56 protein-coding genes and 1 tRNA gene (2 of these 57 running past the window's edge) are annotated in these 55,786 nt (G+C 53.7%); 37 read left to right on the top strand and 20 right to left on the bottom strand.

Features of this window, described 5'->3' with window-relative positions; genetic code table 11:
* A protein-coding gene (locus tag J0A68_RS12245; protein WP_206578496.1) for an RluA family pseudouridine synthase crosses the window boundary here: on the bottom strand, positions 1–71 show its 5' end (the start). Its footprint begins 640 nt before the window's first position; the window shows 71 of its 711 coding nt (coding positions 1–71); its start codon is at positions 69–71; its stop codon lies off the left edge, out of view.
* Between the two features lie 168 nt (positions 72–239).
* Here J0A68_RS12245 and J0A68_RS12240 point away from each other — a divergent pair, with 168 nt between their 5' ends.
* A complete protein-coding gene (locus J0A68_RS12240) occupies positions 240–1,043 on the top strand; it encodes a HipA family kinase (RefSeq protein WP_206578495.1) in 804 nt (267 codons plus the stop codon).
* Positions 1,021–1,404, top strand: coding sequence for a DUF3037 domain-containing protein (locus tag J0A68_RS12235; RefSeq protein ID WP_206578494.1), 384 nt, complete (start codon positions 1,021–1,023; stop codon positions 1,402–1,404). Before J0A68_RS12240 ends, J0A68_RS12235 begins: the two co-directional genes overlap by 23 nt.
* A gap of 5 nt (positions 1,405–1,409) precedes the next feature.
* On the opposite strand, the gene J0A68_RS12230 is transcribed toward J0A68_RS12235, so the two are convergent.
* The 3 genes from J0A68_RS12230 to J0A68_RS12220 form a co-directional block, all read right to left on the bottom strand.
* Complete coding sequence (locus J0A68_RS12230; protein ID WP_206578493.1) at positions 1,410–2,480, bottom strand: sensor histidine kinase; 1,071 nt, start codon at positions 2,478–2,480, stop codon at positions 1,410–1,412.
* A 1-nt stretch (position 2,481) separates the two neighbouring features.
* Positions 2,482–3,171: a response regulator transcription factor gene (locus tag J0A68_RS12225; protein ID WP_206578492.1), complete on the bottom strand. Its 690-nt coding sequence runs from the start codon at positions 3,169–3,171 to the stop codon at positions 2,482–2,484.
* 152 nt (positions 3,172–3,323) lie between these two features.
* Positions 3,324–4,112, bottom strand: coding sequence for a DUF3108 domain-containing protein (locus J0A68_RS12220; protein WP_206578491.1), 789 nt, complete (start codon positions 4,110–4,112; stop codon positions 3,324–3,326).
* Between the two features lie 181 nt (positions 4,113–4,293).
* On the opposite strand from J0A68_RS12220, the gene recA reads away from it, so the two are divergent.
* Complete coding sequence (recA, locus tag J0A68_RS12215; protein WP_206578490.1) at positions 4,294–5,322, top strand: recombinase RecA; 1,029 nt, start codon at positions 4,294–4,296, stop codon at positions 5,320–5,322.
* Positions 5,323–5,385: 63 nt separating this feature from the next.
* Here the strand turns inward: recA and J0A68_RS12210 are convergent, their stop codons facing one another.
* Positions 5,386–6,633: an ABC transporter permease gene (locus J0A68_RS12210; RefSeq protein WP_206578489.1), complete on the bottom strand. Its 1,248-nt coding sequence runs from the start codon at positions 6,631–6,633 to the stop codon at positions 5,386–5,388.
* A 127-nt stretch (positions 6,634–6,760) separates the two neighbouring features.
* Here J0A68_RS12210 and queA point away from each other — a divergent pair, with 127 nt between their 5' ends.
* From queA to J0A68_RS12185, 5 genes are all read left to right on the top strand, one after another.
* The gene (queA, locus tag J0A68_RS12205) at positions 6,761–7,810 is read left to right on the top strand and encodes a tRNA preQ1(34) S-adenosylmethionine ribosyltransferase-isomerase QueA (RefSeq protein ID WP_206578488.1); all 1,050 of its coding nucleotides are present in this window, start codon (positions 6,761–6,763) and stop codon (positions 7,808–7,810) included.
* A 112-nt stretch (positions 7,811–7,922) separates the two neighbouring features.
* Positions 7,923–8,597, top strand: a complete 675-nt coding sequence (locus J0A68_RS12200) for a 2-C-methyl-D-erythritol 4-phosphate cytidylyltransferase (RefSeq protein WP_206578487.1) — start codon at positions 7,923–7,925, stop codon at positions 8,595–8,597.
* 141 nt (positions 8,598–8,738) lie between these two features.
* Entirely contained in the window at positions 8,739–9,584 is an 846-nt protein-coding gene (locus J0A68_RS12195) for a LiaF transmembrane domain-containing protein (RefSeq protein WP_206578486.1), read from the top strand.
* Positions 9,585–9,704: 120 nt separating this feature from the next.
* Complete coding sequence (locus J0A68_RS12190; RefSeq protein ID WP_236025557.1) at positions 9,705–10,658, top strand: sensor histidine kinase; 954 nt, start codon at positions 9,705–9,707, stop codon at positions 10,656–10,658.
* On the top strand, positions 10,655–11,386 hold the full coding sequence (locus J0A68_RS12185; RefSeq protein WP_206578485.1) for a LytR/AlgR family response regulator transcription factor: 732 nt from the start codon (positions 10,655–10,657) through the stop codon (positions 11,384–11,386). The genes J0A68_RS12190 and J0A68_RS12185 overlap by 4 nt, the downstream gene beginning before the upstream one ends.
* Positions 11,387–11,485: 99 nt before the next feature.
* Here the strand turns inward: J0A68_RS12185 and J0A68_RS12180 are convergent, their stop codons facing one another.
* Complete coding sequence (locus tag J0A68_RS12180) at positions 11,486–11,707, bottom strand: DUF2795 domain-containing protein (RefSeq protein ID WP_026952747.1); 222 nt, start codon at positions 11,705–11,707, stop codon at positions 11,486–11,488.
* A gap of 74 nt (positions 11,708–11,781) precedes the next feature.
* A complete protein-coding gene (locus tag J0A68_RS12175) occupies positions 11,782–13,032 on the bottom strand; it encodes a DUF349 domain-containing protein (protein WP_206578484.1) in 1,251 nt (416 codons plus the stop codon).
* A 130-nt stretch (positions 13,033–13,162) separates the two neighbouring features.
* On the opposite strand from J0A68_RS12175, the gene ettA reads away from it, so the two are divergent.
* Positions 13,163–14,842: an energy-dependent translational throttle protein EttA gene (ettA, locus tag J0A68_RS12170; protein WP_206578483.1), complete on the top strand. Its 1,680-nt coding sequence runs from the start codon at positions 13,163–13,165 to the stop codon at positions 14,840–14,842.
* Positions 14,843–15,141: 299 nt separating this feature from the next.
* Positions 15,142–16,671 (top strand): sulfatase family protein, encoded by a 1,530-nt coding sequence (locus J0A68_RS12165; protein ID WP_206578482.1) that lies wholly within the window; start codon positions 15,142–15,144, stop codon positions 16,669–16,671.
* A gap of 261 nt (positions 16,672–16,932) precedes the next feature.
* Here J0A68_RS12165 and J0A68_RS12160 read toward each other — a convergent pair.
* The 3 genes from J0A68_RS12160 to J0A68_RS12150 form a co-directional block, all read right to left on the bottom strand.
* A tRNA-Leu gene (locus J0A68_RS12160) sits at positions 16,933–17,016 on the bottom strand.
* Between the two features lie 94 nt (positions 17,017–17,110).
* Positions 17,111–17,410 (bottom strand): putative quinol monooxygenase, encoded by a 300-nt coding sequence (locus J0A68_RS12155; protein WP_236025556.1) that lies wholly within the window; start codon positions 17,408–17,410, stop codon positions 17,111–17,113.
* Positions 17,407–18,177: an SAM hydrolase/SAM-dependent halogenase family protein gene (locus tag J0A68_RS12150; protein ID WP_206578481.1), complete on the bottom strand. Its 771-nt coding sequence runs from the start codon at positions 18,175–18,177 to the stop codon at positions 17,407–17,409. Before J0A68_RS12150 ends, J0A68_RS12155 begins: the two co-directional genes overlap by 4 nt.
* Before the next feature lie 105 nt (positions 18,178–18,282).
* Here J0A68_RS12150 and J0A68_RS12145 point away from each other — a divergent pair, with 105 nt between their 5' ends.
* From J0A68_RS12145 to J0A68_RS12090, 12 genes are all read left to right on the top strand, one after another.
* On the top strand, positions 18,283–19,272 hold the full coding sequence (locus tag J0A68_RS12145) for a PhoH family protein (protein ID WP_206578480.1): 990 nt from the start codon (positions 18,283–18,285) through the stop codon (positions 19,270–19,272).
* A complete protein-coding gene (locus J0A68_RS12140; protein ID WP_206578479.1) occupies positions 19,241–19,675 on the top strand; it encodes a GNAT family N-acetyltransferase in 435 nt (144 codons plus the stop codon). The genes J0A68_RS12145 and J0A68_RS12140 overlap by 32 nt, the downstream gene beginning before the upstream one ends.
* A gap of 37 nt (positions 19,676–19,712) precedes the next feature.
* Positions 19,713–20,285 carry a DUF3575 domain-containing protein gene (locus J0A68_RS12135; RefSeq protein WP_206578478.1) on the top strand — a complete coding sequence of 191 codons (573 nt, stop codon included), beginning with the start codon at positions 19,713–19,715 and terminating at the stop codon, positions 20,283–20,285.
* An 87-nt stretch (positions 20,286–20,372) separates the two neighbouring features.
* Positions 20,373–22,310: a ComEC/Rec2 family competence protein gene (locus tag J0A68_RS12130; protein WP_206578477.1), complete on the top strand. Its 1,938-nt coding sequence runs from the start codon at positions 20,373–20,375 to the stop codon at positions 22,308–22,310.
* 59 nt (positions 22,311–22,369) lie between these two features.
* A complete protein-coding gene (locus J0A68_RS12125; protein ID WP_206578476.1) occupies positions 22,370–23,146 on the top strand; it encodes an enoyl-CoA hydratase/isomerase family protein in 777 nt (258 codons plus the stop codon).
* Complete coding sequence (locus J0A68_RS12120) at positions 23,147–25,069, top strand: RecQ family ATP-dependent DNA helicase (protein WP_206578475.1); 1,923 nt, start codon at positions 23,147–23,149, stop codon at positions 25,067–25,069. It abuts the gene before it with no gap.
* Entirely contained in the window at positions 25,062–25,664 is a 603-nt protein-coding gene (locus J0A68_RS12115; RefSeq protein ID WP_206578474.1) for a hypothetical protein, read from the top strand. The genes J0A68_RS12120 and J0A68_RS12115 overlap by 8 nt, the downstream gene beginning before the upstream one ends.
* Positions 25,657–26,208 (top strand): NUDIX hydrolase, encoded by a 552-nt coding sequence (locus J0A68_RS12110; RefSeq protein ID WP_206578473.1) that lies wholly within the window; start codon positions 25,657–25,659, stop codon positions 26,206–26,208. Before J0A68_RS12115 ends, J0A68_RS12110 begins: the two co-directional genes overlap by 8 nt.
* Positions 26,205–26,642, top strand: a complete 438-nt coding sequence (locus J0A68_RS12105) for an acyl-CoA thioesterase (protein ID WP_206578472.1) — start codon at positions 26,205–26,207, stop codon at positions 26,640–26,642. Before J0A68_RS12110 ends, J0A68_RS12105 begins: the two co-directional genes overlap by 4 nt.
* A gap of 36 nt (positions 26,643–26,678) precedes the next feature.
* A complete protein-coding gene (locus tag J0A68_RS12100; protein WP_317195108.1) occupies positions 26,679–27,389 on the top strand; it encodes a tetratricopeptide repeat protein in 711 nt (236 codons plus the stop codon).
* Position 27,390: 1 nt separating this feature from the next.
* Complete coding sequence (locus tag J0A68_RS12095) at positions 27,391–28,353, top strand: L-threonylcarbamoyladenylate synthase (protein ID WP_206578471.1); 963 nt, start codon at positions 27,391–27,393, stop codon at positions 28,351–28,353.
* A gap of 275 nt (positions 28,354–28,628) precedes the next feature.
* Positions 28,629–29,828, top strand: coding sequence for a phosphoglycerate kinase (locus tag J0A68_RS12090; RefSeq protein ID WP_206578470.1), 1,200 nt, complete (start codon positions 28,629–28,631; stop codon positions 29,826–29,828).
* A 53-nt stretch (positions 29,829–29,881) separates the two neighbouring features.
* On the opposite strand, the gene J0A68_RS12085 is transcribed toward J0A68_RS12090, so the two are convergent.
* A complete protein-coding gene (locus J0A68_RS12085) occupies positions 29,882–30,328 on the bottom strand; it encodes a DinB family protein (protein WP_206578469.1) in 447 nt (148 codons plus the stop codon).
* A gap of 16 nt (positions 30,329–30,344) precedes the next feature.
* On the bottom strand, positions 30,345–31,178 hold the full coding sequence (locus J0A68_RS12080; RefSeq protein WP_206578468.1) for an endonuclease/exonuclease/phosphatase family protein: 834 nt from the start codon (positions 31,176–31,178) through the stop codon (positions 30,345–30,347).
* 62 nt (positions 31,179–31,240) lie between these two features.
* On the opposite strand from J0A68_RS12080, the gene J0A68_RS12075 reads away from it, so the two are divergent.
* A complete protein-coding gene (locus J0A68_RS12075) occupies positions 31,241–32,134 on the top strand; it encodes a flavin reductase family protein (protein WP_206578467.1) in 894 nt (297 codons plus the stop codon).
* Between the two features lie 80 nt (positions 32,135–32,214).
* Here the strand turns inward: J0A68_RS12075 and fabD are convergent, their stop codons facing one another.
* The 3 genes from fabD to J0A68_RS12060 form a co-directional block, all read right to left on the bottom strand.
* Positions 32,215–33,090: an ACP S-malonyltransferase gene (gene fabD, locus J0A68_RS12070; protein ID WP_206578466.1), complete on the bottom strand. Its 876-nt coding sequence runs from the start codon at positions 33,088–33,090 to the stop codon at positions 32,215–32,217.
* 177 nt (positions 33,091–33,267) lie between these two features.
* Positions 33,268–33,669, bottom strand: coding sequence for a thiol-disulfide oxidoreductase DCC family protein (locus tag J0A68_RS12065; RefSeq protein WP_206578465.1), 402 nt, complete (start codon positions 33,667–33,669; stop codon positions 33,268–33,270).
* On the bottom strand, positions 33,666–36,443 hold the full coding sequence (locus J0A68_RS12060; protein WP_206578464.1) for a T9SS type B sorting domain-containing protein: 2,778 nt from the start codon (positions 36,441–36,443) through the stop codon (positions 33,666–33,668). The genes J0A68_RS12065 and J0A68_RS12060 overlap by 4 nt, the downstream gene beginning before the upstream one ends.
* A gap of 316 nt (positions 36,444–36,759) precedes the next feature.
* On the opposite strand from J0A68_RS12060, the gene J0A68_RS12055 reads away from it, so the two are divergent.
* The 7 genes from J0A68_RS12055 to J0A68_RS12025 all read left to right on the top strand — a co-directional run bounded on the left by J0A68_RS12055 (position 36,760) and on the right by J0A68_RS12025 (position 44,027).
* Positions 36,760–37,440 (top strand): succinate dehydrogenase cytochrome b subunit, encoded by a 681-nt coding sequence (locus J0A68_RS12055; protein WP_206578463.1) that lies wholly within the window; start codon positions 36,760–36,762, stop codon positions 37,438–37,440.
* 14 nt (positions 37,441–37,454) lie between these two features.
* Positions 37,455–39,389, top strand: coding sequence for a fumarate reductase/succinate dehydrogenase flavoprotein subunit (locus J0A68_RS12050; protein ID WP_206578462.1), 1,935 nt, complete (start codon positions 37,455–37,457; stop codon positions 39,387–39,389).
* Between the two features lie 31 nt (positions 39,390–39,420).
* Positions 39,421–40,170, top strand: a complete 750-nt coding sequence (locus J0A68_RS12045) for a succinate dehydrogenase/fumarate reductase iron-sulfur subunit (RefSeq protein WP_206578461.1) — start codon at positions 39,421–39,423, stop codon at positions 40,168–40,170.
* 256 nt (positions 40,171–40,426) lie between these two features.
* A complete protein-coding gene (locus tag J0A68_RS12040; RefSeq protein WP_206578460.1) occupies positions 40,427–41,845 on the top strand; it encodes a sodium:solute symporter family protein in 1,419 nt (472 codons plus the stop codon).
* Positions 41,846–41,852: 7 nt separating this feature from the next.
* The gene (locus J0A68_RS12035) at positions 41,853–42,296 is read left to right on the top strand and encodes a GNAT family N-acetyltransferase (RefSeq protein WP_206578459.1); all 444 of its coding nucleotides are present in this window, start codon (positions 41,853–41,855) and stop codon (positions 42,294–42,296) included.
* Between the two features lies 1 nt (position 42,297).
* Positions 42,298–43,368 (top strand): alanine racemase, encoded by a 1,071-nt coding sequence (locus J0A68_RS12030; RefSeq protein WP_206578458.1) that lies wholly within the window; start codon positions 42,298–42,300, stop codon positions 43,366–43,368.
* A gap of 80 nt (positions 43,369–43,448) precedes the next feature.
* A complete protein-coding gene (locus J0A68_RS12025; protein ID WP_206578457.1) occupies positions 43,449–44,027 on the top strand; it encodes a porin family protein in 579 nt (192 codons plus the stop codon).
* Positions 44,028–44,095: 68 nt separating this feature from the next.
* On the opposite strand, the gene katG is transcribed toward J0A68_RS12025, so the two are convergent.
* The 4 genes from katG to J0A68_RS12005 all read right to left on the bottom strand — a co-directional run bounded on the left by katG (position 44,096) and on the right by J0A68_RS12005 (position 49,646).
* Entirely contained in the window at positions 44,096–46,360 is a 2,265-nt protein-coding gene (gene katG, locus J0A68_RS12020; protein WP_206578456.1) for a catalase/peroxidase HPI, read from the bottom strand.
* 234 nt (positions 46,361–46,594) lie between these two features.
* Entirely contained in the window at positions 46,595–47,680 is a 1,086-nt protein-coding gene (locus J0A68_RS12015; protein ID WP_236025555.1) for an SO2930 family diheme c-type cytochrome, read from the bottom strand.
* Between the two features lie 39 nt (positions 47,681–47,719).
* Complete coding sequence (locus J0A68_RS12010; protein ID WP_206578454.1) at positions 47,720–49,018, bottom strand: parallel beta-helix domain-containing protein; 1,299 nt, start codon at positions 49,016–49,018, stop codon at positions 47,720–47,722.
* An 82-nt stretch (positions 49,019–49,100) separates the two neighbouring features.
* The gene (locus tag J0A68_RS12005; protein ID WP_236025554.1) at positions 49,101–49,646 is read right to left on the bottom strand and encodes a Crp/Fnr family transcriptional regulator; all 546 of its coding nucleotides are present in this window, start codon (positions 49,644–49,646) and stop codon (positions 49,101–49,103) included.
* Positions 49,647–49,747: 101 nt separating this feature from the next.
* Between J0A68_RS12005 and J0A68_RS12000 the strand changes: the two genes are divergently transcribed.
* Positions 49,748–50,305, top strand: a complete 558-nt coding sequence (locus J0A68_RS12000; RefSeq protein WP_206578452.1) for a porin family protein — start codon at positions 49,748–49,750, stop codon at positions 50,303–50,305.
* A 51-nt stretch (positions 50,306–50,356) separates the two neighbouring features.
* On the opposite strand, the gene ruvC is transcribed toward J0A68_RS12000, so the two are convergent.
* Positions 50,357–50,932 (bottom strand): crossover junction endodeoxyribonuclease RuvC, encoded by a 576-nt coding sequence (gene ruvC, locus J0A68_RS11995; RefSeq protein WP_206578451.1) that lies wholly within the window; start codon positions 50,930–50,932, stop codon positions 50,357–50,359.
* A gap of 22 nt (positions 50,933–50,954) precedes the next feature.
* On the opposite strand from ruvC, the gene J0A68_RS11990 reads away from it, so the two are divergent.
* The 6 genes in view from J0A68_RS11990 to J0A68_RS11965 are tightly spaced (at most 33 nt apart) and all read left to right on the top strand, a layout consistent with a single transcriptional unit that may run on beyond the window.
* Positions 50,955–52,055 carry a glycosyltransferase gene (locus tag J0A68_RS11990; RefSeq protein ID WP_206578450.1) on the top strand — a complete coding sequence of 367 codons (1,101 nt, stop codon included), beginning with the start codon at positions 50,955–50,957 and terminating at the stop codon, positions 52,053–52,055.
* A gap of 33 nt (positions 52,056–52,088) precedes the next feature.
* The gene (locus tag J0A68_RS11985; protein WP_206578449.1) at positions 52,089–52,340 is read left to right on the top strand and encodes a hypothetical protein; all 252 of its coding nucleotides are present in this window, start codon (positions 52,089–52,091) and stop codon (positions 52,338–52,340) included.
* Between the two features lie 3 nt (positions 52,341–52,343).
* Positions 52,344–53,555: a PP2C family protein-serine/threonine phosphatase gene (locus J0A68_RS11980; protein ID WP_206578448.1), complete on the top strand. Its 1,212-nt coding sequence runs from the start codon at positions 52,344–52,346 to the stop codon at positions 53,553–53,555.
* 3 nt (positions 53,556–53,558) lie between these two features.
* Positions 53,559–54,185 (top strand): polysaccharide deacetylase family protein, encoded by a 627-nt coding sequence (locus J0A68_RS11975; RefSeq protein ID WP_206578447.1) that lies wholly within the window; start codon positions 53,559–53,561, stop codon positions 54,183–54,185.
* Complete coding sequence (locus J0A68_RS11970) at positions 54,182–55,288, top strand: glycosyltransferase (RefSeq protein ID WP_206578446.1); 1,107 nt, start codon at positions 54,182–54,184, stop codon at positions 55,286–55,288. The genes J0A68_RS11975 and J0A68_RS11970 overlap by 4 nt, the downstream gene beginning before the upstream one ends.
* Positions 55,285–55,786: the 5' portion of a TatD family hydrolase gene (locus tag J0A68_RS11965; protein ID WP_206578445.1), read on the top strand. Its footprint extends 275 nt past the window's final position; the window shows 502 of its 777 coding nt (coding positions 1–502); its start codon is at positions 55,285–55,287; the stop codon falls past the right edge of the window. The genes J0A68_RS11970 and J0A68_RS11965 overlap by 4 nt, the downstream gene beginning before the upstream one ends.

Below are 55,786 nucleotides of genomic sequence, written 5' to 3'. Positions count from 1 at the left end.
GGTGGCTTGTTGATTACCAGGTAATCCGCGTTTTCAAACAGAATAAGACTTTCAAAATCTACTTTCTTCATGGATTCTCCTGCCTCTTCAATAGAGGCTGCAAAAGTAGGGAATCTGTCGGTCGGAAAAAAATCTTAGCCGAAATGCCGACGCCAGCCCTGTCCGCTGGGCTCAATTCCTTCCATTCTATGACCAGGGTTTGGAGTTTTCGGGCTTTCTTTGTTTTCTTTTTTGGAAAAATGGAGGAAACGAAATTTCAGGACTCGCTCCGGCTGGTCCATGTCACCCGCTACGTGATGCCGCTCCGCGAAGGTGGTTCGCTGCCAGCGCTGGCGGATGCAGACGATGGGTTTAGCTATGTGCTCAAGTTCAAGGGAGCCGGGCAGCGCGAAAAGGCGCTCGTGGCGGAGCTGATCGGCGGAGAGCTGGCCCGTAGGCTGGGCTTCAAAGTGCCCGAGCTGGTCTTTGCCAATCTGGACGAAGCATTCGGCAGATCCGAGGGAGACGAGGAGATCCAGGACTTGCTCAAGAGCAGCCAAGGCTTGAATCTCGCCTTGCACTTCCTTTCCCGAGCCTTGACTTTCGATCCCGGTGCTACGCAGGTAGATGAATACCTCGCGTCGCGCATTGTGTGGTTTGATGCCTGGATCACCAATGTGGACCGTACCTTCCGCAATACCAACCTGCTGATCTGGAACAAGGAGCTTTGGCTCATTGACCATGGCGCGGCGTTTCTGTTTCACCACTCATGGGACAATTGGGAAAAGCATGCGCTCAGCCCTTTTGCGATGGTGAAGGACCACGTGCTGCTGCCCCGCGCCACAGAGCTGGATCGGGTGGATGCCGAAATGAAAAGCTTGATCACGCCTGACTTGATCGCCCAAGTGCTGGAGATGATCCCAGAGGAATGGATCTTGGCCTCCCGCGATACCGAGACGGCTGAAGAAGCGCGGGAAGTGTATGCCGCATTTTTGATGAAAAGACTGGAGAATTCAGCCCTGTTTGTAAACGAAGCCAACGATGCAAGGAAAGCACTTATTTGAATATGCCTTGATCCGGCTGGTGCCCCGCGTGGAGCGCGAGGAGTTTGTCAACGTCGGCGTGGTCGTGTGCTGCAAGCGGGAAAACTACCTCGCCTGCAAGGTCTTTCTTCCCGAGCCAAAGCTGCTGGCTCTCGATCCCGAAGTGGATTTGGAGCTGTTCCGGTGCTATTTGGACTCCTTCGAGAAGATTTGCAAGGGAGAAAAAACGGGCAATCCCATCGCCCAGCAGGACGCGGCTTCGCGGTTCCGCTGGCTGACCGCCGTGCGCAGCTCCATGCTGCAGACTTCGCGACCGCATGGGGGATTTTCGGACGATCTGCAAGAGACGCTGGAAAAATTGTTTCGGGACTACGTGGGCTAAACCGCCTAGGCTGGCAGGGCTTGCTCGTTTGGTTTTTTCTCCTTTTCCAGAGGCAGCGAAAAGCTGAAAATGGACCCCTTGCCCACGGTGGAGCTGACGGAGATTTTGCTTTTGTGGCCTTCCAGGATGTGCTTCACGATGGCCAAGCCTAGGCCGGTGCCGCCTTTTTCCTTGGATCGGCTTTTTTCCACCCGATAGAATCGCTCAAAAATCCGCTTCAGATCCTCTGGTGGAATGCCCTGACCGTCGTCTTTGACTTCTACTTGGATGGTGTTTTTGTGGGTTTTGATGGAGATTTTGACTTCCCCGCCGTTGTGGTTGTAGGTGACGGCGTTGAAGATGAGGTTTTGGCAGACGCGGTAGATCTTTGGGCGGTCGGCCCGGGTCATGTAGGTCTTCTCCGGGTCAAACTCCAGCTTCAGCGCCACTTCCCGTTTGGAGGCCTTGTGCTCCAGCTGCTCGACGACTTCCAATACCAGTTCCTTGAGGTCAAAGTCGGTAAAGTTGAACTTGACCACGCCACTTTCCATCTGGTTTAGGGTGAGCAGATCCTGCACGAGCACGTCGAGGGAGTCGAGGCTTTTTGCGGCGCGCTTCAGGAATTTCATCCGTACCTGCTTGTCCTCGATGGCTCCGTCCAAAAGCGTATGGATGTAGCCCTGCGTGGCGAAAATCGGCGTCTTCAGCTCATGGGAAATGTCCGCGATGAATTCCCTGCGAAACTCCGCGGTCTTCTGCAGCGTGTCGATCTCCTTTTGCCTCGCCAAGGCGTAGGAGTTGATCACGGAGTTGATCTTGCGGAGCGGGGAGAGGGAGGACCGAAGTGACTTGTCCTGGATTTCGGAGAGGTCTTTCTTTTGGATTTTTTCCAGCAGCGCGTAGATATTGCCGATCTCGCGAAAGACCAAAAACTCCAGGGTGATCGTGATCAGGAGGTAGGAGACCGAAAAGGTGAGCCCGCAGGCGACGACCAAGACGAGCGCAGTCACCTCGGGCATCAGGGATAGAAACGCAGCCATGAGGACCGATATGGCGATCGCCAAAATCAAAGAAATTCCCCTGGAAGTGGTCAGCATTTTATCCCAAATCGAACTTGTATCCTACTCCTTTTACAGTAGAGATGTAGTCCTCGCCGATCTTCTCGCGGACTTTGCGGATGTGCACGTCGACGGTACGGGCCAAAACAAACACGTCCGATCCCCAGATGTTGTGCAGGAGCTCATCTCTACCAAAAACCATATTAGGGTTTTTGGCAAGGAAATACAAGAGTTCAAACTCCTTCTTGGGAAGCGTGATGGTTTTGCCTGATTTGTCGATGGTGTAGCTGCCGCGGTCGATGGTCAGGTCTTTGATTTTGATTTGGGTCTGCTCCTGCTCTTTTTTGGACTCCCGTCGGAAGAGCGCCGAGATGCGGCTCATCAGGGCCCGGGGCTTGATGGGCTTGGTGATGTAGTCGTCCGCGCCCACGTCGAATGCCGCCACCTCCGAGTATTCTTCCATCCTTGCAGTGAGGAAGATGATGAAGGTGTTTTTGAGCTCAGGGATCTGGCGGATCTGGAGACAGGTCTCCACGCCGTCCTGATTGGGCATCATGATGTCCAGCAAAATCACATCTGGTTGGAATTTGGTGGCGGTCTTGACTGCCTTGATGCCGTCTTCAGCTGTCGCCACCTCATAGCCTTCTTTCTGAAGGTTGTACTTTAAGATCTCTACAATGTCTGGCTCGTCGTCCACGACCAAGACCTTGATCTTTTGCTTTTCGCTCATCGAGGAATTGCTTTAAGGTTCGGTTAAAATTACAGAATATTTGAGGATCGCCGCCAAACAATCATTGGCGGCGGCGGCTACTTTTATAAAAAAATCGTGAAATCAAGGCGCAGGATGAAGCCTGAGTTAGCCAAACATTAAGCCAGTGTGAATTATTTGTTTCTGAGTCCCTTGGCCGAGGCGATGTCGATGTTGAGCGAGCCGATGAAGAGGTTGGCTTTGATCTTTACCGGTATTTTATTCTGGTCCTTAGTGACCCATACTTTCACCGGGTAGTCTCCGCGAAACAGCTTGTTTTGGGGGATAAGGGGGGAAAAGATGTAGGTGTCCATCACGCCCAGATCCGTGTCGAGCTGCTCCGTCCCCTCGTATATTAATTTTAGGTTATATATTTCCTTGTCAAAGAATCCGGTGATCAAAATCGCCTGCCCCTTCTTCAGGTTGGTCAGATCCATCGACCTCAGGTAGTAAAATCCACTGACCAGATCCTGCACGTTGCCGGGGAGCTTGAATTCCTTGGACTCCTTCAGCGTACGGTTGTCCCGGTCGTAGAGCTCCATCCTTGCCTTTCGGTTTTCCTGGTCGAAATAGACTTTTTCGTTTTTGCGGTATTTCCCCTCTTCGATATGCCGGTAGGAGAGGGAGGGCAGGAGTGTGCTGGTATCGATGTGGGTGCCCCAGTTGTCGTTGACCCGGCCAAAGATCGTAGCGGCGCCCTTGGTCTTGCCGTAGGCGTCGATCTTGAAGTGGGGGCGGGACTGCTCGTGGACGACGCGCTTGCCGATCTGCAGCCTAGCCTCTGCGAGATTGAGCCAGCCGTAGGAAACCTCAAACTGCAGCTCTTCGCCAAAGGTAAAGGCGGTGTTTTTCGGGGCCTCTTGGCTGATCGCCAGCGTGGTAGTCGCCAAAATGAGGAAAAAGATCCTAAACGCTGTTTTCATTTGATGCTTGACAATACCTGACAATTTTCGACGGTCAGTGGCGGTATTGGGTAAAAAAAGATCATTTGATGGATTAAAAATACGAATTTGGCTCCCCGAAACAATGGGGTTGGCCACCTTGGTTATGCCTTGTTCTTTCGTTAATTTCACCAACATTTGAATCTTCTACAAATTTGAAATCATGAGTAATAACGCAGAAAAACTGAAAGCTTTGCAGCTTACCATCGACAAGCTGGAAAAAACTTACGGGAAAGGTACCGTAATGAAGCTCAGCGATAATAAAGTACAGGATGTTCCCGCGATTTCCACTGGATCGTTGGGTTTGGACATGGCCCTGGGTGTGGGGGGCATTCCGCGCGGCCGGGTCATCGAGATCTACGGTCCCGAATCCTCCGGTAAGACGACACTCACCATGCACTGCATTGCCGAGGCGCAGCGCTCAGGTGGATTGGCGGCTTTCATCGATGCAGAACATGCTTTTGACAAAAACTACGCCGAAAAACTCGGCATCGACACCGAAAACCTCCTGATCTCCCAGCCGGACAACGGGGAGCAGGCCTTGGAAATCGCCGAGCACCTCATCCGCTCCGGCGCGATCGACATCATCGTGATCGACTCCGTGGCGGCCTTGGTGCCCAAGGGAGAGCTCGAGGGCGAAATGGGCGAAAGCAAGATGGGCCTTCAGGCTCGATTGATGTCCCAGGCGCTCCGCAAGCTCACCGGCGCGATCAACAAGACGGGCTGTGCCTGTATCTTCATCAACCAGCTTCGCGAAAAGATCGGGGTGATGTTTGGCAACCCGGAGACTACCACCGGTGGTAACGCCTTGAAATTCTATGCTTCCGTGCGTCTGGATATCCGCCGAGTAGGCCAGATCAAGGAGGGTGCGGATAGCATCCTAGGAAACCGTACGAGGGTGAAAGTGGTGAAAAACAAAGTGGCGCCGCCGTTCAAGGTGGTGGAGTTTGACATCATGTATGGCCAGGGAATCTCCAAAGTAGGCGAAATCATCGACTTGGGTGTGGAGCTGGAAATCATCAAAAAGGCCGGTTCTTGGTTTTCCTACAACGGGGAAAAACTGGGGCAGGGCCGCGATGCCGTCAAGAATCTCATCCTGGACAATCCAGAACTCATGGAAGAGCTGGAGACCAAAATCAAGGCTGCGTCGGGTCTGCTTCCTACCGAACCTGCCGTTTCGGTCGAGGAGTAGTACATGGTATATCACGAAAAAAGGAGGCTATGCCTCCTTTTTTCGTTACATGCAGTTGTGTTATTAGGCTGTTCGGATCGCTTCCACGGGATCCATTCTCGCGGCTAGAGTGGCAGGTACGATCCCCGCCACGACTCCGATGATAGAGGATACACCCAAGCCGAGGATGATGTTTTTGAGTGAGAGGATCAGCTCGAGGCTGCCAAGGTTGACGAAGCTCAAGAGATAGACCAGGACAATCCCAGTACCGCCTCCGATCAAGCTCAGGCAGACTGCCTCAAAGAGGAACTGGAAGAGAATGAAGTAGTTTTTGGCCCCGAGGGACTTCTGGATGCCGATGATATTGGTACGTTCACGAACGGATACAAACATGATGTTGGCGATGCCAAAGCCTCCCACCAGAATGGAAAAGCCTCCGATCACCCATCCTGCCACAGAGATGACGTCAAAGATAGACCCGATGGCGTTTTGGATAAATTCGGTCTTGTTGAGGGAAAAGTTGTTTTCCTCCGTCGGTTTTAGGCCTCTTTTTGCCCTCATCAGGCCGGTAAGCTCATTTTCCAGGGCGACAAGGCCGATGTCACTCTCCAGTCCCTTGGCGGCGATGGTAGGCTCGAGCCCGTTTCTGCCGGTATAGTACATTTTGTTGAAGGCGCCATAGGGAATCAGGCAGGCCTCATCCTTGGAGGGCAAGTCCAAGAAGCCCTCACCTTCCTCTTCGAAGATGCCGATGATGGTGAATTTCATCCCCTTGATCTTGACTTCCTTTCCTATGGGAGGCTGGTTGGGGTAGAGTGTATTGGCGATTTTTTTGCCCAAAATTGCCAGATTCCGGGAAGCGTTGATTTCTGATTCGGAGAAGTAGCGCCCCTCCTCCAGGGCTACCTCGTACACATCGGAATAAGTGTAGGCAACTCCGGTCAAGGCCATCCCTTCAAAGGCATTGCTGCCGGCCTGGATCGTAGCGGTCGCTGACGCAGAGATGGTCACTCCTTCGGCGTTTTTGAGCCTTTGCTGGATAAACTTGTACTCTGCAAAAGTGCCTGGAGGCCTTCTGAAATACTTCCACCAAGGGTAGTCCTGGGGCCCGCTGGCAAAGGGGAATCGGTCTACCCGCATGACGTTTGTCCCCAGGAAAGCAAAAGAGGACTTGATCTTTCCCTCCAGGGAATCCACCAGTGTAAAAACCGCGATGATGGCAAAAATACCTACCGTGACGCCCAACAGGGATAAGATGGTCCGCGTCAGGTTGGATTTGAGGGCGGTGATGGCGAAGCGAAAACTTTCCCAGGTCAATTGGAAAAACAGCATACGTCAGGTAGTTGGTTTAAAACAATTTGTCAAGTTAGCTGAATTTGGGCATTATTGTTATTAACTTTGCATTTTTTAAAGTAAATCACAGCGTTACATTATCGAGTAAGACTCCTAAAGCTCCAATATGAAATTATCAGACTTCAAATTTGACGTCCCCAAGAAATTAATTTCCCTTTATCCTACCGAAAACCGTGATGATTCCCGCCTGATGGTGGTTCATCGCAAGACTGGTCAGATCGAGCATCGAATATTCAAAGACGTCTTGGAGTACTTCGAAGACGGAGACGTATTTGTGACCAATGATACCAAAGTCTTTCCCGCAAGGCTGTATGGCAACAAGGAAAAGACCGGAGCGAAGATCGAGGTGTTCCTGCTGAGGGAACTCAACCCGGAGCTTAGGCTTTGGGACGTGCTGGTAGATCCAGCCCGAAAAATCCGCGTGGGCAACAAGCTTTATTTTGGTGACAGCGACCTGGTCGCCGAGGTCATCGACAATACTACTTCCCGTGGGCGAACCATCCGATTTTTGTTTGACGGCAATCAGGAGGAGTTTGAAAAAACCATCGACACGCTGGGCGAGACCCCGCTTTTGAAGGAGATCATCGAGCGGAAGATCGAGCCGGAAGACAGAGAGCGCTATCAGACTGTTTTTGCGAAGAATGTAGGTGCAGTAGCCGCTCCCACCGCAGGCTTGCACTTTACTCCCCAACTGCTGAAAAGACTTGAGCTCAAAGGAGTGGAAGTGAGCCCGATCACACTGCACGTGGGTTTGGGTACTTTCCGCCAAGTGGATGTGGAAGACCTGACCAAGCACAAGATGGACTCGGAAAACTACAATATTCCGGACAAGACCGTTGACTTGGTCAATGCTGCCCTGGATGCCAAAAAGCGCGTGGTGGCTGTAGGGACGACCTCCCTGAAGACCATCGAGTCCTCTGTCACCGCCGGAGGCAGACTCAAGGCGAGCAGCGGATGGACGGACAAGTTCATCATCCCGCCTTATGAATTTAAGATCGCCAACGCGCTGATCACCAACTTCCACCTGCCGGAGTCCACGCTGCTGATGACAGCGTCAGCTTTTGGTGGATATGATTTGATCATGAAAGCCTACAAAGAGGCCATCAAGGAAAAGTACCGCTTCTTCTCCTACGGAGACGCGATGCTGATCCTCTAAAAGGAACCGAGGCCCGCCCCGATAGCTATCGGGGCGGGCTTTTTTATGCCTTTACGATTCGAATGGCTAGCCTGCCTGGGAGGTGGGCTGGATTAGTTTCAACAACAGAAAAATGAGAAAAGCTGCAATTCTCGTAGCTGGGGGCAAAGGAACCCGCATGGGAGGATCCGTGTCCAAGCAATACCTGCCTATCGGCGGCAAGCCGGTGCTCATGCATACCCTTCAGGCCTTTGCCGAGGCGGAGCCGGGGATATTGCTGGTGCTGGTATTGCCGGGTGGAGACTTTTCTTTTTGGAAAAAGCTTTGTGAAGAGTGTCAATTTTCTCTCCCGCACGAGCTGGTGGCAGGAGGCGAGAGCAGATTCCAATCCGTGAGAAACGGCCTTGCAAAACTACCCCTTGCTACGGAGCTGGTGGCGATACATGACGGGGTGAGGCCTTTTGTGTCAAAAGAAGTCATCCAGACAAGCTTTTGGGAAGCAGAAAAATCAGGAAGCGCTATTCCGGTGGTCGCGCTGAAGGACTCGCTGCGCAAAGTCGATGTAGACGGGAGAAGTGCCTTCCAAGACAGAAGTGGTTTCCGCCTCGTGCAGACTCCGCAGACATTCCAGGTCGGGAAAATCAAAGAGGCATTCCTGGTGGAAGAGCTTGCCCAATTCACCGACGATGCCACCGTGTATGAGTACCAGGGCTGGGGGGTGACCCTGATCGAAGGTAATATCGAAAACATCAAGATTACCACGCGAGAGGACCTGGAGTACGCCGAATTCCTGCTTTCCCGCCGTTAGGACGCATCGGTGAAATTTGGCCCTGCGATTTCACCGACCTTTTCTCCGCCTTCACCGACTTTTTCCCGAGCCCGCCTATCCGTTCTTCTTCATGAAATGGTGCCGCTGTACTTTTGATCATCAACTTTAACACAGCAAGCCATGAATAAACTTAGAAAATCAAACAACGACGGGAGCATAGCCTTCGGGTTTATCATCCTGGGCATAGGCGTCATTTTGTTGCTCCGAAAAGTCGGCTTTTTCATCCCCAGCTGGATACTCACCTGGCCGATGATCCTGATCGTGATCGGGCTTTTCTCCCTGATCAAGCACGAGTTCAAGACATTCTTTGGGTTCCTGATGCTTTTTTTGGGTACTTACTTTCTGGCGAGAAACGAATTTGGCCTCGACTTCGGCATCGGGCAATACGTGTGGCCCTTGGGACTGATCGCGCTGGGAGTGTACCTGATCGTACATAAGCGAAGGGAAAACCAGGTCTTGGACGAAATCCGCAGCAATTGGGAAACCAAGCAGAAGGACAAGAAAAGCCAAATGAGCGCATTTTCTTCCTCCGTGGAAGATGCCAAGATCGTGGATGAGTCCAAGGCTTCGGAGTCGAAGGCCTCAGGCGAGGGGAGCGGCTTTACCCGTACCACGGGAACCTCCTTTGCCGATTCCCTGAATATCGACGCGATCTTCAGTGGCGTAAACCGTCGGATGATGACCAAAAATTTCCAGGGCGGTAAAATTACCGCGGCCTTTGGCGGCGCAGACATAGACTTGAGCCAAGCGGACTTTAGCGGCGTGGCGACCATCCAAGTGGATATCATCTTTGGTGGAGTGAAGCTGATCGTGCCTCCGCACTGGGATATCCGCACCGAGGTGTCCAACATCGCCGCCGGGCTGGAAGACAAGCGCTTCTTCCGCGATGGAGGGGTCGATGCCAACAAAGTGGTCGTGCTGAAAGGGACGATCCTCTTCGGAGGTTTGGAAATCAAATCCTATTAACGACATTCATAACCAACTAGAATCGCTACCAATTTGCTTACCAACGCGTTTTCAAATCCCAAATGGGGAAAATGGATCATCCCAGGAGCCGGGCTAGCTTGGTCCTTGGGATGTTTTCTTTTGCAGATTCAGTATGGCTTGGAGCTGGAGGTAGCCGGTGTGGACAGTTTTGTTTTTGGCTTGATGCTGATGGTGGGGCTCTCCGTCATCCACAGCATGTTTGGCTACTTTCTGCCCAAAAAGGAAAACCTGGGGCAGATTTTCGGAGTGCCGCTGATGCTGAGTGTGCTCGGCGTGGTGGGCCACCGGTATCTCTTGGCCTGGTGGTATGCTGACGAGGCGGAGTACCTGTTTTTTTTGGAAAAGACGGTTTACCTCAGGGAGGCGATGCTGGCGGGCGTGGAGGTCCTGTGGGCGATGCTTTCCCTGCTCGCTTCCAGGCTCGAAGACCAAAACCAGCTCAACCAACGGGAGTCCCAGATGCTCCAGCTGTCCAAAGACGCGGAGCTCGCCCAGCTCCGGCAGCAGCTTCAGCCGCATTTTCTCTTCAATAGCCTCAATTCCATCAGTGCCTTGGTGGCCTCCCAGCCCCACAAGGCCAGGGAGATGGTCCTGCAGCTGTCCGAATTCCTCCGCGGGACGATCCGCAAGGACTCCAAGAGCTGGATTCCCCTCAGCGAGGAGCTGAACTACCTCAGGATGTACCTGGATATCGAGCGGGTGCGCTTTGGACATCGCCTGCAGGTGGACTTTGAGGTGGAGCCCGAGCTGGAGACGGTCAAGATCCCCCAGCTCCTGATCCAGCCTTTGGTCGAAAACGCCATCAAACACGGACTGTATGGCATGACCGGTTCGGTGAGAATAGACCTGAAGTGCGAGAGACAGGAGAACTATCTCGCCCTTGAGATCAGCAACCCCTTTGACGCGGAGGCTGCTGTGCCGGAGGGGACGGGCTTTGGCCTCAGCTCCGTGGAGCGAAGGCTGTACCTGCTTTTTGGAAGAAAAGACCTGCTGAGTACAGAGGCTTCCGACGGACTCTTTCGCGTGACACTCAAAATCCCCCAGTACCAATGATCAAAACCCTAATCATAGACGATGAACCCCTGGCCGCGGGGATAGTCAAGGAATACCTTGGGGACTTTCCGCAGTTTGAAGTGGTGGAAATGTGCCAAGATGGATTCCAAGGGCTAAAGGCCATACAGCAGCATCAGCCGGATCTGATTTTTCTCGATGTACAGATGCCCAAGATCACGGGCTTTGAGATGCTGGAGCTGCTGGATGAGCCGCCTGCGGTGATCTTTACCACGGCTTTTGACCAGTACGCGCTGAAGGCCTTTGATGCCAAGGCTTTGGACTACCTGTTGAAGCCCTTTTCGCAGGCGAGGTTTAAGCAGGCGATTGAGCGGTTTTTGGAGATGGGCGAAAGGGAACACGATGCGGAGGAAAACCAAGCGCTTGGCCAGCTGGCGGAGAAAAGCAATCGGCTCGTGGTGCGGGTCAAAAACGACATCAAGATCATTCCGGTGCAGGAGGTAAACTACTTTGAGGCGGAAGACGACTACGTGGCGATCCATACCTCTGGGGGCAAATACCTGAAAAAAATGACCATGAAAGCGCTGGAAGAAAGTCTCGATGCGGGGAAGTTTGCGCGGGTGCATCGCTCCTTTATCATCAATCTCAACGGGATCACCGGCATCGAGCCCTACGAGCGGGATACCTATCTGGTGAAGTTGCGGGGCGGGGAGCAGATTCCCGTGAGCAAGACCGGCTATGCGCGGCTGAGGCAGGTGCTCGGGTTGTGAGTGGGGTGAGCCCTCCAAGGGTTCAAAACCCTTGGAGGGCTGCTTGCCAAAACGAAAAAGCCCCGCCTGATAGCTATCGGGGCGGGGCTTTTTTGGTTTTTAATATTCGTCCTCGTTGAAGAAGAAGTCATCCTTGGTCGGATAGTCGGGCCAGATCTCCTCGATCGTCTCGTATGGCTCACCGTCGTCTTCGAGCTCTTGGAGATTTTCCACCACTTCAAGTGGGGCGCCGGAGCGGATGGCATAGTCGATCAGCTCATCCTTGGTCGCTGGCCAGGGAGCATCCTCTAGGTAGGATGCGAGTTCAAGTGTCCAGTACATAGTGTTTATTTTAAATTTGTTCCGGAATTTTTAAAGGTGCAAGATTAGTGATTTTTTGAATAAGTAGTTTCTACTCAAATACGAGGAGAAAGTTGCTTCAAAATATAGTTTTTTACGTCTACTTTCCGCTTGAGCCCAGACAACTTTTTCCGCATCATCATCTGGAAATCCGGGGTCTGAACACGGAAGTTGTCCGAATTGTTCTGCATGGTGTCGAGCTCTCCCTGGTCTCTGTGTAGTAAGTCCTTGAGAATCCCTGACTTAATCTGGTTTTGCTCCTGCAGAGGCATCGCTTCAAATCCCGGATGCTTGCCGTGGGCGAGTTTTTCGAGAAAGGCTTTTTCGAAAATAATGTCCATGAAAAACTGATAGGATCTCGCCGGCAGGTTTGCCTCCTTGGGCTTGTGCGCCGGAAGTTTTTTCCAGTCTTCCTGTATGGCCTTGGCCCGCTGGGTGATCGCAGGCCCGGTAGGCTGGTGGGCCATTTTCTTGAGCTCGTCCACCATGCCCTCGATCTTGCGGAGTACTTCGCGGGGATGCATGCTCGGGCCGGGGTTCAGCGTGCGCTTGTAGCGGGAGAAAATCCGGTTGTTCAGCTTCGAAAACTCATCCCAAAGGGGCTGGCGTTTTTCGGCGGGTACTTTTCCGGCTTCCTTCCACTCTTTCTGGATGCGCTTGGAGATGTCAAAGGCCATCTTGGCGTCCGGCAGGTCATGCGCTTCCCTAGCCTGGACGACCAGCGCTTCGTACACCTTGATGTTTTCCTCCGCTTGTAGGGCAAGGCCTTCGTAGAAGTGGCGTCTGTTTTCGAAGAAGGTCTGGATGGAATCGTTGAACTCGTTTTCCAGCTCTTCGTGGAGTTCTTTTTCCACGGGTCCAGTCTTGATCCAGCGCATTTTCAGCTCCTTGAAAAACTCCGCGGTGGGCTTCCAGTCGGTATCGTCCCGTTTCGCTTCCGCTTCGAGGATGAGGGCTTTTTTCACCTCGAGGTTCTTTGCCCGATTGACCTGGATGATTTCGTTCAGAAATGCCTCCTGCTCGTTGAGCGTCTCGATCAGGGGAATGAAGTCCCCCAAGGCGTCGGATTCATACAGGGAGTCGCGCAGGTGGATCAGCTTCATGAGGAAGGAACCCTTGTTTTGGTTTTCCTCGATGTCTGATTTAAGTTTGGCTACTTTATCTTTGATTTGCTCAAAGCGAGCTTCGAAATAGCTGATGGTGGAGGCTTCGTCTTCCTTTACTTCTCCGATCTCCCGGTCTTCCTTTCCGAGAAATCCCTTCAAATAGACTTTGTTGTCCTTGATATATCCATAAGGATGCTCCATTTCAATGCAATAGGTTATAGGTGGTCGTTTCCAATTTTTCGCAAAATAATCATTTAGCCCTCACTTATCCTAAGAAAGGTATATTTTTGCCATCTTGCCCAACAGGTTTCTAAACGATTAAAATATAAGCATGAGTGCAGAAAAAATCATCTTTTCCATGGCCGGGGTTTCGAAAGTCTACCCCCCTCAAAAGAAAGTCTTAAAGGATATATATCTCTCGTTTTTCTATGGTGCCAAAATCGGCGTACTCGGTCTGAATGGCTCCGGTAAGTCGTCTTTGCTCAAAATCATCGCCGGGCTGGACAAGGAATTCCTCGGCGAGGTAGTCTGGTCTCCTGGCTACAGCGTCGGCATGCTGGAGCAGGAGCCCCAGCTCGACCCTACGAAGACCGTGAAGGAAGTCGTGGAGGAAGCCGTCGCTGAGACAGTGGCATTGCTCCGTGAGTTTGACCAGATCAATGAAAAATTCATGGATCCCGAGATCATGGAAGATCCCAACGCCATGGATAAGCTCATCCTCAGACAGGGCGAGGTGCAGGAAAAGCTGGACGCCGTCAATGCCTGGGAACTGGATGTAATGCTGGACAAGGCGATGGACGCGCTTCGCCTCCCTCCTGCGGATGCCAACGTGGCACACCTGTCCGGTGGGGAAAAAAGACGCGTGGCGCTTTGTCGTCTGCTCCTTCAAGAGCCGGACGTATTGCTGCTTGACGAACCTACCAACCACCTGGATGCCGAGTCCGTCCACTGGCTGGAGCAACACCTGCAAAACTACAAAGGCACGGTCATCGCCGTGACCCACGACCGATACTTCCTGGACAACGTGGCTGGATGGATTCTCGAGCTGGACAGAGGCGAAGGCATTCCCTGGAAAGGCAACTATTCCTCTTGGCTGGAGCAGAAGCAAAACCGCCTGAAGCAGGAGGAAAAGACCGAATCCAAGCGCCAGAAGACCCTGGAGCGGGAATTGGAATGGATTCGCATGTCTCCCAAGGCTCGCCAGTCCAAAGGCAAGGCTCGTCTGAACGCTTACGACAAGTTGGTCGGAGAAGAAGCGAGAGAGAAAGAAGCCAAACTTGAACTGTTCATTCCGCCAGGGCCACGTTTGGGAGCCAAAGTCATCGAGGTGAATGGCGTGTCCAAGGCCTACGGCGACAAGCTGCTTTTTGAAAACCTGAGCTTTTCCCTGCCGCAGGGTGGGATCGTTGGCGTGATAGGGCCAAACGGAGCCGGTAAAAGTACCCTCTTCAAGCTGATCACCGGGCAGGAAAAGCCCGATTCCGGCAATTTTGAGGTGGGAGAGACCGTGCAGCTGGCCTACGTGGACCAAGAGCACGGTGGCTTGGATCCCAACAAGACCGTCTATCAGATCATTTCCGGCGGCAACGAGCTGATGAAGCTGGGCAATAAGGAAGTCAATGCCAGGGCCTACGTTTCCAAGTTCAACTTTGCAGGCTCGGATCAGGAGAAAAAAGTCGGCGTGCTTTCCGGTGGTGAGCGCAACCGGGTTCATCTGGCCATGATGCTCAAGGAAGGCGGTAACTTGCTCCTCCTTGACGAACCTACCAACGACCTCGACGTGAACACGCTTCGGGCTCTGGAGGAAGCGCTGGAAAACTTCGGGGGCTGCGCCGTGGTGATTTCCCACGACCGTTGGTTTCTGGATAGGATCTGTACCCACATCTTGGCCTTTGAGGGAGATTCACAAGTCGTATGGTTTGAGGGCAACTTCTCCGACTACGAGGAAAGCAAGAAGAAGCGCCTGGGCGATGTCGCTCCGAAGCGAATCCGATATAAAAATCTGAAATAGTCCCAAAGAGAAGGTTAAAGTCAGAAAGCTGAAAACCTCCGGAGTCGGATAGACTTCGGAGGTTTTTTCTTTTGCTAGGAAAAGGCCGAGACTCCTAGCATAACTTTTCTTTTCGGTGGTAGAAACAAAATATTAGACCAATTGGCCTAACTTTGGAATAATAAACGATATTAGCTGTTGCCAAGGTGCTTGCATTGCCGGCTGGAGTTTATCTTGGGCTTCAATTCATTTTGTAAGTCCGAGGCTGGCCATAGCTTGGCGCTTTGCCTGATGTCCTCATTCGTTCCATTTCAAAATCCATGAAATCACTTTCATTCCTTTTTCTTGCAGTCCTGGCGCTCCTCGCCTCTGCCTGCCAAAACCAAACGCCCGCCCAGGCCTCCAAACCCAATATCGTGATCATCTACGCCGATGACATGGGCTTTGGGGACTTGGCCATCCAAAACCCCAATTCAAAGATTCCCACTCCCTACCTAGACCAAATGGCGCGGGAGGGCATGCGCTTCAGTGACGCGCACAGTTCCTCGGGGATCTGCTCGCCAAGCCGCTATGCGCTTTTGACCGGTACCTACCACTGGAGGCGACAGCACGACATCGTGGATTCTTTTGGCAAGCCCTTTTTCGCGGAGGGAGACGTGTCGGTAGCCGATGTGCTCCGTAGCAATGGCTACTCCACCGCTGCCATAGGCAAGTGGCATCTGGGCTGGAACTGGGTGATGAAAGGCGAGCCCAGCGCGGAAATCACGTCGGGGTCTCGTACCGTGAAAGTGGTCGGTCCCGATGATATCGATTGGAGCCAGCCGGTGAAAGGCGGGCCCTTGGACAGGGGCTTTGACTATTATTTTGGCGACGGCACGATCAATTTTCCCCCTTATGCCTGGGTGGAAAATGATCGAGTGGTGGAGGCTCCTACCGAGCTGATGACCTACGACAACATTGGCTATGAGACCAAAGAGGGCCATTGGGAGTTTAGGCCAGGACCAAGGGTGAAGGACTGGAATCCCTATGATGTGCTGCCTACCTTGACCAAGAAAGCCGTGTCCTACATCCAAGAGCAAAAGGAAGACCAGCCTTTCTTCCTCTATTTTGCCTTGCCTTCTCCCCACGCGCCCATTATCCCCAACGAAGAGTTTGACGGGAAATCCCAGGCAGGCGCCTACGGCGATTTCATGGTTCAGACAGATTGGGTAGCCGGACAGGTGCTCCAAGCTTTGAAGGACAAAGGCTTGGAGGAAAATACCCTCGTGATTTTCACCGCGGACAACGGTCCGGAAGCCTATGCCTGGACGCGCGGACTGGAATATGGACACTTCAGCATGGGGGACTTTCGCGGACTGAAGCGCGACGTTTGGGAAGGAGGACACCATGTGCCCTTTATCGTGAAGTGGCCGGGGAAGGTGCCTGCGGGTACCGTCTCTGACCAGCTGATCTCCCAGATCGACCTCATGGCGACCTTGGCTTCGCTCTCGGGCTCCCCTGTCCCGGCTCCGGCGGCTCCGGATAGCTATGACTTCAGCCAAGTGTGGCAAGGCCAAAATCCCGCCAACCCGGTGCGGGAAGCGCTGGTGCACAATACCTACAAAACCATCTGGGGCATTCGAAAGGGTGACTTCCTCTACATCAACGACTCCACGGGAGGGCATCGCAAGATTCCCGCTGACTTCGCCGAACTGAAAGGATACACGGATTTTGACAGTCCGGCGCTGCTCTTCAACATGAAGGAAGACGCCCGCCAGATGCAAAACCTCTACACCTCGGACCTTGAAAAAGCGAAAGAGCTGGCAGAGTTGTTGGAGAAATATAGGGCGGGGCAGTCCACAGCGAAATAGGTCGCTTCCTTTGGAAAACCAGAAGGCTGAAAACCTCCAGGGTCGAAAAGACGCTGGAGGTTTTTTCGTCTTGGTGGTAGGCAGACTTCACCTTTTTCGTTGAACTTATGCCTTGATCCGGTGTCTCGTTGTGGGATTCCTTATACTTCCACTATTCGAATCCTTGCCTGAGTGTTTAGGGAGTGTGCTTTTCGTGAAATAGCAGATTTCATTTCTACATCGATAAAAACGAAAAAAGCCCGCTTTTCAGCGGGCTTTCTGTACCCAGGGCCGGAGTCGAACCGGCACGAGTGTAACCTCATTGGTGTTTGAGACCAACGCGTCTACCGATTCCGCCACCTGGGCATGGTACGCGCCTGATCAGATCAGACTGTGTTTTTACCGTTCCTTGCTGAACGGGCTGCAAATATGATGACTTTTTGTTTTTCCTCCAACAGACTCAGGTCACTTCCAATATTTTTTTTGAGCTGAAGGCCAGGGGCCTTGCGTCAAAAAGCAGCTTGGTGGCGCTCCAGACGGAGTTAAACAGTTCAGAATCACGGTACTGCTGGAGGGATTTTTCGCTGTCCCAGTGGCTGTAGGTGGTGAAAATATTTTTTTCGGTGTAGTCCTGCCAGAGCTCCAAGTGCAGACAGCCGGGGAAATTCCGAATGGAATGTCTGTGGGTTTCGAAGTTTTCCAAAAAGGCCTCCACCGCTTCCGGCCTAAAAGACATCCGCACGATCCTGACCAGCGTCATCCTCCAAAATGGATATATACCACGCTGTCCTGCTTCAGACCGAGGAGTTTGCCTGCATCGCCGTGGTTGATGCCTATTTCCAGGATGTCAAGGCTGTTGAAGAAGGCAAAGGGATCCCCCGCCTCCACTTGGTCGTATCCGTTTTGGAGCTTGTCGACGGTTTCGCGGCCAAACTGGATGTTGAATTTGCCGGGGTTCAGCTTCTCAAAGACCTCCCTGCGGATATTCGTCAACAGGTTGCCATAGCGATCGATCCGGATCACGTGGCCGATGATGTGCTCGCGCGTGGCTTTGGCCTGTCGGGACATGAGCTTGCGGAAGTTGGCCAGTGGTCCGCCAAAGTCGTGGATGGCGGCTCCGCTTGCCACTTTGGCGGCGATGGGGGCTAGGATATCCCGGGTGGGAAAGGTGGAGTCCTTCACGTGTATGTCGGCAAACTGCACCAAGATCCCGGGGTCTTGGTCAGCCAGCATGCTGAGGATGCCGTTGTTTGGCCCCACGAAGATGTGCTCCTCCAGCTTCACTCCGATATAGCCTTGGGTCATGGTGCCTACCGTATTGATGCCCACCAGATGGACGGTTCCCTTGGGGAATTCCCTGAAGCTGGACCGGAGGATAAAGGCCGCGTGCGCGACGTCGTGGGGGTTAATGCTGTGCGAAATGTCGATGATATTCAGCTGTGGGTTGATCGAAAGCATCTTGGCCTTCACGGCCGGTACGTAGTAGTCTTTGTCCCCAAAGTCAGAAAGGAATGTCACCAATGCCATACAAGCAAGTCTATTAAAATTGTGTAGTTTTGTTTGAGGGGGAGCGAACAAAAATAGAAATTTTATTCTTTAGCCTTCAAGGTAAACCTAAATCAAAAAACAAGTTTGGTCGAAAAAGTAATCACCTTAGAGAACGTGCCCCTGGCGGAATTTTTGGGCACCGGCAATGAAAATATCCGGCAGATTGCCCAGGCTTTTCCCCAGAGCAAGATCGTGTCGCGGGGCAATGAAATCCGCATCCAAGGCGGTGCGCCGGAGATCCTGCGCATCAACGATCTGATCAATCTCCTGCTGGAGCACTTCGATCGCTTTGGCCACCTCACCCCGGAAAACGTCAAAGATTACCTCGATATCGAGGGGATTCCCTTTGAGGAAGCCAGCAGGGATCAGGTGATCGTCTTCGGCAACAAAGGACTGGTCATCAAGCCCAAGTCTGCCAACCAGCGCAAGCTCGTGGAGGCCGCCATGAGCAACGATTTGGTTTTTGCCCTCGGCCCAGCCGGAACAGGCAAGACCTACATCGCCGTGGCCCTGGCCGTGAGGGCTTTGAAAAACCGCGAGGTCAAGCGCATCATCATCACCCGTCCGGCAGTGGAGGCGGGGGAGAATCTGGGCTTTCTCCCCGGAGACCTCCAGGAAAAGCTCGATCCCTACCTGAGGCCGATCTACGACGCGCTTCAGGACATGGTGCCGCCCGAAAAGCTCAAATATTACCAAGAAACGCGCGTGATCGAGATCGCCCCGTTGGCTTACATGAGAGGAAGGACGCTGCACGATGCTTTCGTCCTGCTTGACGAAGCCCAAAACACGACCAGTGAGCAGATCAAGATGTTTCTCACCCGTATGGGCCCCAACTCCAAGGTGATCATCACGGGCGACCAGACCCAGGTGGACCTGCCTGTGCGGCAAAAGTCGGGACTCGCCGAGGCGCTCAAGATCCTCAAAGGCGTAAAGGGCATAGGTGTCGTCAGCCTCAGCGGCAAAGACGTCATCCGGCACAAGCTGGTGAAGGCCATCATCGAGGCCTACGAAAAAGATCAAGAAGAAAAAGACCAACAACGCTATGAAGCCAACAGTAGAAAAGGTAACGGATAAGGAGGCGCTCGAGGAGGTGTTCAAAATCCGCGAGCTGGTCTTTGTGATCGAGCAGGAGGTGGATCCGGCGGAGGAGTATGACGAGTTTGAGGAGACTTCCACCCATTTTCTGGCCCGTTTGGAAGGAAAGCCTGCCGGGACTGCCCGCTGGCGCTTTACCAAAAACGGCGTCAAGATGGAGCGCTTTGCGGTGCTGAAGGAAGCCCGCGGCAAAGGCGTAGGCCAGGCCTTGGTGGCCGCCGTGCTGGAGGATGTGAAGTCCCGTCCCGAGGCAGAGGGGAAAACCAAATATCTCCACGCCCAACTCACCGCTGTGCCGCTTTATGCCAAATTTGGCTTCCAGAAAGTCGGAGAGATGTTTGAAGAGTGCAATATCCAACACTTCAAGATGGAGTTGGCTTAATCCTTGCCTTATGCCCCGCAGTTTAAATTCCCGTTTTATGAAAAAAATCATCCTATCCGCTTTTTTTGTCGCGGTACTTTCGGCTTCCGCATTCAGCCAGCAGGTCATCTCTTCTTCTGGTTTGTCCAATCCCAATATCGGCGCCTTTGACAACGAGGTCAAGTTCAACTTCCTCAACCTGATTTTGATGGGGTCGTTTGAAGTGGGCTATGAGCGTTTTCTGAGTGAAAGCCATTCCCTGGACCTCCAGATCCATTTCAACGACCGATTTGGATACAATTCCCAAAATGACGGAAAAAACTACAAGACCAATTCGATCCAGTCGGGATTGAACTTCTATTTCGGCAACAAGCCGAATGGACGGTTTCACGTGTATCCCTTCCTGAAGTTCAGGTTTGGGGACTTTGAGGAGCCCGTGGCCGGGGCGATGGCTTCCACGGACATGACCGCATTCATCATCGGTGCCGGATTTGGGTACAAGTGGGAAGTGTCGGAGCATTTTGCGTTTGGTCCCTTCGCCAGTATCGCCCGCAATTTCAGTGAGGCAGTGACCGACAAGTTCACCGCCATCGAGCCCAATGCCGGCTTCAGTTTGGGCTACCGGTTTTAAAACCCCAAGACAAAGAAATCCAGAGCCTCTCGGGGCTCTTTTTTTGTGCCTGTTATTTTTTAACTTAAGTCTTTAATTTTTCTGAAGATGAGGTTTGCCGACTTTCCATTTTTGAGGTACTTGCCCTTTTTGGTGTCGGGCGTTTTGCTTTCGCAAAGTGGACTCGGAGCGCCCGTCTGGGTATCGGCGGCGGTCATCGGAGGCCTTTGGCTGCTGTACCTATTTTTGCTCTTGGGCAAAAAGACATCTTCGAAACTGGGACTTGCCCTCTTGGGGTATGCCATGCTTTTTGTGTTGGGGGCGCTGCTTTCCGAAGGCCAAAAGAAACGAGCCACTCAGGCGCTTGACCCCGCGCTGGAATTTTGCGAAGCCTATCTCGCCCGGGTGGAAAAGTACGACGTGCAAAAACCAAACTCCCAGGAAAACCTGCTGGAGGTCATCCAACTCAGGGACAGCAGCGCATGGAAGCCCTCCAAAGGCAAAGTGCTCGTCTATCACAAATCGGCCAAACCCCTGCTTCCCGGACAGGTTTTGCTGGTGAGCAAGTCGCCGGAACAGATCCCTCCACCGACATTTCCAAATGAGTTTGACTACCGTGCTTTTTTGGCGAGAAAGGGCATCCATTTTCGCCAGTTTGTGGGCAAGGAGGTCCAGGTGGTCGACCGCGCCGAATCCGGGGATTTCCGCTTTTGGCTGGAGCGGACTCGGAGATCCCTGGTCATGGTCATCCAACGGAAAGTGCTCGGTCTTCAGGCCCAGCAGATCGCGACCGCGCTGCTTCTTGGCCAAAAGGAGAGCCTTGATCGAGAAATACGCGACGCCTATGCCCAGACGGGCACCATGCATATTTTGGCCGTTTCTGGGCTCCACGTCGGGATCATCTATGTCATCCTGCTGTTTCCTTTGAAAGGCTTGCGTTTGGGGAAAAGACCGCGGAAAATCTACCTGTTATTCGTCGTCCTCCTGATTTGGGCCTACGCCGTATTGACGGGTTTTTCGCCCTCGGTCGTCCGCGCCGCGACCATGTTTACGCTGTTTTCCTTGGGACAAATGCGGGAGCGAAAGCCCTCTTCCTGGAATGTCCTCGCCTTTTCGGCCATGCTCATCATAGCGATGGATCCGGGCGTGATTTTCGATGTGGGATTCCAGCTTTCCTATTCCGCCGTCGCGGGAATCTTGCTGCTGCAGCCGCTTATCGTCCGATGGTGGCTGCCGCCTAACCGTGTCGTGGAGTACTTCTGGCAGATCACGGCAGTGAGCATCGCGGCGCAGCTGGGGACTTTTCCCCTTTCCATCCTCTATTTCCATAGCTTTCCCAGCTATTTCCTGCTGGCTAATCTGCTCATCATCCCACTTTCCTTTTTGGTGATGAATGTGGGCATAGCGATGCTGGCGCTGAATTGGGTGCCTTTTTTGGGAAACCTGCTCGGCTGGATCGTCAGCGGTCTGATTTGGCTTCAAAACTGGCTCACCGTCCAGATCCAGCAGCTGCCGGGCGGGAATATGGAGCGCCTCACGATCACGCTTACCGGAATGCTCCTGGTATGGGGCTTGTTGATCGTCTGGGCCAACTGGGAGTGGGGAGACCGGAGAAAGCTCGTTTACTTGATGATCGGGCTGTTTCTGGCTTGGAGGGCTGAAAGGTTGGGTCGGGAGCTGCGACAGCCAGCCTCCGAGCTCTTGGTTTTCTCTGGGGAAAAGGGATTGCTCATGGACTTCAAAGTCGGCGATCAACATTTCTCCTGGAACGAAAGCTTTCCTCTGGAGCAAATCAGCTTCTCCATCGATCCGAACCGCGTCGCCGCCCATCGCCCGCAAATGCCCGAGTCGGTGCTTGCGTTGGATGGGGAAGGTTTTCGGTATTTCCCGATTTTTGGATTTCGCTTTGGAGCCAAAGACAACTCCCTGCACTGGGAAGGAAAAGGACCGCGGAAGGTCGAGCGTATTTTGCCGGACGGAGGGACAGATGCCCTACCACTGGACTCGCTCTCCGCAAATAATGGCGCATTTCAGGTAGTTTTCTGATCGCCCGCTTGCCCTTGGCTTTTTCTCCCCGTAATTTATCCCTTCGTTAAAATGACCCCATGGACACCCCTGTGCTCACCCATATCGAAGACCGCGTAGGCTATGTCACGCTGAACCGGCCCGACAAGCGTAATGCCCTGAGCCCAGAGCTCATCGGCACCCTCGGGGCGGCGTTTTCGGATTTTGCTCAGCGCAAAGAAGTAAAAGTGGTCGTCTTGCGGGCAGAGGGAAAGGCTTTTTGTGCCGGGGCGGACTTGGCCTATCTGGAGGAATTGCAGCAAAATTCCTTTGAGGAAAACCTCGCCGACAGCCGTCGCTTGGGGCAGCTTTTCTCCCAGATCTACGAGTTTCCCAAGCCAGTCATCGCCCAAGTGCAAGGCCATGCCTTGGCCGGGGGCTGCGGTTTGGTCACAGTCTGTGATTTCGCTTTTGCGGCAGCGGAGGCCAAGTTTGGCTACACCGAGGCCAAAATCGGCTTCGTTCCGGCCTTGGTGTCGGTGTTTTTGGCGGAGCAAATCGGGCAGGCGAAAGCGACTGAGCTGTTGCTTTCCGCCGAAGTGATCTCCGCCGAAAAGGCAGCAAACCTCGGGCTTGTCACCGAGGTTGTCGATACCGGGAAGCTCGAAGCGCGCGTCCTGGATTTTGCGCAGCAGCTCGTCACCGAAAACTCGGCCTTTTCCATGCAGGAGACCAAACGACTGCTCAGAAGCCTCAATGCCAAGTCCCGTCAAGAAGCCCTCGATCAGGCCGCAGAAGCCAATGCCAAAGCGAGAGGCCACGCGGACTGCGTGAAGGGCATCGCGGCCTTTCTGTCCAAAACCAAGCCCAGCTGGTAATTGGAAACTCAACTGCTACATATACTTCGGGAGGTTTTCGGTCTGGAGGACTTTCGTCCCGTCCAGCGCCAGGTCATCGACGCGGTGATGGAGGGGGGGGACACGCTGGCGCTTTTGCCGACAGGCGGGGGGAAAAGCCTCTGCTACCAAGTCCCCGGACTGGCAAGGGAAGGCATCTGCCTGGTCGTGTCTCCGCTGATCGCGCTGATGAAAGACCAGGTGGACAACCTCAAAGCCAAGGGCATCAAAGCGGCGGCCATCTACTCGGGCATGAGCCACCGCGAGATCGATACCACGTTGGACAACTGCATCTACGGGGACTTCAAGTTTCTTTACGTTTCCCCCGAGCGGCTGAAGCAGGAGCTTTTCATCGAGCGCTTTCGGCAGATGAAGGTCAACCTGATCGCCGTGGACGAGGCGCATTGCATCTCGCAGTGGGGCTACGACTTTCGGCCGCCTTATCTGGAGATCGCCGCCATCCGGGCTTTTCACCCAAAAGTAAATGTACTGGCTCTCACCGCTTCGGCCACGCCTCAGGTCTGCGCGGACATTGTGGACAAGCTGGAAATGAAGCGGCACCGTGAGTTCCACCAGAGCTTTTCCCGCAAAAACCTCAGCTACAGCGTGCGCTTGGTTGAAAACAAGCTGGAAAAAGGGATAGAGATCCTCAGCCGCATCCCCGGCACGGCGATCTGGTACGTGAGAAACCGCCAAGCTACCCAACAGATCGCCAAAGCGCTCCATCAGCTCGGGATTTCCGCCGCGGCCTACCACGCTGGACTTTCCAACTCGGATCGGGCTGAGCGTCAGGAGGCCTGGAAAGCAGATCGCGTGCGGGTGATGGTCAGTACCAATGCCTTTGGGATGGGGATAGACAAACCGAACGTGCGGGTGGTGATCCACAGCGATCTGCCGGAAAACCTCGAAAACTACTACCAGGAAGCGGGTCGTGCGGGGCGAGACGGGCGGAAGGCCTTTGCGGTGCTGCTGGCCAACGAGCAGGATTTTGAGCAGCTGAGCCGCCGGGCTGAGCTGGTCTACGCGCCCATCGACTACCTCAAGCGGGTCTATCAATGCCTCGCCAACTACTACCAGCTGGCCGTGGGCAGCAACATGCTGAGCAGCTTTGACTTTGACCTGTCGGACTTTTGCCAGACCTATGGCCTGGAAGTGCTGGACACCTTCTATGCGCTCAAAGTCTTGGCCGAAGAGGGCTTTGTGGAGATCAACGAGAGTTTTTTTGCGCCTTCAAGAGTCCATTTTCAGGTCGATCCCAGCAAGCTCTACGAGATACAGATCGCCTATGCCAAGCTCGATCCCGTGGTCAAAATGCTCCTGCGGACCTATGGGGGCAATCTTTTTTCCGAATTCATCCGCATCCAGGAGGGCAAGCTGGCGAAGGCGCTCGGCATGAGGGAGTCCGAGCTGGTCAAGGCGCTTCAGGATCTCCAAAAGCTGGAAGTGATGGACTACGACCAGCGAAAGGACAAGCCCCAGCTCACCTTTCTCACCCATCGCTACGATGCGGGTAAGCTGCCCTTCAACCTTCCCCGCATCGCCAGCCGGAAGCAGCTTACTTTGGACAAAGCCAAAAGCATGGTCTCCTATACCCGACAGGCGAAGCTTTGCCGTACGCAGTTTATCCAGGAGTATTTCGGGGAAAAGACCGACGAGGTCTGCGGAATCTGCGATGTCTGTATCGAGGAGAAAAAAAAACAGGCTCCCCAAAGCCAGGAAGATCGGCTGAAGCGAAGGATTTTGGAAACTTTGGAAGAGACAGGCGGGTTATCAGAGCAGGACTTGTTTTTGACACTCGGCAAACCAAGGTCCGACTCCAACCTGCACTTGCTCCGTCAACTGATCGACCAAAACCTGGTCAGCATCTCTCCCGATGGGCACATCTTGACTTTAGCCCATGGGTAATTTCTTCGACGACCTATTCAGAAATGTGTTTAAGCCCGCTGGGGAGTCGCCCATGACGGTTCGGGAAAATTTCGTGATCAAGGAGAGCGAGCAAGCCGACCTGAAGGAGTGGATGGAGTCCGAGGCCTGCGAGCGCCTCTTTGCCTTGGTTTACAAAAACTACCATTTCAAGCGCACCGGCATAGAAGCTCCCCCTCGGGTGCATATCTTGGATTCTCCCTATGCCAACGGTTTTGCGGTGACGTACGAGGAGCCTTTGGACATGAAATCATTTTCCCGGCTTTTTTTGGCTTTTAGCCAAAGGATTTTAGCTTTGGGATATGAGCAGGTGAGCCTGGATCGGAAGTTTGAGGAAACGGCCGACCGGGTGAAGGTGAGCGAGAAATTCTATTTTAAGCCTCCCCTTCAACTTCCGGCTGAAGGAGAGCTGATTTCTCAGCTGTACGGAAATGTGGCGTTGGAGAAAGTGAGTGTAGACAATAAGCCCAGTTTTATCAAGTTGCTGGCGACGGTGTATTCCGATCGTCTTTATCAGGATGCCAAACCTTTCGATCAACTGATGGATCGGATCTTTGAAACACACACCAATGGATAGAATCAAGCTTAGAAACCAACTCGAAAAATACCGCACCCCCTACGAGGAAGAGGCGGCTTTTATCTCGGATTTTGCGGAGCTCACCCATGATCCCTTGGCCTACAAGCGGGAGCGTCTGGACGGACACTTCACGGCCTCTTCGTGGGTGGTGAACCAAGAGCGTACCCACACGCTGCTGACGCTCCACCGCAAGCTCGGCCGATGGCTGCAGCTCGGCGGTCATGCCGACGGCAACGAAAACCTCATGGACGTCGCCCTGCAGGAAGCCCGGGAGGAAAGTGGCCTGAGCTCCCTGCAATTTGTGGACTCTTCCATCTTCGACATCGACAAGCACATCATCCCCGAGCGCCCGCATGTGCCGCAGCACTTCCATTTTGACGTGCGCTACCTGCTGGAGGCCGATATCAACGAGCCCTTGGAGATGAGCGACGAGAGCATCTCCCTCGCCTGGATCGCTTTTGACTCCGTGGTGGACATGATCGGGTACAATCCCTCCATTCTCCGCATGCTCGAAAAGACCAGCAAATCAGAAATATTGCTTTGAAAAATCCCGTAAGCCCGGCTGCACTGAGAGAAAGTTTCGCGTTTTCGATTCCGCTGCAGATCCGCTTTTCCGACATCGACGGCTACCTGCATGTCAACAACGGTGTCTACTTCAACTATTTCGAACACGCCCGGGCGGTGTTTCTCCATGAGGTTTGCGCTTGGGATGTACTTTCCTTTGGAGTAGTGGTCGGAAGGGTGGAGATCGATTATCTGCGCCCGATCCACTTGGAAGACCAGGTGGAGGCCTTGGTCAAGTGCTCCCGTCTAGGCAATTCCTCTTTTGACTTGGAGCAGGTTTTGGTGGGAAAAGACAAGCAGGGCCGCGAACATATTTATGCAAAATGCCTTTCCGTACTGGTGGCGGTGGACATGAAAACCATGAAGCCCACCGCTATCCCCGAGGAGTATAGACTGAAGTTGGCGGCTGGGTAAGCGCTAATTCCCTATCTTTGCCGAAAAATTACCCCTGTGAAGAAACTTTGGATCTTGGGTTTGCTGGCGGCGACTCTGTTTGCCTGCAAGCCAAATGAGGAAGAGCTGCTGAAAGCCGGAATCGAGAAAATGGACACCCAGGCTTGGCCGGAAGCGGTGTCGCTTTTTGACCAACTTCTCGAAATCAACCCCGAAAATGCCCAGGCCCTGAATGCGAAAGGCGTGGCGCTTTTCCAGCAGGGAAAGATCGAAGAAGCGATCCCGGTCTTCGATGCGGCGATCCTGGCGGACTCTACGAGCTACAAGCCCTGGTTTAACCGCGGCAATGCCAAGATGGAGCAGGAAAAATACAAGGAAGCGCTGGCCGACTTCAACATGGCTACGGCGCTGGATCCTTCCCAATCCGATATCTTTTTCAACCGTGGCACCGCGCTGCTCAACATGGAGGAGTACGAAGATGCCCTACTGGATTTCCAAACCGTACTTCAAGCCGACCCAAACCAGGCCGAGGCTCATTTCCGCAAGGCTAAAGCCGAGCTGGGCATGAACGACCCCATCCATGGCATGGAGTCGCTCACCAATACCGTGAACCTCGATCCCAAAAACGCCGAAGCCTACTACCTGCTGGGCGTGACCCGTATGAGTGCTTTGGGACAAAAGGGCGAAGGCTGTGCCGATCTGAAGATGGCGCTTTCCCTCGGCTACGCCGACGCGGAAACCTGGATCAAAGACTTCTGCGAGGAATAAAATGGCAGAGATCGGCAAAGACATAGCATCCGCAAAAGCCTTTCTCGAAAAAGGCCAGCTCGTGGGCATTCCCACCGAGACCGTCTATGGACTTGCCGGCAATGCGCTCGATTCCGAAGCCGCCGCGTTGATTTTTGAGACCAAAAATCGGCCGGGCTTTGATCCGTTGATTTTGCACACCTCGTCCATCGAGCGGGTGGGGGAATTTGTGAGGGAGTTTCCCGAGCAGCTGAGAGTCCTGGCGGAGAATTTTTGGCCGGGACCACTGACGCTGCTGTTGCCGAGAAAGGCCATCGTGCCCGATCTGGTGACTTCCGGTTTGGATCGCGTCGCTGTGCGAGTGCCCCAGCATCCCCTCACGCTCGCCCTGCTGGAGGAGCTGTCTTTTCCGCTCGCGGCTCCCAGTGCCAATCCCTTTGGGTATATCAGTCCGACCCGTCCTTCCCACGTGGAGGCGCAGCTGGGAGACAGGATTCCCTACATCCTGGACGGTGGCGCTTGTACGGTGGGTCTTGAGAGTACCATTGTCGGCATGGAGGCAGGGGAAATCACCATTTATAGGCTGGGCGGACTGGAAATCGCCGAACTCGAAAAGCTGGTGGGGCCTGTGACCATCAAAGACCACAGCTCCAGCAATCCCGCCGCGCCCGGTCAGCTAGACAGCCACTACTCACCACGGAAACCCTTTTTGTTGGGAGATCTTCAGGAGTTGATTCGGGAGAAAAAAGCCCAAGGGGAAAACTTCGCGGTGCTGAGCTTCTCTCAAGCTTTTTCCGACTTGGAGCCGGGGAGGCAGATTGCCCTCAGCCCGAGCGAAAACCTGCACGAAGCAGCCAAAAACCTTTTTGCAGCCATGCGGGAGCTGGACGAAAGTCCGGCGACAGTGATCCTCGCAGAGCTGATGCCCGAGACAGGCCTTGGCCGCGCGATCAATGATCGACTGAGAAGAGCGGCAGCGAAGTAGGGAAAGTATCAAGTAGCTAGACGCAAGTATCAAGAAGGGGAGGAGTAGCTCTAGTTTCAAATCTCTAATTTCAAATCTCAAATCTTAAAAATAGGTCGCTGAGCGAAAACCTCACTTTTTAACCTTGCCACTTTACCACCTTGCAAACCCCCTGTCCCAATTTTCCAATCCACCCCGGCGGACAAGTCTTTAAAATCTTTCAATTTTCCAATCCCAAAGGTTAACTTGAGGCTCTTTTAACAGAAGCCAGTCAAAAATCTTTCAAACCATTTCCTATGAGTTCAACAGTGAAAAACGTGGACAGCCTGAATTTTGCAGGCAAAAAGGCCCTGATTCGTGTGGATTTCAACGTGCCATTGGACGAGAACTTCAACGTCTCCGACGATACCCGTATCCAAGCCGCGGTGCCCACCATCAAGAAAATCCTGGGCGAGGGCGGCTCCGCCATCCTGATGTCCCACCTCGGCCGTCCCAAGGGAGGCCCTGAGGAGAAATATTCCCTGAAGCACATCATCCCGGCGGTGGAAGCCGCTTTGGGTACCAAAATCAAATTTGCTCCAGACTGCATCGGAGCAGAGGCAGCCGAACTGGCGGCAGGACTGGGTGCCGGTGAGGTGCTTTTGCTCGAAAACCTGCGATTTTACAAAGAAGAAGAAAAAGGCGACGTGGACTTTGCCGGCAAGTTGGCCAAGCTGGGTGACATCTATGTCAACGATGCCTTTGGCACTGCCCACCGTGCGCACGCTTCCACAGCCGTGATTGCACAGTTTTTCAAAGACAAAGTAGCCGGATACCTCATGGAGTCCGAGCTGACCAATGCGGACAAAGTCCTCGGCAATCCCGAGCGTCCCTACACCGCCATCATGGGTGGGGCCAAGATCGCCGACAAAATCCTCATCATCGAGCGTCTGCTGGAGAAGGTGGACAACCTGATCATCGGCGGCGGTATGTCCTATACTTTTGCGAAAGCGCAAGGCGGATCCATCGGTACTTCCCTGCTGGAGGCCGACAAGCTGGACTTTGTGCTGGAGCTGATGGAAAAAGCCAAAGCCAAAGGCGTAAACCTGATCCTTCCGGTTGACACCGTGATTGCGGATGCGTTTTCCAATGAAGCTAACCAAGGTATTGCCAAAAAAGGCGAGATTCCTGACAACTGGATGGGCTTGGACATCGGGCCTGAGACCCGCGACCTCTTCGGCAAGGTGATCTCCGAATCCAAAACCATCCTCTGGAACGGGCCAATGGGCGTGTTTGAGATGGAGTCTTTTGACAAGGGAACCAAAGCCGTGGCCGAGTCCGTGGCGCAAGCGACCAAGGCTGGAGCCTACTCGCTGATCGGTGGTGGCGACTCAGCTGCTGCGGTCAACAAGTTTGGCTACTCCGACCAGGTGTCCTACGTATCCACCGGCGGTGGGGCTTTGCTGGAGCACATGGAAGGCAAAGTCCTTCCGGGTGTGGCTGCCTTGGCAGAATAAGCTGATAAGAACGGACAAAACGAAGGCCGACTGCAAAGTCGGCCTTCGTTCGTTTATGACCCTCGGGATAGCGTCAGCGCGATCTGCCCGGCATGGTGTGCATTGTGAAAGAGAATATGGGAAAACAGGCGGATTTTTGAGACTGTCCCGAAAAACGGCGTGTCAACCTTTTGCGACCAGTCGGACGCTGGGGTCGTTCGCACCAGGTTTTCCAGCATCTCAAAGCCAATGGAAATGTAGCGGTGGCTTTCCTCCAAGTCAAAGCGCTGGCCCTTGTCTTCTTTGCCCATGGTCGTGTTGGGTACGGCAGGCGGGATGCCAAAGAAGTATCCAAACAGATTCATGGTCTCGCCTATGTGTCTGTAGATGAATCCTATGCTGGCCGCGCTGGGATTCAGCCTCCAGGCGGAGTTTTCCGACGAAACCCGGTCAAGGGCAAAGGAGCAGGTGAGCTTGTTTTGCTCCAGCATGCTCAGCAGCAGATCTTGTGTGACACTCATGATAAAGTAAGTCGGGCTAAAACGCCAGTTCCACCATTACGGGAAAGTGGTCGGAGGGGTACTTTTTTCCATAGTTATCGGTCAGGATCCCGTGGCGTAGCACGTCGACCTTGCCGCTGACAAAGATGTGATCGATGATCCCATCCGGCATTTTCTCCCAATCAAAACCGGTGAAGGTTCCGGCTGGGCCATAAGCGGGAAGTTTGGAGATGAGCCTGGCGTCTTTCCAGACGGGACTGGAGGTGATCGTCTGGTAGGCGGGATTGTCCGGGGTGACGTTGAAGTCGCCCATCCAGATGGCGGGCAGATTGCTTGCATTGATCTCCTTGGCCTTGGCTGCGACGAGCTTGCTGCTTTCCTCGCGAGCCTCTTGGCCGATGTGGTCGTAGTGGATGTTGAAGACAAAGAAGCGTTTGCCGTCTTGGTCTTTGAATTTGCCCCAAGAGCAGATTCGGTTGAGGGAGGCATCCCAGCCTTTGCTTGGCGTGTCCGGTGTGGGCGAAAGCCAAAAGGTGCCAGAGTCTTCCAGTTTGTAGCGTTTTGGATCGAAAAGGATCGCGGTGTATTCCCCTTTTTCCGCTCCGTCATCACGGCCGACGCCGAGGTACTCATAGCCAAGCCCTTGGCTGAGTTCCTTGATTTGATGGTGCAGGCCTTCCTGTGTGCCGAGCAGGCCTATTTTGTGGAATTGGACTAGGTGGATGACCTTGGAAGCCCGGTCTTGCCAGAGGTTTCCTTTGTCGCCTGGGTTGTCCCAGCGGATATTGAAGGTGGCAAACTGGTGGCTTTGGGCCTGTACTTGGGCTAGGAAAAAGGGGAAGAAAAGGGTTAACAGGGTTTTGCGGTTCATAAAATCTGGACGATTTGGCGAAAAAGAGCTATAACTTTAAAGTTGCATGCTATTTTGATCAAATGAAAACCTTTTATCCGAAAGACCTGAGCCCGGTGGAGGTTCAGACGATTTTGCAAGGAGCGGTGACTCCAAGGCCCATTGCTTTTGCCAGCACAGTGGATCGAGAGGGCAATCCCAACCTGAGCCCTTTCAGCTTTTTCAATATGTTCAGCGCCAATCCTCCGGTGTTGATCTTTTCTCCTTCCAGACGCGTGCGGGACAATTCGGTCAAACATACCCTGATGAATGTGCTGGAGGTGCCCGAGGTAGTGATCCACATCTTGGGCTACGACCGGGTGGAGCAGATGTCCTTGGCCAGCACGGAGTATCCGAGGGGGGTCAACGAATTTGAAAAAGCCGGCTTGACGGCCATCAAATCGGATCTGGTAGCGCCGCCGCGTGTGAAGGAGGCGGCTGTGGCGCTGGAGAGCAAAGTGCTGGAGGTAAAGGCGCTGGGCAGTGGGGGTGGAGCCGGAAACCTCGTCATCTGCGAGGTCGTTGCCATCCATGTCGACGGGCGGATTTTGGATGAAAAGGGCCATATCGATCCCTACAAGCTCGATCCGGTAGCCAGACTTGGCGGCAGCTGGTACTCCAGGATCACGCCTGATTCACTTTTTCAAATCCCAAAACCTCTCACCAACCTCGGCATAGGAGTGGACAGTATTCCCGGAGAAATCAGAAACAGCCCCATCCTGACCGGAAACAATTTGGGACGCCTTGGCAACGTGATGGCTTTGCCCAACGAGGAAGAGGTCGAGGAGCTATCGCAGTCGGAGGAGCTGCAGGATATGCGCAGGAGGTTTGTCAATGACCGGGATTCCTGGATCGACCACCTTCACCTCCGGGCGAAGGAGGAGTTGGAAAAAGGCGAAGTGGCGCTGGCTTGGAAGTATCTGTTGCAGAGGCGCTAGGGAAGACCTTTCAGGTTTTTGAAAACTGGAAGGTCTCGTCACCATTAAAAAAATCCCGCCGATTGGGCGGGATTTGCTGTTTATAGGCCGGAGACCTCTGCTTCGGCGTGGATCTTTTTGACCAGGCCCTGTAGGACTTTGCCGGGGCCGCATTCGATAAACTGGACCGCGCCATCTTTGACCATGTTTTGCACGGACTGCGTCCATTTCACCGGAGCAGTGAGCTGGGCGATGAGATTGGCCTTGATGTCGTTGACGTTGAGCGTGGCGACTGTATTGACGTTTTGATAGATTTTGCAGCCTGGAGCCCGGAATTCGGTTTCCTCGATGGCTTTCTGGAGTTTTTCCCTAGCAGGCTCCATCAGCGGAGAGTGGAACGCACCGCCTACTGGCAGGGGAAGCGCTCGTTTTGCGCCAGCTGCTTTCATTTTTTCGCAAGCAATCTCGATCCCGCGCATGGTGCCTGAGATGACCAACTGGCCAGGGCAGTTGTAGTTTGCCGGAACGACGATTTCCTCGGTAATGCTCGCGCAGATTTCTTCGACTTTTTCATCGGCCAACCCAAGGATTGCCGCCATGGTAGACGGATTGATCTCGCAGGCTTCCTGCATGGCCATGGCGCGTTGATACACCAGCTTGAGCCCATCTTCGAAGCCTAAGGTGCCATTGGCTACCAAGGCGGAAAACTCCCCCAAGGAGTGTCCTGCTACCATGTCCGGGATGAATTCCGGAGAGGTTTTAGCCAGAATCACGGAATGCAGGAAGATGGCCGGTTGGGTCACTCTGGTTTGTTTTAATTCCTCCTCCGTTCCCCCAAACATGATGTCTGTGATCCGAAATCCCAAGACCTCGTTTGCCTGTTCAAAAAATGCTTTGGCGGTTGGGTTTTCTTCATAGAGGGACTTTCCCATTCCGGGAAACTGGGCTCCTTGGCCCGGAAAAACAAATGCTTTCATAGGATTGGATTTTGATTTAAGCGGCCATGTGAAATCCCGCCTCGCGACGGCGCATTGCTCGGCTTGTTGGCGAGAAATGCCTGATTTCATCCGTTGTTTTCAGATTGGAGGGCAAATATAGACCTTTTCTCTTTTGTAGAACGATCCGACCGCGAAGGCCATTTGGGAGGCGGGTTGCTATAAAAACTTTGCCTTTTCCTCAGGCGTGGGTAGTCTGCAGGTTTCCTTCTTGCCAAACCAGCGGTAGCGGTTTCGCCCGATCCAGTCATAGATGCCATCGCGGACAGGCCTGGGAAGGATGATCAGCCCGTAGAGCAGGGGCCAAAGCCCCGGAAGCTGTTTGGCGATCCGGAGTGCCGCCGTACTGCGAAAATAGATTTCTCCATGCTCGACCAGTACCAGAGAATCGAGGTAGCTCGGATCTGCGCCAAACTGGGACAGGATTTTTTGTCCTTCTTCTCCCTGGAGGGCTCCGACGAGAAAGCGGTCTTGTTTATCCCGTTTCAGGACAAAGTCAACCGAGGTATTGCAAAGGTTGCAGACTCCGTCAAAGAGAATGACAGACTGCTGCTTACTCATCGCAGCAGCTGTATGGTTCCTTTGAGGTCGCGCTGTTTCAGACTTGGGTCGAGTACGTCAAAGGTCACCGTGCCGGAATAGTAGTACGTGCCGGCGGGCAGCTCGTTGCCGTTTTTGTCCTTGCCATCCCAACGGATGTAGATGTCGTTTTCGTTGGACTCGAGGCTGTTGTAGCTGAATACCTCAGCACCCCAGCGGTTGACGATGAAGATCTCCACCCCGGTGACAAATCTCGGGCAAGCTGAGAAAGGATTGTCGAAGGCGATGAACGTGTCGTTGTTGCCATCTCCGTTTGGAGTGAAGGCATTGGGCAGGTTGTACACCGGACAGTTATCCACGCAGACCACGTTGCTTGGCTCACTTTCGTTACCCGAGCGATCCACGGCGGTGATGTAGTAGCATCCGCGGTAGTTGGGCAGGTTGGTGAGGGTGGTCTCGAGCTCGAGCGAGCTGAGCTGTCGCACCAGGTTGAAGACCCCTTCTTCGCCATCGGGGGTAAAATACAGTCTGTACCCGCTGAGCTCGTCGTCGCAGTCACCAGAGAAGTCGGGTGTCCAGCTCAGCTCATGCTCAAAGGTGGGATTGTTGCAGGGCTGCTCGGCCACGTAGGCTGAGCACTCTGGCCCTTCAAAAGTGAGGACTGGAGGACAGGGCAGTCTATTGTCATCGGGAAGTGCGCAGGTGATCTGGGACTTGTTTTCCAAAGGATAAACCAAGCCGGCGACATTGTAGGAGCCTTTGGTGATCACATAGTAGCAATATTCGAGTTCCTTGATCAGGGGCATGCCATTGAAGCTGCCGTCGTCGAGGTATTTGAAGCCGTTTTGGGTCACGTCCACTTCGGCGATTTTCACAAAAGTGTCGGTGTCCTGGGCATTGGCGTCGGTCCTGTTTCTGTACACTTCGTGCTTGTACTGGCCCACGGAGTTGTTCCAAGGGACATTGAATGACCAGTTGAGCTCAATGGCCTCGTTGATGATGGTCGGCTCCAGCCATACTGAGGAAGCGGCCGAGGAGGTGTCCACTTTCGTGTTTCCGTCCAAAAGAACCACTTTGTAGTTGTACACGAGATTTTCGGTATTCAGGCCGGTGTCGGTGAAAAGGGTATCGGTAGTGATGCCCAAAGAGATTCGGTTGGAAGTGCCGGTGAAGCCTTCGCTTCGAAGCAGCTCATAGGAATACGGCCCTGGGAATTGGGTTTTGTCGATGTCGTAAGGCGGAGTCCACTTCACGAAAATCTCTCCGGCTGCAGGGTCGGTTTCTTCCACGCTGACATTGGTGATGATCGGCACATCCACGTCGATGGTGATGCATATTTCCTCCGAGACCACGCTTTCTCCAAGCCTCGGTTCGGGGAATGCTGCCACCAGACGATAGCAATAAGTGTTGCCGGGCGCAAGCCCTTCTCCTCCGTTGAGATCAGTGAAGTTGAAGGTCTGCATATTGGTGGTGCCGATGAGCTCATACCCTGCGCGGATGCCGGTCTCGCAGCTGTCCGGCGGATAGGGATCCGAGTTGATCCTTCTCCAGATCTGCATTTCGCTGGCTGAGTTGCCGCAGACATAAGGATCCCAATTGAGTTCCACGGTTCTTCCGGATTGCTGCTCCAGGTCGTCCCAAACTGGCGGTGGGCCGACTACTTTGATCCTCCAAGTCTTGATGTCCACAAGCTTCGGCCCAGATCTAGGCTGGTCGGTGATCCGTACGCGTACCTCATATTCCCTGGCTCTGACGTGCTGGCACACGGTCTGCCACTGAAAGTTCACAATACCGGGCTGAGGCTGAAATTCGCTTTCCGGATCATAGCTCGCTGGGGAAGTGGTGATTTCCATCGGCTCTCCAAAGACCTCGATTTTCACGGGATCTCCGTCCGGATCGGTTCCTTGGATGATTTCCTGTATGAGGGTGCCTGCTTCCACGCAGATGTCATCAGGCATAATCAGCTCCGGTCTTCGGTTGTTGGAGTTTTCGATGATGATCTGCATGTCACGGACCACATAGCCGATCCTTTCAAATTTCCCGTTGATCTTTCGCCACTCGATGATGCGGAAGGCCACGTTAAACTGGCCCGCGGTACCTGGAGCATCCCAGATCAGGTCGCCGTAGACTGGGTCGATGTCAAGGAAAGCAGGGGTGGTGCCGTCTTGCTGGCTTTGACTGAACTCCGGGCTGGCGGGGCTTCGGTAGTTGTTTACCGGTCTTTCGAGAGCCTGCTTCGGGATATCCATCGCGTAGGAGAGGCTGTCTCCGTCTGGGTCATAGGCCCCGGGGTTATGGATGTATCTGACGTTGATCGCCCCGTTGTCCACTGGGGGGATGGTAAGAACCGGGGAGTTGTTGACGCCGATGAAAGGGTCGATGTTGATTTCGGTTTCTACATAGAAGGGCGTGTCCACCGAGTTGTCCATGTTGAGTGTCAGGTCATTTCGGTTGAATTCCTGAAAACGGATTTTGTATCGGCCGGGACCCTGGAAAGTGTGCTCGATGACGAAGGTGTTTTTTTCGATCATGTCACCAAGATCCTCCACCATGGAAAATTGGCTCTCGGTGTTGAGCTGTACTTCCCTGCCGTCCCCAAAGTTGATCAGGCCTGGACCAAAGACTACGCTCGAGCGCGTATCGGTATAGCCCACAACAGTGATTTTGTAAGTTAGGGACTGGACGGAGATGCGCTCTGCAATGATCTCTCCCGCTCGGATGTGGGTAGCCCACGCAGTGCTGAGGCCTGCTAGCAAATAAATGAAAAAGATCCCCAGGGAAAGTTTGAGCTTCATGCGTGCTTGGCTTTGGTGGTGCTATCCTGAAAACGTGATGGAATCCCAAAAGTTAATCCCAAAATCCGAACGCAGGACTTACCGGCTAAGAAATGACTGGAAGTAAGCAGAAATTACCCGGAATTTCAAACAATGACCCCTTCCGAGCGGTTCATTTTTTAATTAACGATTTAATCATCTGCTTATTTCAAAACCTATTTAGAACCGATTAAAATAAAGAAATGGCATTCGATTGCATTGTTTGCTATCGCTTCCACATGTAAATTTGACGGCAAAATAAACAAAGACTTTCGTTCTAAATTAATCGCAAAATTTTATGAGCTGGGTTACCAAAACCTTGAAAAGCACCCTCGGCAGAAAGTTGATTATGGCGCTTACGGGCCTGTTTCTGATTCTGTTTTTGACCGGCCACGTGTCGGGCAACCTCCTGTTGTTCAAGAACGACGGTGGTGAAGCATTTAATATCTATGCCAAGTTTATGACTACCAATCCGGCGGTGAAGGTGCTCTCTTACCTCACCTACATTTCGGTAATCGCCCACGTGATCTATTCGATCATCCTGTCCAGGCACAACAAGGCCGCTAGACCTGTAGGCTATGCCGAATCCAAGGCGGCTACCAACAGCGCCTGGGCCTCCAGAAACATGGGTATTTTGGGTACCATCATCCTGATCTTCATCGTGGTGCACATGCAGAGTTTTTGGGCGCAGATGCACTGGGGCGACCTTCCGGTCAAAACCTATGCGGGCGAGGAATACAAGGATCTGTACAGCATAGTGAATTTTGCTTTCCAAAACATCTTCATGGTGATCGGATATGTGGTAGCGATGGCTTTTTTGGCGTTTCACCTGTCTCATGGTTTTGCTTCGGCATTCCAGACCCTGGGCCTGAACCACAAGAAGTACTCCCCGGCCATCAAAGCAGTCGGCCAGCTCTATTGCATCGTGGTGCCGGTTCTTTTTGCAGCCATGCCACTTTACATCTATTTCACCAGCTAATCTGAAGTCCCAATATGATACTCGATTCTAAAGCGCCTGCAGGTCCTTTGGCAGAAAAATGGACCAAGCATAAGTTTACCAGTAAGCTGGTCAACCCAGCAAACAAAAGAAAGTATACCGTCATCGTGGTGGGGACTGGCTTGGCTGGAGCCTCTGCCGCTGCGTCTCTTGCGGAGCTTGGCTACAACGTGAAGGCTTTTTGCTTCCAAGACAGCCCGCGAAGAGCACACTCCATCGCTGCACAAGGTGGGATCAACGCCGCCAAAAACTACCAAAACGACGGGGATTCCGTTTTCAGACTTTTCTACGACACGGTCAAAGGTGGTGACTACCGTGCCCGCGAGGCCAATGTCTACCGACTGGCCGAAGTATCGGTCAACATCATCGACCAATGTGTGGCACAAGGCGTTCCTTTTGCCCGCGAATATGGGGGCTTGCTGGCCAACCGATCTTTCGGTGGAGCCCAGGTATCCCGAACCTTCTACGCCAGGGGCCAAACTGGACAGCAGCTGTTGCTCGGCGCATATTCTGCACTGAGCCGCCAGGTGGCTACCGGCAAGGTAAAGCTCTATCCCCGTACCGAAATGATGGACGTGGTGATGATCGACGGGCATGCTAGGGGTATCGTCACCCGAAACCTGATCACGGGCGCGGTGGAGACCCACGCAGGCCACGCGGTTTTGCTTTGCACAGGCGGATACGGCAACGTGTTCTTCCTCTCTACCAACGCGATGGGATCCAACGTGACCGCCGCTTGGAGGGCGCATAAGCGTGGCGCTTACTTCGCCAATCCGTGTTTTACCCAGATTCACCCGACCTGTATTCCGGTATCCGGAGACCATCAGTCCAAGCTGACGCTCATGTCAGAGTCCTTGAGAAACGACGGTCGTGTTTGGGTTCCAAAAACTGTGGAAATCGCCGAAAAACTGAGAAAAGGCCAAATAAAAGCCAACGATATCAAAGAAGAAGACCGAGACTACTACCTGGAGAGAAGATATCCTTCCTTTGGTAACCTCGTGCCTCGTGATGTGGCTTCCCGAAATGCCAAATACGTATGCGACGAAGGACGCGGCGTGAATGAGACCGGAGAGGCAGTATTCCTGGATTTCCGCGACGCCATCAAGCGCGACAGCAGAAATGTGATCGAGCAGAAATATGGCAACCTCTTCGATATGTATCAGCAGATCACCGGAGAGAATCCCTACGAAGTGCCAATGATGATCTATCCGGCGGTGCACTACACCATGGGAGGTCTTTGGGTGGATTACAACCTGATGACCACCGTGCCAGGTCTGTATGCGCTGGGAGAGGCCAACTTCTCCGACCACGGAGCCAACCGACTCGGGGCTTCTGCCTTGATGCAGGGCTTGGCGGACGGATACTTCGTGATCCCTTACACAGTAGGGGACTACCTGGCAACTATCGGTCCTGCGCCAGTGGATGCCAACCATCCCGAGTTTGCCAAAGTAAAGGGGGAGGTACAGGATAGGATCAAGAAACTGCTCAGCATCAACGGTTCCAAGACCGTCGATTATTTCCACAAAAAGCTGGGTAAGATCATGTGGGACGAATGCGGGATGGCAAGGACTGCCGAAGGCTTGACCAAGGCCAAGGCGCAGATCCAAGCGCTGAAGAAGGAATTCTGGTCGGATGTGAAGGTGTTGGGCTTCAATGAGGAGCTAAACCAATCCCTCGAAAAAGCCCACCGCGTGGCGGACTTCCTGGAGCTGGGCGAGCTGATGGTGGACGATGCACTCAACAGAAACGAATCCTGTGGCGGTCACTTCCGCGAGGAGTACCAGACTCCAGAGGGCGAGGCGCTTCGCGACGACGAAAACTATGCCTACGCTGCGGCCTGGAAATACATGGGTGAGGGCATCCAAGAGGAACTCCACCAGGAGGCCTTGGTGTTCGAAAACGTCAAGCTGACCCAGCGCTCTTACAAATAATCTATCCTTGAATTCATAGACTACTAGCGATATGAAATTGACCTTAAAAATCTGGAGACAGAAAAACGCGTCGGACAAAGGAGGCTTTGCCACCTACCCAGTCGATCACGTTTCCAAAGACATGTCTTTCCTCGAGATGCTGGACGTGCTCAACGAAGAGCTGACCGAAAAAGGCGAAGACCCAGTGCACTTTGACCACGACTGCCGAGAGGGCATCTGCGGCATGTGCTCGCTATACATCAACGGTAAGCCCCACGGCCCACAGCAGACCACCACGTGCCAGCTTCATATGCGCTCGTTCAACGACGGCGACACCGTAGTGATCGAGCCGTGGAGAGCCAAGGCCTTTCCAGTGGTGAAAGATCTCGTGGTAGACCGCGCTGCCTTTGACCGCATCATCCAAGCGGGAGGCTATGTGAATGTGAATACTGGTGGCGTACCTGATGCCAACGAAATTCCTATTCCCAAGACCATCGCCGACTTGGCCATGGATGCGGCTCAGTGCATCGGATGTGGTGCCTGCGTAGCGGCCTGTAAAAATGCCTCCGCGATGCTCTTCACCTCTGCCAAAGTTTCCCAGCTGGCTCTCCTGCCTCAGGGCCAAGTAGAGCGCAAAACCAGAGCGGAAAAAATGGTAGCCCAAATGGATGCGGAAGGTTTCGGAGCCTGTACCAACACCGGCGCTTGCGAAGCCGAATGTCCAAAGGGCATCTCCATCACCAACATCGCCAGAATGAACAGAGAGTACTTCTCTGCCGTCGTGTCCAGCGAAAACGTGTGATCCCAAAACTGCTGAATGAATCGAAAGCCAGGCCTCAGGTCTGGCTTTTTTTGTGGCAGAAATCCTGAAGTCCGGTCCTGCCGATTTCCGTCTTTTGTTGGGTTGTCTGGGGTATAAGTTTAATTATATAAAGATGAAACTGTATTGATTTGATCGATTTGCTATTAAAACAAAATAAAATTGGCCTTTTGCCTAGGTTTGGGTAGCTTTGAAAAATTATATTTTAAAGAGCTTTTGTTAAATAGTAAAAAACATAATGAATTTTCTGGATCTGGTGATCTTCGTCGCCTACATGGTGGCCATGTTGGGAGTAGGATATTATTACATGAAAAAGAACACCAGCCAGGAGGATTATTATGTTGGGGGGAGGTCGATAGGTAGCTGGCACATTGGTCTCTCCGTAGTAGCCACTGACGTAGGGGGAGGATTCTCCATCGGCCTGGGCGGATTGGGCTTTGCGATGGGGCTTTCCGGCTCTTGGATGCTTTTTACAGGCTTGCTCGGCGCTTGGCTCGCCGCAGTTTTTCTGATCCCCCGGGTCAAGTCCGATCCGGCTTTTTCCAAATTTTATACCTTTCCCCAGATCATCGGCCACCTCTTTGACTCCAAGACTGCCTTAGTCGCGTCCGTAATCTGTTTTCTCGGCTACCTAGGCTTCACGGCCTCACAGCTTTTGGCTGGCGCCAAGCTGGCCTCCGGGACTTTTCCGGAGCTGGAGCTTTCTACCGCATTGCTCATCATGGGCACCATCGCAGTGGTGTACACCGTGATGGGCGGGCTCAAGGCCGTGATCTACACCGACACCATCCAATGGATCATCCTGATGCTGGGGTTGATCGGCATTGGCATCCCCACCGCCTACAGCTATGTGGGGGGATGGCAGGGGATCGTGGAGACCTTGCCTTCGGATTTTCTATCTTTGTCCCAATTGGGCTGGCGCGATGCGGTCAATTGGGGGATCACCATCGTTCCGATATGGTTTGTGGGGATGACGCTGTACCAGCGGATTTTTGCCGCCCGGGACGAGAGGTCCGCGAAAAAAGCCTGGTTTATCGCCGGTCTTTTCGAGTGGCCTTTGATGGCTTTCATGGGCGTGTTTCTCGGCTTGCTGTCACGGGTGGCGGTGGAGCAGGGGGCGCTGGACGGCTTTACGGCGGCCATGGACCCAGAGCTTGGGCTTCCCGTACTACTCAGCCAGATTTTGCCGGCGGGGATTCTTGGATTGATGATGTCGGCTTACTTTTCGGCGGTCTTATCCACGGCTGATTCCTGTCTGATGGCTGCGTCGGGCAACTTGGTCACCGACCTGCTGCGAAAGTTTTTTACCCCAAAGTCCCATGCCCAGGAGTTGCGAATCATCCAGGGAGTGACCTTGGGAATAGGCATTTTGGCAGTGCTGCTGGCCTGGCAGATGACTGAGGTGCTCACGCTGATGCTCTATTCCTACGGGTTTATGGTGTCGGGGCTTTTGGTGCCGGTCGTGGCCGGATTGTTTTTTGACAGGAAAAATCCCCGGGCAGCTATTGGGGCGATGATCTCGGGAGGAACTGTCACCGCGGGGCTTTCGTTTTTCGAAGTGAGCCTGCCGCTGGGGCTAGACCCAAATTTCTACGGTATCTTGGTTTCCGTATCGGTCTTTTGGGTAGTGAACAAAATCTCAAACCATAGAAAATAAACTAACTATGATCCAACTAGAATCATTGTCTGCCATAGACAACGCAACCTACCTGCAAAAAAACGAGATCGCAGACTTCCTTTTGGTACACCTGGGGAAATTTGGCGATCCCAAGGAAGACATCATGAAGTGTCTGGACTACGCCTTGGATCCGGGACTCCAGGCGGGTGGTTTTGTGATCCTGGCCAGGGAAAAAGGAAAAGTAGTCGGCGCGCTGGTGATGAACAAAACCGGCATGTCGGGCTACATCCCCGAAAACATCCTGGTGTACATCGCCGTGGATGAGCAGATGCGCGGAAAAGGGATCGGCAAAAAGATCCTGGATATGGCCATCAAGATGGCCAACGGCGCCATTGCCCTCCATGTGGAGCCCGACAATCCCGCTAGAAAGCTCTACGAGCGTCTGGGCTTTACCAACAAATATCTCGAAATGAGACTAAACAGAAAGTAAAATGGCAGTATTGACCTTAGACAGGGAAAAACTCAAAACAAACTATCAAGTACTGACCCGGCTTTTTGAAGACCGGGGAGTGGACTGGGGCGTGGTCTCCAAGATGCTCTGCGGCAACAAACTTTTTCTGCAGGAGCTGATCGGCCTCGGCATCACCGAGGTGCATGACAGCCGCATCTCCAACCTCGCCATGGTCAAGCGCATCAAGCGCGACGTGCAGACGGTCTACATCAAGCCCGTGTCCAAAAAGAACGTCGGCAAGATGGTGGAGTTTGCCGACGTCAGTCTCAACTCCGAGCTGGAGACCATCCGCATGATCAGCGCCGAAGCCGTGCTGCAGGGCAAAAACCACAAAGTCATCATCATGGTGGAGACGGGAGACCTGCGTGAGGGCGTGATGGGAGAGCAGCTGATCGACTTCTATGAGGAGGTGTTCCAGTTGCCGGGTATCGAGGTGATCGGCTTGGGCACCAACCTCAACTGTCTCAATGGTGTCATGCCCAGCACGGACAAGCTCATCCAGCTCTCGCTCTACAAGCAAATCATCGAGCTGAAGTTTGGCAGGGAGATTCCCTGGCTATCGGCCGGGACATCGGTCACCATTCCGCTGATGCTGTCCCACCAGCTGCCACAGGGGATCAACCATTTCCGGGTAGGCGAGACGCTCTACTTTGGCGTAGACCTGGTCAAAGAAGAACTCATCGAAGGAATGTACGGCGACGTGCTCGAGCTCCATGCCGAGATCATCGAGCTACAGGAGAAGCCCATGCTGCCGACAGGGGTTTTGGGGTCTAATCCGCGAGGCGAAATTGCCCAAATTGATGAATCTCTCTACGGGAAAACCTCCTATCGGGCGATTTTGGACGTGGGATTGTTGGATGTTTCCCCAGAATATCTCATTCCAAAGGACCCCGACATCGAGATCCTCGGGGCCAGTTCGGACATGCTGATCGTCAATTTGGGTGAGGACAAAAAGGGCCTCAAAGTAGGTGAAACCCTGACTTTTACCCTCAAGTATATGGGCGCCCTGGGACTTCTCAATTCCGACTACGTAGAAAAGGCAGTGGTCTGAGACCGCTGCGATCCGGGTTTTCGTCAGCGGATTTGGCATCGAAATAGGCAATGGTTGGTCAAATCAACTATTTGAAAACCATGAAAAAGTTTTTGTTGCTGTTTTCGGTGGGCACATTGATTGCCGCCGGAGCGAGTGCCCAAAGCGCTTTTGGAATCAGGGGAGGGGCGAACTTCTTCAATTTTGGTGGAGAGGATGTCTCTGAAAACGACTACACCAACCGTGCTGGCTTCCATGCCGGGATCTACGCGAGCTTTATGGGCGAAGGACCGGTCACGATCGAGCCGGGCGTTTTTTACTCCATCAAGGGTACCCAAAATGACGACGGGCTGGACAGTCGGGCAATCTTGGACTATGTGGATGTGCCGATCCTGCTGCGATTCAGGGTAGGCGAGGGCTTCAATCTTTTTGCCGGTCCGCAGGTGTCTTTCCTTACCAAATCAAAATTTGAAGGTGACATCGGAGATTCGACCGTGTCTTTTGAGACCGATGCGGTAAAGGAGACCGATGCGGGGCTGGTCTTCGGCCTGGGCTACAACCTCCCCCGAGGCTTCAATATCCAAGGATCCTATGACTACGGCATGACGCCGATTTTCAAAGACAGCGATTCGGATGTATATAACAGGGGATTCAAAGTCTCCTTAGGCTATACTTTTTAATCGAGTGTTGGTATGGGGGCTGGCTCAGTTTGGGTCAGCCCCCTTTCCTTTATTACTCCATCGAGGGTCTATTTTTTTGCGTACGCCAGATCAAAGCGATCGAGGTGCATTACTTTTTGCCAAGCGGCGACGAAGTCTTTGACAAACTTTTCCTTGGCTTGCTCGGTGGCGTAGACTTCCGCCAAGGCTCTTAGCTCAGAGTTGGAGCCAAAGATCAGGTCGGCACGGGAGGCGGTGTGTTTCACCTGGCCGGTTTTGCGGTCTTTTCCTTCGAAAGTCTCCTTGGTCTCGTCCACCGGACTCCATTCCGTGCTCATGTCCAGGAGATTGACAAAAAAGTCGTTGGTGAGCTGGTCTTTCTTGTCGGTAAAGATCCCTTTGGAAGAGCCGTCATAGTTCGCATGGAGCGCTCTCATGCCGCCCACGAGTACGGTCATCTCTGGAGCGGTGAGGGTCAACAGTTGCGCTTTGTCAATCAGCAATTCCTCAGTCGAAAGCGTGTAGCGGGTTTTCAGGTAGTTTCTAAACCCATCCGCCATCGGCTCCAACACCGCAAAGGAAGCCACGTCAGTCTGTTCGGCAGTCGCGTCCATTCGTCCTGCGGAGAAAGGAATGGCCACTTGGAACCCTGCATTTGCGGCTGCCTTTTCCACGGCAGCGTCACCTGCCATCACGATCAGGTCAGCGAGGGATACCTTCTTGGACCCGGATTTGGCGTTGAAGTCCGCTTGGATGTTTTCCAATACGGCTAGGACTTTGGCCAGCTGCTTGGGATTGTTGACTTCCCAGTCCTTTTGCGGAGCCAGACGGATGCGGGCACCGTTGGCACCGCCGCGACGGTCGGAACCGCGATAGGTGGATGCGGAAGCCCAAGCCGTTGATACGAGTTCGTTGATTTCTAAGCCGGAGTTGAGAATCTGGGATTTCAGGCTGGCCACGTCGGCCTTGGTGACCAAAGCATGGTTTACCGCTGGGATCGGGTCTTGCCAGATGAGGTCTTCGGTTGGCGCTTCAGGACCCAGATAGGTGGTTTTTGGTCCCATGTCGCGGTGGGTCAGCTTGAACCAGGCGCGGGCAAAAGCATCGTTGAACAGCTCTGGATTGTCGTAGAAGGCGCGGGAGATTTTCTCAAACTCCGGGTCGAATCTCAAGGCAAGATCGGTCGTGAACATGCCAGGCTTGTGCGTTTTGTCCTTGTCAAAGGCATCCGGCACGGTCATCTTGGAATCCTTGGCGATCCACTGGTGTGCACCCGCAGGGCTTTTGGTGAGCTCCCACTCGTTTTCAAACAAGCTCATGAAAAACTGGTGACTCCAGTGCGTGGGTGTAGAAGTCCAGGTGACCTCCAGTCCGGAAGTGATGGCATCGGCGCCTTTGCCGGACTTGTAGTCGCTTTTCCAGCCAAAGCCCTGCTCCTCGATGGCTGCGGCCTCTGGATCTGCTCCCACGTGGGAAGCCGGGCCAGCGCCGTGCGCTTTGCCGAGCGTGTGTCCACCGGCGATCAGCGCGACGGTTTCCTCCAGGTTCATGCCCATGCGTCCAAAGGTTTCCTTGATGTCTTTGGCAGCCAAAAGTGGATCAGGAACGCCGTTTGGCCCCTCGGGATTCACATAGATCAAGCCCATCTGTACGGCCGCCAATGGAGTCTCCAGCTCGCGGTCTCCGGAGTAGCGCTCGTCGCCAAGCCACTCCTTCTCAGGGCCCCAATACACGTCCATCTCTGGCTCCCACACGTCCTCACGTCCTCCGGCAAATCCGAACGTCTTGAAGCCCATGTCTTCCAGCGCGACATTTCCGGTCAAAACCATCAAGTCCGCCCAAGAGATCTTGTTGCCATACTTCTGCTTGATAGGCCAGAGCAGGCGACGGGCTTTGTCCAGGTTGGCATTGTCAGGCCAGCTATTGAGCGGGGCAAAGCGCTGCTGCCCAGCTCGCGAACCACCACGACCGTCGCCGGTGCGGTAGGTGCCGGCGCTGTGCCAAGCCATGCGGATGAAGAGGCCGCCGTAGTGCCCGAAGTCGGCTGGCCACCAGTCTTGGGAGTCTGTGAGCACAACGCGGATGTCTTCCTTCAGCGCGGCATAGTCCAGGCTGTTGAATTCCTCGATGTAGTCAAAATCGGGATCCATGGGGTCAGACAGGCTGGAGTTCTGACGCAGGATGTTTAGGTTGAGTTGGTTGGGCCACCACTCGGCGTTGGCAGTGGCTTTTTGGTTGGAGGCGCTGGTCTTGGTGGCACCGGAATGACCGTCGGCTTTTTGCTCGGATTCCTGGCAGGCAGGCAGGGCGAGCGCCAAGGCGATCAGGGAGAAAAAGGTCAATCTGTTTTTCATCAATTAAGGGGTTATTTCCGGGTACAAAGCTATTTTGGGCAGTTTGAAACCAGATTATATCCTTAATTGATTGTTTTTATGGTGCGATAGTTTTTGACTATGTTCTGAAAAGCTAGTTAAAAATGTGGTTTTGTTACCTGTTGAAAATTAGGTGCTTGATGCGCTTCGGTGTTTTCCAAATCGCATTTTTCTATTGCCTATCGGGAAAAAGCATCAGAGTGGAGCCGGGAAGCCTCACTGGGGAAGACTCTGAATCCAAGCTCGTATCAGCTCCACACCCTCTTCATGGATGGTAGTTCGGCCCAGCTCGGGCATAGCCACGCCCACTTCGGTGGAGCGCATGCGGTAGGTGAGGATGGACTCGTCGGGCTTGCCTGGAGCTACGTCAAACGTGAAGCTGCCCGCACCTTTGCCTGCTGCGACGGGTGTCTTGTTGATGCCGAGCTTTAGCGGGTCGCTCTGGTCAAAGGTGAGAAAGAGTCCGGAAGTGCTGGCAGGGCCGCCCGCGCTGTGGCAATGGGAACAGTTGATGTCCAGGTAGGCCATGGCCCGGTCGGTGATCGACTGGGATGGATCCTCATAGTTGATCATGGCGGGGTAGGCCTCGCTTCCCTCGAATCCCTCCAAAATGCCCTTTTCCTGCCAGTGGGCTAGTTGGTTCTCTTTTGCCGCACCGTAGTCCAGCGCATGGTTGAGGTGCTGGATTTTCACCCCTATGGGAGCCATGGTTTCGGACTGGTTATGACAGCTTTTGCACTGGTTTTTGTTGGGTACGAGGTAGTTGATGATCTGGTCTTTGCCGTTTGCATCGACAAACTTCACCTCGGTCTCCGCGCCAACCACTTTTAAGACAGCTTCGGTCTGCTCCTCGTTCCAGAGGTAGGGATAGGCTTGCCAGCCATCCGCTTCGTGGATGAGCAGGCGCGTTTCGATGATTCTTCGCTCTCCTTCAGGTTTTCGGAAGTCGGCGGGGTAGTAGAAGTTTTTGATCAGGATCGTCCCTGTCGGAAAGTCGATCTGCTGGCCCGAGATGCTCGCTTTTTCCCCTGCAGGAACAGAGACAAATCGGCTCTTGAGTGCGTAGTCCGTGAAGAGGGACGAGGCAGGCTTGTAAAAGACCACCTCTTCCGCAGGGTATAGTGCCTTGAGTTCGCCTTCGAAAAACCCATAGGTGGAAAGGCGCTTGTAGGGATACTTTCCGTCAGGGGCCTCCTCGGGCAGGGGGCTGGCGCTTGCTTGTGCTTTCTCTTCGTTTTTTCCGCAGGAAGCCAACAGCGATAGTGCCGCAAGAGCTGCCAGGGCGCAGGCTTTCCAGTTCATTTTTTCCATCTCCTCTATCTAATAATGCCAATGAATGAATCAGAGTCCCGCGAGGGCAGAGACATCCGTAGTCACGTCCACTTTGCAGTTTTGGAACAGCTGATAGTCCTTGAAAGACTCAATATTGTCCTCTCCATCCATCAGGTAGAATCTGGTGAAGTGGAGGTTTTCCATCCCTTTTTCCTGGATGCACACACGCATCGGGTTGGAGTCTATGGTTTTGCTCAGGCCGGTGTCCCAGATGCCGTCATAGATGATGTCCTGGGTTTTGGCGGGCCCGTAGGCGTTGTGGACGCTGATCAGCTGTCCGAGCTCACGGCTGAGGTCAGGGATGGAGAGCGCCTTTCTTTCGTAGCTGTTGTCGTGCACGAAGACGTCCGTGGTGTAGGGCGACCAGTTGGGCGCGTCGGTCGGGAATCCCGTCACTTGGTAGCTGGCGATGGCCACGCCGGTGGTTTTGTTGTTGTGGATGCGGTTGTTGAAGATTTCCACTTCCTTGGCGGCGAGCAGCACCACGCCAGAGCCCGGAGGGATCATGGTGACGGTGTTGCCGTTTGGCCCGTCGCCGAGTGGAGTGGCGAAGTTTTCGTGGTTGTTGTTCAGAATGTCGTTGTCGTAGATCTTGGTGCCTTTGCCGTCGGACTTGGGTAGGCCGGGGAGGTTGAAGACTAGAATGCCGCCGGAGTTGTCGCGAGCGGTGTTGCCAAAGACCTCGGCATTGTCGGAGTTTTCGATCTCGATCCCCGCCACATTGCCAAAGGCCAGGGAGTTTTTCACGATGATGTTTTCGGATTGACCCACGTAGATGCCGGCATCTTTGGAGTGGGAAGCGATGCACTCGTCGATGAGGACGTTTTTGCACTGCACGGGATAGATGGCGTAGGTGCCGTTTTTGGACTTGTCGCCATTGGTCCAGGTCACGTTGACCCGGCGGAAGGTGATCCCGTCGGAGTGCTGGGCCTTGAGGCCGTCACCCGGCGCGTCTTCTATGCTGAGATCCTCGACCGTGATGTGGTTGCCCACGATTTTCACTCCCTCCCCGCCAGACTTCAGGTTTCGGAAGGAAAGCACGGTCTTGTCCATTCCCGCACCTTTGATGGTGACGGACTTTCTGTTGTCGAGGATGAGCTGGGTGCTCAGCTCGTAGAAGCCCTCGGGGATCTCGATGGTGCTGGAGTCTTCGGCGAGGATGAAGGCTTCCACCACTTTTTCCACCTCCTCTTGGCTCATCCGGGTGAGCCGGGAGGAGTCAAAGCTCTGCTCCGTGGTACTGCTGCCGCAGGAAAATGCCGCAAGCGAAACGAGTAGGACAAAGACTGTCTGAAGTGACTTTCGCATCGTGTTTTGGGTTTGGGGAAAAAGAGTAGTGACCAAAAGTACGTTTTGACGAAAGAATTGTCCGTTGAGAAAAATCAAATAATCAGATCTTGCCCCGGATACGGCTCAGCGTCTCGATACTCATGTCGAGGTAGGAGGCGATCTGCCCCACGGAGGCTTTGTGGATGACCTTGGGGCGAAACTGCATCAGATCGAGGTAGCGCTCCTTGGCGGATTTGAACTTGGCAAAGATCAGCTGCTCCTCCAGCATGATGTAGTACTGTTCCAGGATCAGCCTGTAGGTGCGCTCCAGTTCGTAGTGTTTTTCAAAAAGTATGAGCAGCGCATCGTGGCTGATGCGGGCGATCAGGGATTTCTCCATCGCCTCGATGTTTTCATAGGAAGGTTTGCGGGTAATGAAAGAGCTCATCGAGGTGACAAACTCCCCCTCCAGGGTAAAGGACACCGTGACGTCCTTGTTGTCTTTGTTGTAATAGCTTCTGGCAGAGCCTTCCTTGACGTAGTAGAGGTAGGTACAGACCTTTCCCTCCTGCTCCACGAGGTCTCCCCGCTCCACCTCCAGCAGCTCGAGATGGGAAGAAAAGGCGGTTTTTGCCTCGTCGCTGAGTTCCGGAAACTGATCGAACATTCCCAATATTTTTTCCATCTGCTGCCTTTAAAAACGAGGGAGGTAAACAAGAATTGGTGTTTCTTGCGTTAGTTTTACTGGAAAATAAAAATAATTGACTCATGAGAAAAATTTTGTTGGTATTCTTTCTAGTTGGATTTGCCGCCACTGCGCAGGCGCAACTTGGTGTGAGGGCTGGATTCAATTCCGCTAACTTCTCCAATGCCAACTTTGATGCAAAGTCAGGGTTCCATCTCGGAGCCTATTATACTTTTGGGGCGGATTTTCTTTCGGTGGAGCCGGGTATTCAATATTCCCAAAAAGGCTATACCGGCGAAGAGGCCGGATCAGGGCTGGCAGTGAAGGAGCAGCTGGGCTACATTGACGTTCCCGTCCTGGTGAGGCTGAAGCTTCTTCCCGCGCTCAATGTCTTTGCGGGCCCTCAGGCATCTGTCCTCGCATCCAGCAAGTACCAAAAAGGTGACCAAACCAGCGATAGCTCCGAAGCTACCAAAGGCTATGATATCGGAGGCGTGTTTGGTGCGCAGGTGAAGCTGCCACTGGGCTTCAATATCCAGGCAAGCTACGACTTGGGCTTTACCTCGCTCAACTATTTCAATACCGACGTGAAAAACCAGGTTTTCAAGATCTCCGCAGGCTACACCTTTGGAGGGAATTGATTCTCTGCAAACATTGAAAAAGTGAAAATCCCGGCCATTTGGCCGGGATTTTCACTTTTTTATCCGGTTGGGGTTTTCTTCGATGAAGGATTTCCAGCCTTCGTTGCGGCCACGAGTCTGTACCCTACCCTCGTGGAAGTGGTGGCAAAGCGCCACCGCCAGCGCATCGGTGGCATCGAGCAGCTTGGGCAGCTCCGCGATGCCAAGCAGGGTCTGCAGCATGGCGGCTACCTGCTCTTTGGAGGCGTTGCCGTTGCCGGTCACAGACTGCTTGACCTTTTTGGGGGAGTATTCGGTGATGGGGATTTCTTTGGAAAGGGCTGCCGCCATCGCCACGCCCTGGGCGCGGCCCAGCTTCAGCATGGATTGCACGTTGACTCCGTAGAAAGGCGCTTCCAAGGCGACCGAGTCCGGGGCAAACTCGTCCAAGATGCCCGATATCCGCTCAAAAATCTTCTTCAGCTTCAGCTCGTGGGTCTCGTATTTCTTGAGGTGGATGACCCCGTACTGGAGGATTTTGTACTTTTTGCCCTCGGTTAGGATCAGTCCGTAGCCCATGACCGTGGTGCCCGGGTCTATCCCGAGGATGATTTTTTCCTTTGGCGTTTTTTGCTCTTCTTTACTCACGCCCGCAAGTTAGCCGAAAAAGATGATCTGTTTTTACCTCCTGTGGACGCTGGTCTACTTGCTCCTGCTGGCTGTGATGGCTGCCAAATGGCCCCGAAGCGGTTCCGAGTGTTTTTCCGGAAGCCAAAATCCCCCCGTTACCCTGCTGATCCCCCTGAGAAACGAAGCGGAAAATCTGGCGGCGCTGGCTGCCGAAATCCGAAAAATCACCTATCCCAAGCTGGAGATTTTGCTGGTCGACGATGGGAGCGAGGACGGCACCTTTGCCGGTCTGGGTGAAATGGCCAAAGCAGATCCGAGGATCGAGGTGCTGCGCAGTCCCGGCCTGGGCAAAAAGGAAGCGGTCACATTTGGGCTGAAAAGGGCCGGAGCCGAACTCATCCTCTGCACCGATGCGGATTGCAGTTTTCCGGAGCTTTGGGTGGAAAATAGGGTGGAGGCCTTTGCCGACCCGAAAGTGCAGCTCGTCGCCGGGCCGGTGATGTCGGTGGGGCAGGCTGGTTTTTTTCAGCGCTTCCAGCAGATCGAGTGGGCGAGCATCTTGCTGATGACGCAGTTTTTTTTCAGCCAAAAAAAGCCGCTGATGTGCAGCGCAGCTAATCTGGCCTATAGAAAGTCGGCCTTTCTGGAAGTAGGAGGCTATGAAGGAAATCTCCAGCATCCCTCAGGCGACGATGAATTTCTGCTCAAAAAGATCGCCGGGCGCTTTGGGAGTGAAGCTTGTCGTTACCTGCCCTTTGTCCAAAATCTCGTCTTCACCCAGCCTCAGAGCTCGCTTGCTGCATTGGTCAGTCAACGGGTACGTTGGGCGGGAAAGTGGAGGCTGCACGGGGGCTGGAGCCACGGGGTTTCGGCGCTGCTTTCCTTTTTGGCGCAATTGCTTTGGCTGGGCAGTGGGGGCTTGCTTTGGCTAGGCAATGTCGGCGTTTTGGCCTTTTTGGCGGTTTGGATGGGGAAAATGGCAGCGGAGAGCTGGGCACTCGGTAGGGTGCTGACATCGCTGAAGCTGCGGTTTTCGCCTGTTGATTTTGCAAAAAGCAGCCTCCTGCACCCCTGGTACGTGCTGACGGTAGCTGTCGGGGCCGTCCGGGGAAAATTTGAATGGAAAGGACGCGCCAATTGAAGAATGCTTATTTTAGCTTTTGAATTGAATCCTATGAGTGACGCGGAATTTGACTTGCTGGACGAGCTGTATTTTGTCCAACCCTACACCTATCTCAGCGAAGCACTCGGCTGGGAAGATTCCCTGCTGCTGGCGACGCTGGACTCGCTCTATGGACAGGGGATGATCAAATGCCTGCAATCCCCCGATGAGGAGCGTTTTGATCCCGTCGAGATCGGGAGGGAGGGCAAAAGCCTCTATTTCCTCGCCACCAAAAAAGGGCTGATGGCCCACAACGCACTGTAATCCTTGATAGACGAAACCTACAAATACGAACGGAAAGGACTGGAACTGAAAGCCCTCTTGGAGATCACCCAGGCGATCAACGAGAATCAGTCCGAGGCCGTCTTGGTCAATATTTTCAAATTCACCTGCTTGGTGCATCTGGATATCAAGGCGCTGATACTCTATGTGTCCAAGGACGAAGTCTTCGAGCGCAAAATCTCCCACGGGGTGAAGGGAAATGTGCCCCTGATACTGAATACCGACCAGGTGGACGACCAAAAGGAATCGGGACAGCTCATGATCCAGCTCAGCGACGAGTATAGCTTTGACGAGCTGGAGACCTATCTGCCGGTCTATCACAAAGACAAGATGCTGGCGATCCTTTTTCTGAGAAGAAAGTCTTCCGACAACGAACTCGACCTGGACTTCACCCAAGCCCTGGCCAATATCCTCGTGGTGGCGCTGGAAAACAAGCGCTTTGCGCGAAAGCAGCTCCAGCAGGAGGTGCTCAACCGGGAAGTGGCCATCGCCTCCCAGGTGCAGCAGATGCTTTTTCCCGCCTCGCTCCCCAATACGGATGCCCTCAAGGCCAAGGTGACCTACTACCCCCACAGCATGGTGGGAGGGGACTACTATGACCTCATCCGCAAGTCCGATGACCAAGTCTATTTCTGCATCGCGGACGTGTCCGGAAAGGGAATCGCCGCGGCGCTCCTGATGTCCAATTTCCAGGCGGCGCTTCGGACCCTGCTTCGCAGCGATGCCGACTTCAGCATGATCATCCACCAGCTGAACTATACCCTGATCGAAAACACCAAAGGCGAGCGTTTCATCACCTTTTTCCTGGGCGAGTACGACTATCGTACCAAGCGGCTCCGATTTGTCAACGCAGGCCACAATCCGCCGATTCTTTGCCGTGAGAAATCGGGCGCAACAGAGCTGCTGGAAGCCGGGACGACCATTCTCGGGGCTTTTGAGGAGTTGCCTTTTCTGGAGGTTGGCGAGCGGACCGACCTGGATGGGTTTACCATCCATCTCTATACCGACGGGCTGACCGAGACGATGAACCCCGAAGAGGAGGAGTTTGGCGAGGAGCGCTTCCAACAGTACGTGGACTCCCACCTCTGCGTGGATCCGGAGGACTTTCATCGGGACTTTTTTGAGCAGATGCGGGCGTTTACCCAGGAGGTGCCGCTGCGGGACGACCTGACTTTGCTTAGCCTCAGATTCAGCTAGGCGATGGTGTGGCACAGGGTTCCCCGTTTCGTTCAGCAGCTTTTTCCGAAGCGGATTTGGAAGGGGGATGCCTCTGACCGACGGGTTTACCTCACTTTCGACGACGGGCCGGTGCCCGGCGCCACGGACTATGTGCTGGAGGAGTTGGAGAAAAGAGGGCAAAAAGCCACCTTTTTCATGGTCGGGGACAATGTGCGAAAGCATGGCGGCCTAGCCAAGGAAGTAGCGTCGGCCGGGCATCGCATCGGCAACCACACCTATCACCACCTCAAGGGCTGGCATACGCCCAACCTGCGCTACCTCGAGGATATTCGCGCTTTTGATGACATTCTGGAGGAGAAGCTGGGCCTGCAAACCGATCTCTTTCGCCCTCCCTATGGCCTGATGAAGAGCTCTCAGGCCAAAGTCCTGCTGGAGACCAAGCGTATTGTCATGTGGGATGTGCTCTCGGGCGACTACGATCCGAGCTTGCCAGCAGATCGAGTTTTGGGGGAAAGCAAGGTCCATACCGAGGCCGGAAGTATCGTGCTCTTTCACGACCAGCAGAAAACCAAGGAGGTCTTGCCCAAAGTCCTGCCTGCCTACCTCGATTTTTTGCTGGAGGCGGGCTTTCAAACCGCCCTGCTATGAGCGCCTGGGGCTTGGCCGGGATCGCGGGGTTGCTGGTTTTGCAGTATGGGATTCTTTTGCTTTTGCTGAAAAAAAACTGGAAGCAGCGGGGTGTCAAGTCCTCGGGTTTTCCGATGGTTTCGATTTTGGTTTCCGCTAGGAACGAGGAGGAGCATTTACCCCATTTGCTGCGGAGCCTAGCCGCTCTGGACTATCCTGCGGAAAAGCTGGAAATCCTCCTCGCCGACGACCAGAGCAGCGACCGCACCGCCGAGATCAGCGCTGTTTGGGTCAAAGGGTATCCCAACCGAAGGCTTTTCTCCATCCGAAAAGACCAAGTCGGTTTGTACCAAGCCAATGGCAAGGCGAATGCTTTGGCCATTCTGGCGAAGGAAGCCGCGGGGGAGTTTTTCTTTTTCACCGATGCGGACTGCGAGGTACCCGCGGCTTGGATCAGGGAGGGATTGGGCAGCTTTCTGGGAAAAACGGGCATCGTCATCGGTGTGACCCAAGTGAAGGGCGGAGGCTTCTTTGGCAGGATGCAGGAGCTGGAGTGGTGGAATACTCTGGGAATAGTCAAGGCCGTGACTGATTTGGGGTTGCCCACCACCGGTCTGGGCAACAACATGGCGATCAGCAAAGAAGCGTATTTGGCGAGTGGAGGCTTTGAGGGGATCAAGTCCTCTATCACGGAGGATCTGGAGATTTCCAAGTCCATTTGCAAGGCAGGATTTGCGATCCACCACCAGGTCTCGGAGCAGATGCTGGTGAGGACAAAGGCCGAAAAGGACTGGCCTTCGCTGCTTCGGCAGCGCAAGCGCTGGGTGACCGGGGCCGCTACGCTGTCCTTTGGCTGGAAGGTGCTACTGGTGATACAGGGTTTGTTTTTCCCCGCTGCGATAGCCTTGCTCTGCGTGGACTGGAAACTTGGCCTGGGGATTTGGGCTTCAAAGGCCTTTTTTCAGGGCTGGTTTTTGCGTTTTTTCGCCCGAAAGTCGGGTCAAAAGATTGCGTTTTTCCCTTTGATTTTCTTTGATTTTTACCAGATTGCAAGTCTCAGCCTAACGATTCTTTATTACTTTTGGCCCTCCAAAGTACAATGGAAGTCCCGCAATTACCCATGAACCTGATCGATACCCACGCGCATATTTATTCCAGCAAGTTTGACGCAGACCGTGACCAGGTCATCGCCGAGATCAGGGAGGCGGGCATCGAGCGGATCTACATGCCCAACGTGGACGTGGATACCATCGACCGCATGCTGGACTGCGAGTCGCGCTACGGGGATCTTTGCATTCCCATGATGGGGCTCCATCCCTGCGACGTCAAGGAGGGGTTTGAGCAGCAGCTCTATGTGATGGAGGACTGGCTGTCCAAGCGGTCCTTTGCCGCGGTCGGTGAGATCGGCACGGACCTGTACTGGGACAAGACTACTTTTGATATCCAAAAAGAGGCGCTGAACGTCCAGCTCGGCTGGGCCAAAAACTATTCGCTCCCGATCGTGTTACATTGCCGGGAGTCCATCGACGAGACCATTGAGCTCATCGAAAAAGCCCAAGACGGATCCCTGTCGGGGATATTCCACTGCTTCACCGGCACGCTGGACCAGGCCCAGAAAATCA

The organism is Algoriphagus oliviformis (genome assembly GCF_017254915.1).
Lineage (GTDB): Bacteria > Bacteroidota > Bacteroidia > Cytophagales > Cyclobacteriaceae > Algoriphagus > Algoriphagus oliviformis.
The sequence above is the reverse complement of the archived record's forward strand: the minus strand, read 5'-3'. Positions and strand labels throughout refer to the sequence as shown.

What these genes read in the sequence shown, in the direction of transcription:
- J0A68_RS12240 (WP_206578495.1), top strand. Translation starts at nt 240, where the DNA reads ATGGAGGAAACGAAATTTCAGGACTCGCTCCGGCTGGTCCATGTCACC.
- J0A68_RS12235 (WP_206578494.1), top strand. Translation starts at nt 1,021, where the DNA reads ATGCAAGGAAAGCACTTATTTGAATATGCCTTGATCCGGCTGGTGCCC.
- J0A68_RS12230 (WP_206578493.1), bottom strand. Translation starts at nt 2,480, where the DNA reads ATGCTGACCACTTCCAGGGGAATTTCTTTGATTTTGGCGATCGCCATA.
- J0A68_RS12225 (WP_206578492.1), bottom strand. Translation starts at nt 3,171, where the DNA reads ATGAGCGAAAAGCAAAAGATCAAGGTCTTGGTCGTGGACGACGAGCCA.
- J0A68_RS12220 (WP_206578491.1), bottom strand. Translation starts at nt 4,112, where the DNA reads ATGAAAACAGCGTTTAGGATCTTTTTCCTCATTTTGGCGACTACCACG.
- recA (WP_206578490.1), top strand. Translation starts at nt 4,294, where the DNA reads ATGAGTAATAACGCAGAAAAACTGAAAGCTTTGCAGCTTACCATCGAC.
- J0A68_RS12210 (WP_206578489.1), bottom strand. Translation starts at nt 6,633, where the DNA reads ATGCTGTTTTTCCAATTGACCTGGGAAAGTTTTCGCTTCGCCATCACC.
- queA (WP_206578488.1), top strand. Translation starts at nt 6,761, where the DNA reads ATGAAATTATCAGACTTCAAATTTGACGTCCCCAAGAAATTAATTTCC.
- J0A68_RS12200 (WP_206578487.1), top strand. Translation starts at nt 7,923, where the DNA reads ATGAGAAAAGCTGCAATTCTCGTAGCTGGGGGCAAAGGAACCCGCATG.
- J0A68_RS12195 (WP_206578486.1), top strand. Translation starts at nt 8,739, where the DNA reads ATGAATAAACTTAGAAAATCAAACAACGACGGGAGCATAGCCTTCGGG.
- J0A68_RS12185 (WP_206578485.1), top strand. Translation starts at nt 10,655, where the DNA reads ATGATCAAAACCCTAATCATAGACGATGAACCCCTGGCCGCGGGGATA.
- J0A68_RS12180 (WP_026952747.1), bottom strand. Translation starts at nt 11,707, where the DNA reads ATGTACTGGACACTTGAACTCGCATCCTACCTAGAGGATGCTCCCTGG.
- J0A68_RS12175 (WP_206578484.1), bottom strand. Translation starts at nt 13,032, where the DNA reads ATGGAGCATCCTTATGGATATATCAAGGACAACAAAGTCTATTTGAAG.
- ettA (WP_206578483.1), top strand. Translation starts at nt 13,163, where the DNA reads ATGAGTGCAGAAAAAATCATCTTTTCCATGGCCGGGGTTTCGAAAGTC.
- J0A68_RS12165 (WP_206578482.1), top strand. Translation starts at nt 15,142, where the DNA reads ATGAAATCACTTTCATTCCTTTTTCTTGCAGTCCTGGCGCTCCTCGCC.
- J0A68_RS12155 (WP_236025556.1), bottom strand. Translation starts at nt 17,410, where the DNA reads ATGACGCTGGTCAGGATCGTGCGGATGTCTTTTAGGCCGGAAGCGGTG.
- J0A68_RS12150 (WP_206578481.1), bottom strand. Translation starts at nt 18,177, where the DNA reads ATGGCATTGGTGACATTCCTTTCTGACTTTGGGGACAAAGACTACTAC.
- J0A68_RS12140 (WP_206578479.1), top strand. Translation starts at nt 19,241, where the DNA reads ATGAAGCCAACAGTAGAAAAGGTAACGGATAAGGAGGCGCTCGAGGAG.
- J0A68_RS12135 (WP_206578478.1), top strand. Translation starts at nt 19,713, where the DNA reads ATGAAAAAAATCATCCTATCCGCTTTTTTTGTCGCGGTACTTTCGGCT.
- J0A68_RS12130 (WP_206578477.1), top strand. Translation starts at nt 20,373, where the DNA reads ATGAGGTTTGCCGACTTTCCATTTTTGAGGTACTTGCCCTTTTTGGTG.
- J0A68_RS12125 (WP_206578476.1), top strand. Translation starts at nt 22,370, where the DNA reads ATGGACACCCCTGTGCTCACCCATATCGAAGACCGCGTAGGCTATGTC.
- J0A68_RS12115 (WP_206578474.1), top strand. Translation starts at nt 25,062, where the DNA reads ATGGGTAATTTCTTCGACGACCTATTCAGAAATGTGTTTAAGCCCGCT.
- J0A68_RS12110 (WP_206578473.1), top strand. Translation starts at nt 25,657, where the DNA reads ATGGATAGAATCAAGCTTAGAAACCAACTCGAAAAATACCGCACCCCC.
- J0A68_RS12095 (WP_206578471.1), top strand. Translation starts at nt 27,391, where the DNA reads ATGGCAGAGATCGGCAAAGACATAGCATCCGCAAAAGCCTTTCTCGAA.
- J0A68_RS12090 (WP_206578470.1), top strand. Translation starts at nt 28,629, where the DNA reads ATGAGTTCAACAGTGAAAAACGTGGACAGCCTGAATTTTGCAGGCAAA.
- J0A68_RS12085 (WP_206578469.1), bottom strand. Translation starts at nt 30,328, where the DNA reads ATGAGTGTCACACAAGATCTGCTGCTGAGCATGCTGGAGCAAAACAAG.
- J0A68_RS12080 (WP_206578468.1), bottom strand. Translation starts at nt 31,178, where the DNA reads ATGAACCGCAAAACCCTGTTAACCCTTTTCTTCCCCTTTTTCCTAGCC.
- J0A68_RS12075 (WP_206578467.1), top strand. Translation starts at nt 31,241, where the DNA reads ATGAAAACCTTTTATCCGAAAGACCTGAGCCCGGTGGAGGTTCAGACG.
- fabD (WP_206578466.1), bottom strand. Translation starts at nt 33,090, where the DNA reads ATGAAAGCATTTGTTTTTCCGGGCCAAGGAGCCCAGTTTCCCGGAATG.
- J0A68_RS12065 (WP_206578465.1), bottom strand. Translation starts at nt 33,669, where the DNA reads ATGAGTAAGCAGCAGTCTGTCATTCTCTTTGACGGAGTCTGCAACCTT.
- J0A68_RS12060 (WP_206578464.1), bottom strand. Translation starts at nt 36,443, where the DNA reads ATGAAGCTCAAACTTTCCCTGGGGATCTTTTTCATTTATTTGCTAGCA.
- J0A68_RS12055 (WP_206578463.1), top strand. Translation starts at nt 36,760, where the DNA reads ATGAGCTGGGTTACCAAAACCTTGAAAAGCACCCTCGGCAGAAAGTTG.
- J0A68_RS12050 (WP_206578462.1), top strand. Translation starts at nt 37,455, where the DNA reads ATGATACTCGATTCTAAAGCGCCTGCAGGTCCTTTGGCAGAAAAATGG.
- J0A68_RS12045 (WP_206578461.1), top strand. Translation starts at nt 39,421, where the DNA reads ATGAAATTGACCTTAAAAATCTGGAGACAGAAAAACGCGTCGGACAAA.
- J0A68_RS12040 (WP_206578460.1), top strand. Translation starts at nt 40,427, where the DNA reads ATGAATTTTCTGGATCTGGTGATCTTCGTCGCCTACATGGTGGCCATG.
- J0A68_RS12035 (WP_206578459.1), top strand. Translation starts at nt 41,853, where the DNA reads ATGATCCAACTAGAATCATTGTCTGCCATAGACAACGCAACCTACCTG.
- J0A68_RS12030 (WP_206578458.1), top strand. Translation starts at nt 42,298, where the DNA reads ATGGCAGTATTGACCTTAGACAGGGAAAAACTCAAAACAAACTATCAA.
- J0A68_RS12025 (WP_206578457.1), top strand. Translation starts at nt 43,449, where the DNA reads ATGAAAAAGTTTTTGTTGCTGTTTTCGGTGGGCACATTGATTGCCGCC.
- katG (WP_206578456.1), bottom strand. Translation starts at nt 46,360, where the DNA reads ATGAAAAACAGATTGACCTTTTTCTCCCTGATCGCCTTGGCGCTCGCC.
- J0A68_RS12015 (WP_236025555.1), bottom strand. Translation starts at nt 47,680, where the DNA reads ATGAACTGGAAAGCCTGCGCCCTGGCAGCTCTTGCGGCACTATCGCTG.
- J0A68_RS12010 (WP_206578454.1), bottom strand. Translation starts at nt 49,018, where the DNA reads ATGCGAAAGTCACTTCAGACAGTCTTTGTCCTACTCGTTTCGCTTGCG.
- J0A68_RS12005 (WP_236025554.1), bottom strand. Translation starts at nt 49,646, where the DNA reads ATGTTCGATCAGTTTCCGGAACTCAGCGACGAGGCAAAAACCGCCTTT.
- J0A68_RS12000 (WP_206578452.1), top strand. Translation starts at nt 49,748, where the DNA reads ATGAGAAAAATTTTGTTGGTATTCTTTCTAGTTGGATTTGCCGCCACT.
- J0A68_RS11990 (WP_206578450.1), top strand. Translation starts at nt 50,955, where the DNA reads ATGATCTGTTTTTACCTCCTGTGGACGCTGGTCTACTTGCTCCTGCTG.
- J0A68_RS11985 (WP_206578449.1), top strand. Translation starts at nt 52,089, where the DNA reads ATGAGTGACGCGGAATTTGACTTGCTGGACGAGCTGTATTTTGTCCAA.
- J0A68_RS11975 (WP_206578447.1), top strand. Translation starts at nt 53,559, where the DNA reads ATGGTGTGGCACAGGGTTCCCCGTTTCGTTCAGCAGCTTTTTCCGAAG.
- J0A68_RS11970 (WP_206578446.1), top strand. Translation starts at nt 54,182, where the DNA reads ATGAGCGCCTGGGGCTTGGCCGGGATCGCGGGGTTGCTGGTTTTGCAG.